Annotated in this window: 57 protein-coding genes, 4 pseudogenes and 1 riboswitch (2 of these 62 only partly in view); of the genes and pseudogenes, 37 read left to right on the forward strand and 24 right to left on the reverse strand. The window is 67.5% G+C overall.

The window, feature by feature from the left end; genetic code table 11:
* The 3 genes and pseudogenes from H8F25_RS09430 to H8F25_RS17705 all read right to left on the reverse strand — a co-directional run.
* On the reverse strand, positions 1–371 hold the start of the coding sequence (locus tag H8F25_RS09430; RefSeq protein WP_197210200.1) for an IS5 family transposase. The gene continues 613 nt to the left of window position 1, outside the view; the window shows 371 of its 984 coding nt (coding positions 1–371); it begins with the start codon at positions 369–371; the stop codon falls past the left edge of the window.
* 77 nt (positions 372–448) lie between these two features.
* Positions 449–823 carry an HIT family protein gene (locus tag H8F25_RS17700; protein WP_231596729.1) on the reverse strand — a complete coding sequence of 125 codons (375 nt, stop codon included), beginning with the start codon at positions 821–823 and terminating at the stop codon, positions 449–451.
* A gap of 130 nt (positions 824–953) precedes the next feature.
* Positions 954–1,148 (reverse strand): annotated as a pseudogene (locus H8F25_RS17705) (HNH endonuclease); the annotation flags it as partial.
* Between the two features lie 449 nt (positions 1,149–1,597).
* On the opposite strand from H8F25_RS17705, the gene H8F25_RS09445 reads away from it, so the two are divergent.
* Both H8F25_RS09445 and H8F25_RS09450 read left to right on the forward strand, forming a co-directional pair.
* Complete coding sequence (locus H8F25_RS09445; RefSeq protein WP_197210203.1) at positions 1,598–1,927, forward strand: DUF6883 domain-containing protein; 330 nt, start codon at positions 1,598–1,600, stop codon at positions 1,925–1,927.
* 3 nt (positions 1,928–1,930) lie between these two features.
* The gene (locus H8F25_RS09450) at positions 1,931–2,164 is read left to right on the forward strand and encodes a DUF4926 domain-containing protein (RefSeq protein WP_197210204.1); all 234 of its coding nucleotides are present in this window, start codon (positions 1,931–1,933) and stop codon (positions 2,162–2,164) included.
* A 119-nt stretch (positions 2,165–2,283) separates the two neighbouring features.
* On the opposite strand, the gene H8F25_RS09455 is transcribed toward H8F25_RS09450, so the two are convergent.
* Positions 2,284–2,547, reverse strand: a complete 264-nt coding sequence (locus H8F25_RS09455) for a hypothetical protein (protein WP_197210205.1) — start codon at positions 2,545–2,547, stop codon at positions 2,284–2,286.
* A gap of 149 nt (positions 2,548–2,696) precedes the next feature.
* On the opposite strand from H8F25_RS09455, the gene H8F25_RS09460 reads away from it, so the two are divergent.
* The 4 genes from H8F25_RS09460 (at position 2,697) to H8F25_RS09475 (ending at position 4,007) form a co-directional block, all read left to right on the forward strand.
* Positions 2,697–2,900 carry a type II toxin-antitoxin system VapB family antitoxin gene (locus H8F25_RS09460; RefSeq protein ID WP_197210206.1) on the forward strand — a complete coding sequence of 68 codons (204 nt, stop codon included), beginning with the start codon at positions 2,697–2,699 and terminating at the stop codon, positions 2,898–2,900.
* Positions 2,897–3,304, forward strand: a complete 408-nt coding sequence (locus tag H8F25_RS09465; RefSeq protein WP_197210207.1) for a PIN domain-containing protein — start codon at positions 2,897–2,899, stop codon at positions 3,302–3,304. The genes H8F25_RS09460 and H8F25_RS09465 overlap by 4 nt, the downstream gene beginning before the upstream one ends.
* Positions 3,305–3,580: 276 nt before the next feature.
* Positions 3,581–3,721: a type II toxin-antitoxin system RelE/ParE family toxin gene (locus H8F25_RS09470; RefSeq protein ID WP_197210208.1), complete on the forward strand. Its 141-nt coding sequence runs from the start codon at positions 3,581–3,583 to the stop codon at positions 3,719–3,721.
* Positions 3,711–4,007, forward strand: coding sequence for a HigA family addiction module antitoxin (locus H8F25_RS09475; protein ID WP_197210209.1), 297 nt, complete (start codon positions 3,711–3,713; stop codon positions 4,005–4,007). The genes H8F25_RS09470 and H8F25_RS09475 overlap by 11 nt, the downstream gene beginning before the upstream one ends.
* Before the next feature lie 79 nt (positions 4,008–4,086).
* Here H8F25_RS09475 and H8F25_RS18150 read toward each other — a convergent pair whose 3' ends face one another.
* Positions 4,087–4,560: an HNH endonuclease gene (locus tag H8F25_RS18150; RefSeq protein WP_370525711.1), complete on the reverse strand. Its 474-nt coding sequence runs from the start codon at positions 4,558–4,560 to the stop codon at positions 4,087–4,089.
* A 616-nt stretch (positions 4,561–5,176) separates the two neighbouring features.
* Positions 5,177–5,275, forward strand: a riboswitch (guanidine-I (ykkC/yxkD leader).
* A gap of 26 nt (positions 5,276–5,301) precedes the next feature.
* Between H8F25_RS18150 and speB the strand changes: the two genes are divergently transcribed.
* The 8 genes from speB to H8F25_RS09520 all read left to right on the forward strand — a co-directional run bounded on the left by speB (position 5,302) and on the right by H8F25_RS09520 (position 12,708).
* Complete coding sequence (gene speB, locus H8F25_RS09485) at positions 5,302–6,492, forward strand: agmatinase (protein WP_197210210.1); 1,191 nt, start codon at positions 5,302–5,304, stop codon at positions 6,490–6,492.
* 3 nt (positions 6,493–6,495) lie between these two features.
* Entirely contained in the window at positions 6,496–6,885 is a 390-nt protein-coding gene (locus H8F25_RS09490) for a hydrogenase maturation nickel metallochaperone HypA (protein WP_197210211.1), read from the forward strand.
* A 2-nt stretch (positions 6,886–6,887) separates the two neighbouring features.
* On the forward strand, positions 6,888–7,607 hold the full coding sequence (gene hypB / locus H8F25_RS09495) for a hydrogenase nickel incorporation protein HypB (protein WP_197210212.1): 720 nt from the start codon (positions 6,888–6,890) through the stop codon (positions 7,605–7,607).
* On the forward strand, positions 7,604–8,956 hold the full coding sequence (glnT, locus tag H8F25_RS09500) for a type III glutamate--ammonia ligase (RefSeq protein ID WP_197210213.1): 1,353 nt from the start codon (positions 7,604–7,606) through the stop codon (positions 8,954–8,956). The genes hypB and glnT overlap by 4 nt, the downstream gene beginning before the upstream one ends.
* Before the next feature lie 101 nt (positions 8,957–9,057).
* Entirely contained in the window at positions 9,058–10,059 is a 1,002-nt protein-coding gene (locus H8F25_RS09505; protein ID WP_197210214.1) for an ABC transporter substrate-binding protein, read from the forward strand.
* A complete protein-coding gene (locus H8F25_RS09510; protein ID WP_197210215.1) occupies positions 10,059–10,823 on the forward strand; it encodes an ABC transporter permease in 765 nt (254 codons plus the stop codon). The genes H8F25_RS09505 and H8F25_RS09510 overlap by 1 nt, the downstream gene beginning before the upstream one ends.
* Positions 10,824–10,865: 42 nt before the next feature.
* Positions 10,866–11,636, forward strand: coding sequence for an ABC transporter ATP-binding protein (locus H8F25_RS09515; protein WP_197210216.1), 771 nt, complete (start codon positions 10,866–10,868; stop codon positions 11,634–11,636).
* Between the two features lie 7 nt (positions 11,637–11,643).
* Positions 11,644–12,708: an aromatic ring-hydroxylating dioxygenase subunit alpha gene (locus tag H8F25_RS09520; RefSeq protein ID WP_231596731.1), complete on the forward strand. Its 1,065-nt coding sequence runs from the start codon at positions 11,644–11,646 to the stop codon at positions 12,706–12,708.
* On the opposite strand, the gene H8F25_RS09525 is transcribed toward H8F25_RS09520, so the two are convergent.
* Complete coding sequence (locus H8F25_RS09525) at positions 12,665–13,507, reverse strand: sugar phosphate isomerase/epimerase (protein ID WP_231596732.1); 843 nt, start codon at positions 13,505–13,507, stop codon at positions 12,665–12,667. The genes H8F25_RS09520 and H8F25_RS09525 overlap by 44 nt on opposite strands.
* Positions 13,508–13,509: 2 nt before the next feature.
* Complete coding sequence (locus H8F25_RS09530; protein ID WP_231596733.1) at positions 13,510–13,704, reverse strand: hypothetical protein; 195 nt, start codon at positions 13,702–13,704, stop codon at positions 13,510–13,512.
* Between the two features lie 257 nt (positions 13,705–13,961).
* Here H8F25_RS09530 and H8F25_RS09535 point away from each other — a divergent pair, with 257 nt between their 5' ends.
* From H8F25_RS09535 to H8F25_RS17710, 5 genes are all read left to right on the forward strand, one after another.
* Positions 13,962–14,447, forward strand: coding sequence for a Dps family protein (locus H8F25_RS09535; protein ID WP_197210217.1), 486 nt, complete (start codon positions 13,962–13,964; stop codon positions 14,445–14,447).
* A gap of 143 nt (positions 14,448–14,590) precedes the next feature.
* Positions 14,591–16,300 (forward strand): CTP synthase, encoded by a 1,710-nt coding sequence (locus tag H8F25_RS09540; protein WP_231596734.1) that lies wholly within the window; start codon positions 14,591–14,593, stop codon positions 16,298–16,300.
* A gap of 197 nt (positions 16,301–16,497) precedes the next feature.
* A complete protein-coding gene (locus H8F25_RS09545) occupies positions 16,498–16,746 on the forward strand; it encodes a CopG family transcriptional regulator (RefSeq protein WP_231596735.1) in 249 nt (82 codons plus the stop codon).
* Positions 16,746–17,105, forward strand: a complete 360-nt coding sequence (locus H8F25_RS09550; RefSeq protein ID WP_231596736.1) for a type II toxin-antitoxin system VapC family toxin — start codon at positions 16,746–16,748, stop codon at positions 17,103–17,105. The genes H8F25_RS09545 and H8F25_RS09550 overlap by 1 nt, the downstream gene beginning before the upstream one ends.
* Before the next feature lie 8 nt (positions 17,106–17,113).
* Positions 17,114–17,716: a sulfotransferase gene (locus H8F25_RS17710; protein ID WP_231596737.1), complete on the forward strand. Its 603-nt coding sequence runs from the start codon at positions 17,114–17,116 to the stop codon at positions 17,714–17,716.
* A gap of 127 nt (positions 17,717–17,843) precedes the next feature.
* Here H8F25_RS17710 and H8F25_RS09555 read toward each other — a convergent pair.
* Together H8F25_RS09555 and H8F25_RS09560 are read right to left on the reverse strand one after the other, a co-directional pair.
* A pseudogene (locus H8F25_RS09555) lies at positions 17,844–19,589 on the reverse strand (alkaline phosphatase family protein); the annotation flags it as partial.
* Positions 19,514–20,197: a hypothetical protein gene (locus H8F25_RS09560; protein ID WP_197210219.1), complete on the reverse strand. Its 684-nt coding sequence runs from the start codon at positions 20,195–20,197 to the stop codon at positions 19,514–19,516. The pseudogene H8F25_RS09555 and the gene H8F25_RS09560, both read right to left, overlap by 76 nt.
* 414 nt (positions 20,198–20,611) lie before the next feature.
* Here H8F25_RS09560 and H8F25_RS09565 point away from each other — a divergent pair, with 414 nt between their 5' ends.
* From H8F25_RS09565 to H8F25_RS09585, 5 genes and pseudogenes are all read left to right on the forward strand, one after another.
* The gene (locus tag H8F25_RS09565) at positions 20,612–21,451 is read left to right on the forward strand and encodes a hypothetical protein (RefSeq protein ID WP_231596738.1); all 840 of its coding nucleotides are present in this window, start codon (positions 20,612–20,614) and stop codon (positions 21,449–21,451) included.
* A gap of 534 nt (positions 21,452–21,985) precedes the next feature.
* Positions 21,986–22,459, forward strand: a pseudogene (locus H8F25_RS09570) (7-carboxy-7-deazaguanine synthase QueE); the annotation flags it as partial.
* 89 nt (positions 22,460–22,548) lie between these two features.
* Complete coding sequence (locus tag H8F25_RS09575) at positions 22,549–22,848, forward strand: hypothetical protein (protein WP_197210222.1); 300 nt, start codon at positions 22,549–22,551, stop codon at positions 22,846–22,848.
* Positions 22,829–23,296 carry a TA system VapC family ribonuclease toxin gene (locus tag H8F25_RS09580; protein WP_197210223.1) on the forward strand — a complete coding sequence of 156 codons (468 nt, stop codon included), beginning with the start codon at positions 22,829–22,831 and terminating at the stop codon, positions 23,294–23,296. The genes H8F25_RS09575 and H8F25_RS09580 overlap by 20 nt, the downstream gene beginning before the upstream one ends.
* A gap of 16 nt (positions 23,297–23,312) precedes the next feature.
* A complete protein-coding gene (locus tag H8F25_RS09585; protein WP_197210224.1) occupies positions 23,313–24,059 on the forward strand; it encodes a radical SAM protein in 747 nt (248 codons plus the stop codon).
* A gap of 13 nt (positions 24,060–24,072) precedes the next feature.
* Here the strand turns inward: H8F25_RS09585 and H8F25_RS09590 are convergent, their stop codons facing one another.
* The 3 genes from H8F25_RS09590 to H8F25_RS09600 form a co-directional block, all read right to left on the reverse strand.
* Complete coding sequence (locus tag H8F25_RS09590) at positions 24,073–24,465, reverse strand: nucleotidyltransferase family protein (RefSeq protein ID WP_197210225.1); 393 nt, start codon at positions 24,463–24,465, stop codon at positions 24,073–24,075.
* A gap of 203 nt (positions 24,466–24,668) precedes the next feature.
* Positions 24,669–25,088 carry a nucleotidyltransferase substrate binding protein gene (locus tag H8F25_RS09595; protein WP_197210226.1) on the reverse strand — a complete coding sequence of 140 codons (420 nt, stop codon included), beginning with the start codon at positions 25,086–25,088 and terminating at the stop codon, positions 24,669–24,671.
* Positions 25,089–25,106: 18 nt separating this feature from the next.
* Complete coding sequence (locus H8F25_RS09600; protein ID WP_197210227.1) at positions 25,107–25,646, reverse strand: ecotin family protein; 540 nt, start codon at positions 25,644–25,646, stop codon at positions 25,107–25,109.
* 167 nt (positions 25,647–25,813) lie between these two features.
* On the opposite strand from H8F25_RS09600, the pseudogene queC reads away from it, so the two are divergent.
* The 4 genes and pseudogenes from queC to H8F25_RS09620 all read left to right on the forward strand — a co-directional run.
* Positions 25,814–26,533, forward strand: a pseudogene (queC, locus tag H8F25_RS09605) (7-cyano-7-deazaguanine synthase QueC); the annotation flags it as partial.
* A gap of 158 nt (positions 26,534–26,691) precedes the next feature.
* The gene (locus H8F25_RS09610) at positions 26,692–28,248 is read left to right on the forward strand and encodes an anthranilate synthase component I family protein (RefSeq protein WP_231596739.1); all 1,557 of its coding nucleotides are present in this window, start codon (positions 26,692–26,694) and stop codon (positions 28,246–28,248) included.
* Positions 28,249–28,730: 482 nt separating this feature from the next.
* Complete coding sequence (locus H8F25_RS09615) at positions 28,731–30,542, forward strand: S9 family peptidase (protein ID WP_197210229.1); 1,812 nt, start codon at positions 28,731–28,733, stop codon at positions 30,540–30,542.
* A 270-nt stretch (positions 30,543–30,812) separates the two neighbouring features.
* Positions 30,813–31,661 carry an aminotransferase class IV gene (locus H8F25_RS09620; RefSeq protein WP_197210230.1) on the forward strand — a complete coding sequence of 283 codons (849 nt, stop codon included), beginning with the start codon at positions 30,813–30,815 and terminating at the stop codon, positions 31,659–31,661.
* 107 nt (positions 31,662–31,768) lie between these two features.
* Here the strand turns inward: H8F25_RS09620 and H8F25_RS09625 are convergent, their stop codons facing one another.
* The 10 genes from H8F25_RS09625 to ureE form a co-directional block, all read right to left on the reverse strand.
* Positions 31,769–32,266 (reverse strand): hypothetical protein, encoded by a 498-nt coding sequence (locus H8F25_RS09625; RefSeq protein ID WP_231596740.1) that lies wholly within the window; start codon positions 32,264–32,266, stop codon positions 31,769–31,771.
* Positions 32,267–32,336: 70 nt separating this feature from the next.
* On the reverse strand, positions 32,337–32,846 hold the full coding sequence (locus tag H8F25_RS09630; protein ID WP_231596741.1) for a hypothetical protein: 510 nt from the start codon (positions 32,844–32,846) through the stop codon (positions 32,337–32,339).
* 212 nt (positions 32,847–33,058) lie between these two features.
* On the reverse strand, positions 33,059–33,817 hold the full coding sequence (gene urtE / locus H8F25_RS09635; RefSeq protein WP_197210231.1) for an urea ABC transporter ATP-binding subunit UrtE: 759 nt from the start codon (positions 33,815–33,817) through the stop codon (positions 33,059–33,061).
* A gap of 153 nt (positions 33,818–33,970) precedes the next feature.
* Positions 33,971–34,738 (reverse strand): urea ABC transporter ATP-binding protein UrtD, encoded by a 768-nt coding sequence (gene urtD / locus H8F25_RS09640; RefSeq protein ID WP_197210232.1) that lies wholly within the window; start codon positions 34,736–34,738, stop codon positions 33,971–33,973.
* Positions 34,735–35,928, reverse strand: coding sequence for an urea ABC transporter permease subunit UrtC (gene urtC, locus H8F25_RS09645; RefSeq protein ID WP_197210233.1), 1,194 nt, complete (start codon positions 35,926–35,928; stop codon positions 34,735–34,737). The genes urtD and urtC overlap by 4 nt, the downstream gene beginning before the upstream one ends.
* A 3-nt stretch (positions 35,929–35,931) precedes the next feature.
* Positions 35,932–37,089 (reverse strand): urea ABC transporter permease subunit UrtB, encoded by a 1,158-nt coding sequence (locus tag H8F25_RS09650; RefSeq protein WP_197210234.1) that lies wholly within the window; start codon positions 37,087–37,089, stop codon positions 35,932–35,934.
* A gap of 124 nt (positions 37,090–37,213) precedes the next feature.
* The gene (gene urtA / locus H8F25_RS09655) at positions 37,214–38,494 is read right to left on the reverse strand and encodes an urea ABC transporter substrate-binding protein (protein WP_197213684.1); all 1,281 of its coding nucleotides are present in this window, start codon (positions 38,492–38,494) and stop codon (positions 37,214–37,216) included.
* A 223-nt stretch (positions 38,495–38,717) separates the two neighbouring features.
* On the reverse strand, positions 38,718–39,335 hold the full coding sequence (ureG, locus tag H8F25_RS09660) for an urease accessory protein UreG (protein ID WP_197210235.1): 618 nt from the start codon (positions 39,333–39,335) through the stop codon (positions 38,718–38,720).
* Positions 39,336–39,443: 108 nt separating this feature from the next.
* Positions 39,444–40,142: an urease accessory protein UreF gene (locus H8F25_RS09665; RefSeq protein WP_231596742.1), complete on the reverse strand. Its 699-nt coding sequence runs from the start codon at positions 40,140–40,142 to the stop codon at positions 39,444–39,446.
* Positions 40,143–40,412: 270 nt separating this feature from the next.
* On the reverse strand, positions 40,413–41,036 hold the full coding sequence (ureE, locus tag H8F25_RS09670; protein WP_197210237.1) for an urease accessory protein UreE: 624 nt from the start codon (positions 41,034–41,036) through the stop codon (positions 40,413–40,415).
* A 68-nt stretch (positions 41,037–41,104) separates the two neighbouring features.
* Between ureE and H8F25_RS09675 the strand changes: the two genes are divergently transcribed.
* The 4 genes from H8F25_RS09675 to ureC all read left to right on the forward strand — a co-directional run bounded on the left by H8F25_RS09675 (position 41,105) and on the right by ureC (position 44,919).
* Complete coding sequence (locus tag H8F25_RS09675) at positions 41,105–42,088, forward strand: urease accessory protein UreD (RefSeq protein ID WP_197210238.1); 984 nt, start codon at positions 41,105–41,107, stop codon at positions 42,086–42,088.
* A 278-nt stretch (positions 42,089–42,366) separates the two neighbouring features.
* On the forward strand, positions 42,367–42,669 hold the full coding sequence (locus H8F25_RS09680) for an urease subunit gamma (protein ID WP_197210239.1): 303 nt from the start codon (positions 42,367–42,369) through the stop codon (positions 42,667–42,669).
* Positions 42,670–42,798: 129 nt separating this feature from the next.
* Entirely contained in the window at positions 42,799–43,116 is a 318-nt protein-coding gene (locus H8F25_RS09685) for an urease subunit beta (protein WP_197210240.1), read from the forward strand.
* A gap of 90 nt (positions 43,117–43,206) precedes the next feature.
* The gene (gene ureC / locus H8F25_RS09690) at positions 43,207–44,919 is read left to right on the forward strand and encodes an urease subunit alpha (protein ID WP_197210241.1); all 1,713 of its coding nucleotides are present in this window, start codon (positions 43,207–43,209) and stop codon (positions 44,917–44,919) included.
* A 69-nt stretch (positions 44,920–44,988) separates the two neighbouring features.
* On the opposite strand, the gene H8F25_RS09695 is transcribed toward ureC, so the two are convergent.
* Positions 44,989–45,543 (reverse strand): PilZ domain-containing protein, encoded by a 555-nt coding sequence (locus H8F25_RS09695; RefSeq protein WP_197210242.1) that lies wholly within the window; start codon positions 45,541–45,543, stop codon positions 44,989–44,991.
* Positions 45,544–45,724: 181 nt separating this feature from the next.
* Here H8F25_RS09695 and H8F25_RS09700 point away from each other — a divergent pair, with 181 nt between their 5' ends.
* From H8F25_RS09700 to H8F25_RS09720, 5 genes are all read left to right on the forward strand, one after another.
* A complete protein-coding gene (locus H8F25_RS09700) occupies positions 45,725–47,236 on the forward strand; it encodes a circularly permuted type 2 ATP-grasp protein (RefSeq protein ID WP_197210243.1) in 1,512 nt (503 codons plus the stop codon).
* On the forward strand, positions 47,230–48,222 hold the full coding sequence (locus tag H8F25_RS09705) for an alpha-E domain-containing protein (RefSeq protein WP_197210244.1): 993 nt from the start codon (positions 47,230–47,232) through the stop codon (positions 48,220–48,222). Before H8F25_RS09700 ends, H8F25_RS09705 begins: the two co-directional genes overlap by 7 nt.
* 3 nt (positions 48,223–48,225) lie before the next feature.
* Positions 48,226–49,170, forward strand: coding sequence for a transglutaminase family protein (locus H8F25_RS09710; RefSeq protein WP_197210245.1), 945 nt, complete (start codon positions 48,226–48,228; stop codon positions 49,168–49,170).
* A 78-nt stretch (positions 49,171–49,248) separates the two neighbouring features.
* Complete coding sequence (locus H8F25_RS09715; protein WP_197210246.1) at positions 49,249–51,657, forward strand: glycogen/starch/alpha-glucan phosphorylase; 2,409 nt, start codon at positions 49,249–49,251, stop codon at positions 51,655–51,657.
* Positions 51,650–53,797, forward strand: a complete 2,148-nt coding sequence (locus H8F25_RS09720; RefSeq protein WP_197210247.1) for a transglutaminase family protein — start codon at positions 51,650–51,652, stop codon at positions 53,795–53,797. The genes H8F25_RS09715 and H8F25_RS09720 overlap by 8 nt, the downstream gene beginning before the upstream one ends.
* Positions 53,798–53,827: 30 nt before the next feature.
* Here H8F25_RS09720 and H8F25_RS09725 read toward each other — a convergent pair whose 3' ends face one another.
* Positions 53,828–54,093, reverse strand: partial view of a GGDEF domain-containing protein gene (locus H8F25_RS09725; protein WP_197210248.1) — the end only. Its footprint extends 340 nt past the window's final position; only the last 266 of its 606 coding nucleotides appear in the window; its start codon lies beyond the right edge, outside the window — the gene reads right to left on this strand; it ends in the stop codon at positions 53,828–53,830.

Genomic DNA, 54,093 nt, shown 5'->3' on the forward strand with positions numbered 1-54,093 from the left:
TCTGCTATCCGATTCTCTTCCAGGAGGTGGCGGAAGTTCAGGATCGTCGTCTCGTCAGGGATCCGGTCCTCAACCATGTCGATCCCAGCAAAGCGGCGGAAGCAGGGGGTATCGATCAGCATCTCCTCCATCAAGGGATCGGAAAGCGTGAACCACTGCTGCAGCAGGTGGATGCGCAGCATCACCTCCAGCGGAAACGGTGGGCGCCCGCCCTTGGCAGAAGGCCTGTGGTACACAGGCGAAATCAAGGCCAGGAAAGGATCCCAGGGCACTGTGGCTTCCATCTCATCGAGGAAGCGCTGCCGGCGCGTTTTCTTCTTGGCGTAGGTCTGCTCGTAGTCCGTGAAACCCAACTGGAGGGGGGCCGCCATCCGCTGCCAGTCTCATTATTGGAACTGTACTGATTCTATCGGGTTTTTCAGGGGTTCCTTAGTCACTCACGGTGAAATCAATACCCCTGCCTGCCAGCAATCACCCCCCGCACCCCACCCCGAGGCTGCTTGCAATCCCCCTCCCGCCTCGGTATCAGATGCCAATGTGCATGAAACACCGTCTGCCCCGCCGCCACTCCTGAGTTCAACCCCACATTCCAGCCGTTGATCGCGGCGTCTCGGGCACTGAGCATCTCCCGCCGCTGCCTGAGCAGCTCCACCACCGCGTTCCACTCCGGCTGGTGCAGCTCCATTCCATCGGCTACATGCCTCCGCGGAATCACCAGGCTGTGGCCCACGCTCACCGGGTAGGCATCGGCGATGTAGAGCTTCGAATGCGTTTTCCAGCAGCACCCTTTCGCCTCCCTCCAGCGCGCAGAAGATGCAGCCATCCTGCCGTTGGCGGTAGCTCTCCTGGATCCCGCGGAAATCGGTTCGGCTGTTTGCGTGGCATACAGCCGTGTCGCGCTTGCCGGCATTGCAGCGGAAACAGAGCGCCTGCAGGTTGCTGATGTCATCTGATCCGCCTTGGTTCTTGGGAATGATGTGGTCTACCTCCAGGGCCCTCTGGTGCTCGTGCGCTCCACAGCATTCGCAGCGGCCCCGGGCCCGTGTGAGCACCCGGTATTTCACCGAGCCGCTGATCGGACTGCGGTGGCGGGAACGGTGGGCGAACACCTCCTCACCGCGCTGTGACCGGAACGCATCACGACGCATGCGGCACAGCTGCAGTAGCTCATCGCGCTCCGTGTCGCTCAGCTCTACTGCTGCGCAGAAGCCTGACGGCTACGGAGCCGATCAGTCGGTAGCGGCCCTGCTGCACCTCCGTGATGGCGTTGCCATTGAGCACCCGGCCCACCATCCGCTTGACGCGCTCCGGTAGACATCGATCTGGGTCACGTCCTCGCCCAGGATCCGCCGGGCGATGTCCTCCGCCGTTGCCGGGCTGCTCCTGCCCAGCAGCTCCATCAGCATCAGCGGCTGATAGATGTGGTTCATCCGCATCCGCTCGGATATGAACCGCCTCAGGCGCTGGTAGGCGGGGGAGGGGATTGGGGGTTCGGGGGGCATGGAGGCATCCTGCCGCCGCCAGGGCTGCGCTGGCGGGGGATGGGACGGGGGTGGAACTTATAGGGAGTAGCCCCGGTGCTCTCCCTGGCCCACGAATGCTTCCCCATGCAGAACACGCGGTCGTTGAGCAGGCCAAGATCTGCGACTACCTGCTCTCGGGCGTGCATCCAGTCGGCCGTTTCAAGGCCAGGGTGTTCCTCGCCCTCGGCTACTCCAGCGAAGGCTGGTCAAGGCTTCGAGACGACCTGCTGCACCATGGGCGCACCGGAATGGTTCGGCGCATCGAGAGCAACACCTACGGCATGAAAGTGGTAATCAGTGCTAAGTTGAAAGGCCCCAACGGAACTTCAAGGCGGTTCTGCACCGTCTGGCTGATTCCCTGCTTTTCCATTCAGCCCAGGCTCATCACCGCGTATCCGGAGTAAAGCATGTTTGCATTGCATCAGACCGTTGCTCTCACGCAGGACATTCCCGAGTCAGGGCTTCAGTCGGGCGATCTTGGTGCTGTTGTCGCCATTCTCGATCCTGAGCACTGCGAGGTGGAATTCGTCGCCGCATCGGGTCGTGCACAGGCTCTGTTGATGCTTCCAATTGCCGATCTTCGGGCGATTGGTGATCAGGACTTGATCGCTGTGCGTTCTTTGGCGGCTGCAAGGCCTTGAGGGTTGCCGTCTTCCACTCGGAGCGCATCCAGCCTCTGGCGGCACAGCGGAAGCAACTCATCGCCCTCGCTGTCGATCAACTCCACTTCTTTACAGAAGCCTTACGGCTACGGCGCCGATCAGCCGGTAGCGGCCCTGCTGCAGCTCCGTGATGGCGTTGCCGTTGAGCACCCGGCACACCATCCGCTTGACGCGCTCCGGTAGACATCGATCTGGGTCACGTCCTCGCCCAGGATCCGCCGGGCGATGTCCTCCGCCGTTGCCGGGCTGCTCCTGCCCAGCAGCTCCATCAGCATCAGCGGCTGATAGATGTGGCTCATCCGCATCCGCTCGGCGATGAACCGCCGCAGGCGCTGGTAGGCGGGGGAGGGGGTTGGGGCCATGGGGGCATCCTGACGCCGGCAGGGCTGTGCTGGCGGGGAATGGGACGGGGGGTGGAACTGGTGGAGGAGAAGCCCCTGCCATGTCTTTTTCTGTTCCAACAGCCAGGGCGGAGGTCATAGTGTGTAGATGCCTCATCAGGAGTTCACACATGGCCACGAATCTCGCTCTCGATCAGGATCTGCTCGATCACGCCTTTCGTGTGAGCGGTGAGCCCACCAAGAAAGCTGCCGTCACCCGCGCGCTTCAGGAGTTCATCGCACGCCGGGAGCAGCGCCAGGTGGCGGAGCTCTTCGGCAAGCTTGAGTGGGACCCTGGCTACAACTACAAGGCGGAACGGGAGCGCCAGCGGTGAGCCTGCTGGTCGACACGTCGGTCTGGTCTCTGGCTTTCCGCCGTGATGGCCAGCCGGGTGTGCCCGAGGTGGGCGCACTCCGCGGCGCTCTCCTGGGCGCCGAGCAGGTCTTCACCACTGGATTGGTGCTTCAGGAAGTGTTGCAGGGTTTTGCAGGCCCCAGGAACCGAGACCAGCTCGTGGAGCGCCTCTCCGTGCTCGCATTTCTTCAGCCCGACAAACTGGACCACATCGCAGCCGCCGACCTCCGCAATGTCTGTCGCCGCCGGGGTGTCCAGATCGGCACGATTGATGCCCTGATTATTCAGCTCTGTCAGCGCTACGACCTGACGCTGCTGACAACCGATCAAGACTTCCATGCGGCCTCTCAGCATGTGGATGTCCGGCTATGGACCCAATCGTGAGGGTTCTGCTGCCGGCGTTGCAGCGGCCTCTAGCGCGGGTGATGTGGAGGCATGGGGGATGCTGGTGGGGGATGGGACGGGGGGTGGAACTTCCAAGATGGAGGCCCCGGCTCGGGCCCCCCAAGCAAGGCCCCCGCGATGCCAGAGCGCGAACGCCAGCTCCCTTTCCTTCCGTCTGGCGTGCCTACGCCTAGCGTTGGTAAAAATGCGTTGTGATCAGGTCGTTTCGGTGCCGCGACACCCAGGCCCTCTTCCAAGGGAAGCCTGTGAGGCGGTTTGCCACCAGGCAATCGCCTGGAGCCGCTCAGGGGGAACCGCCATGGCCAGCACAGCATCCGCATCAACGACCAGTTCCGGCTCTGCTTTGTCTGGACGGAAGCCGGGCCAGAGGAGGTCGAAATTGTTGATGTCCACTGACTTGCTGCTGGTCCATCCTGGCGAAGTGTTGCTGGCGGAGTTCCTCAGGCCAATGGGGATCAGTCAGTACCGGCTCGCGCTGGCAATCGGCGTACCGGAGAGCCGCATCAACGCGATCGTCAAGGGGCGCAGGACAATCAGTGCCGACACCGATCTGCGCCTGTGCCGTTTCTTCAGCCTCAGCGAAGGCTTCTGGCTGAGGATGCAGGCCAGCCATGATCTGAAGCTGGCCAAGCAGGCTCTGGGCGGCGTGCTGCCATCCATCGAGCCGTTCCAGAGCGACTGATCGGGTTTCGGGATCAACGGTCCACATCCGCCAGCGTTCCATTCCGGATGGTGCAACGCCAACCCATCGGCCCCGTGCCTTAAGGGGGCGATGCACAGCTACCCATGCGTTCTCCAGCAGCACCCTTCCGCCTCCCTCCAGCGCGAAGGCGATACAGCCATCCTGCCGTTGGCGGTAGCTCTCCTGGATCCCGCGGAAATCGGTTCGGCTGTTTGCGTTGGCCTACAACCGTGTCGCGCTTGCCGGCATTGCAGCGGAAGCAGAGCGCCTGCAGGTTGCTGATGGCATCCGAGCCGCCCTGATTGTTGGGGATGATGTGGTCCAGCTCCAGGGCCCGCTGGTGCGGGGTTTGCTGAGCAACAGCCCTGGCTCCACAGCACTCGCAACGGCCCCGGGCCCGTGTGAGCACCCGGTACTTGATCGAGCCGCTGATCGGGCTGCGATGGCGGCTGCGGTGCGCAAACACCTCCTCGCCGCGCTGGGCCCGGAAGGCATCCAACCGCAGGCGACACAGTTGCAGTAGCTCATCGCGCTCGCTGTCGCTCAACTCCACTTCTACGCAGAAGCCTGACGGCTACGGAGCCGATCAGCCGGTAGCAGCCCTGCAGCAGCTCCGTAATGCCGTTGCCATTGAGCACCCGGCCCACCATCCGCTTGACGCGCTCCGTTGTAGTCGTCGATCTGGCTGACGTGCTCCCCCGGGCTCCTGCGGGCGATGTCGCGGGCTGTTGCGGGGCAGGCCATTGCCTGGACAATCTATAGACCAGCAGCTCCATGCGCATCAGCGGTTGGTAGTTCTCCTCATCCGCAGGTGCTCGGTGATGTCATTGCGGAGCCGTTGCCAGGCGTCGATGGGGCCTGGGGGCATGGCTGCATGGCTGCATCCTTGCGCCCTCAGGGCAGGGCTGGTGAATCGTGGAGCGCGGGAAGGAACTGTGTCGGTTGTCACTGGTGCGAACTCCGGCCCACCCAGGCGTGCGCGTCCTCGCTGGCCCCACTTCCTTCCCGTCCCTTGCATCGACACAGTGCATCGACACAGGTGTTGCCCTTCTGGCCGCTCCCGTAGACCCCGATTACCAGCGCTGATCTTCACGCCGTCGGGCCCGATGGCTCAGTCCGTAACCACCGCCACAGTCCTGACCTGTGCTCTCCTCCACACTCGCTGGGCGGAACAGGAGTTCTAGGGTTCCGGCCCCTCAGGGGGCGACTGGTCCAAGAGAGCTCCACCGGCCCATGCCGGAGCACGGAGGGACAAAAGCCCGGGAGACCGCAGCCACTCCTCATCCCCCGTTTCATGACCAACGACTCCGGCGCCTCGGGTCCCTTCGAGCGGCTGCATCCCAGCGAGGGCATGCGGGCCCTGGAGAAGGAGCGGGCGCTGCCGCTCACCGGCTGGCAACAGGAGGTGGATCAGGCCCATCGCTACGGCCTGGAAGCCGCCGCCAGCATCGTCGATCGCCGCATCTCCACCTTCTCCCGCGGTGAGCTGCCCCACTTCGCGGGCATCAACACCTTTATGAAGGCGCCCTACATCGAGGATGTGAATCGTGTGGGCGAGTTCGACGTGGCGATCGTGGGCGTGCCGCATGATTCCGGCACCACCTATCGCCCCGGCACCCGCTTCGGTCCCCAGGGCATCCGCCGCATCTCGGCACTTTACACCCCCTACAACTACGAGATGGGTGTGGATCTGCGCGAGCAGATCACGCTCTGCGATGTCGGCGACATCTTCACGATTCCGGCCAACAACGAGAAGAGTTTCGATCAGATCTCCAAGGGCATCGCCCACATCTTCGCCAGCGGTGCCTTCCCGATCATCCTCGGGGGCGACCACTCGATCGGCTTCCCCACGGTGCGTGGTGTCTGTCGCCACCTGGGCGACAAGAAGGTCGGCATCATCCATTTCGATCGTCATGTCGACACCCAGGAGATCGACCTCGACGAGCGCATGCACACCTGCCCGTGGTTCCACGCCACGAACATGGCCAATGCCCCAGCAAAGAATCTGGTGCAGCTGGGTATCGGTGGTTGGCAGGTGCCGCGCGAGGGCGTGAAGATCTGCCGCGAACGCGGTACCAATGTGCTCACCGTCACGGATATCTGCGACATGGGGCTGGAGGCGGCAGCCCAGTTCGCGATCGAGCGTGCCACCGATGGCACCGACTGCGTCTACATCTCCTTCGACATCGACTGCATCGACGCCGGCTTCGTTCCGGGCACCGGCTGGCCAGAGCCCGGTGGCCTGCTGCCGCGCGAGGCCCTGAAACTGCTGGAGCTGATCGTGCGCAACGTGCCGGTCTGCGGTCTGGAGATTGTGGAGGTTTCACCGCCCTACGACATCAGCGACATGACCTCCCTGATGGCCACCCGCGTCATCTGCGACACCATGGCCCACCTGGTGGTGAGTGGTCAGCTGCCGCGCAAGGGCAAGCCGGATTGGATCAGCGACGTCTGCAACATGAACGTCGATCAGAAGTGGAGATGAGCGATGCATGAAGTCGACATGACCAGGTGCCTGCTGCTCTCGATGCAGGAGTGGAGCCAGCAACACGCACCCAGGCAACCTTCCGTTCAACGGGTGCATCTGCAGGTGGGCACGTTCACCTGCGTGGAGCCCGATCAGCTGGTGTTCACCTGGCGCGCCGCCGTGAAGGGCAGCTGGCTTGATGGGTCCGAGCTGTCCATCGAATCGATCCCGCTCGTGGGTCGCTGTCTGTGCTGCAACAGCACCTATGCCCCCCGGGTCGACCATGGCTATCGCTCACCCTGCTGCGATCACCCGATGGAGGAGATCGTCAGCGGCCGTGAGTTGAAGATCCGCAGCGTGGATTACAGCCTCAGCGAACCCCGCCTCACCCCTCAGTCCGTGGAGATCTGACCATGCACATGCCCCTGCAAGACACGCTCGGCCTGAACCTGCTGGCCGCCAATGACCACCAGGCCGAGCACAACCGCGAGCATTTCGATGCCTGGCGGCTGCTCTGCCTGAACGTGATGAGCAGCCCCGGCGCCGGCAAGACCTCCCTGCTCGAGCAGACGCTCACCGCTCTCTCCGTCGATCTCTCGATGGCGGTGCTGGAGGGCGACATGACCACCCAGCTCGATGCCGAGCGCCTGGAGGCGGTGGGGGTCCCGGTGGTGGCGATCACCACCGGGCGGGCCTGTCACCTCGATGCATCGATGGTGAGCGGTGGCCTCAAGTCGCTGCGCCAGCGCCTCGATCCGGCCTCCCTCGATCTGCTGTGGGTGGAGAACGTGGGCAATCTCGTCTGCCCGGCGGAGTTCGCTGTGGGTGAACATCGCAAGGTGGCCCTGCTCAGCGTCACCGAGGGCGACGACAAGCCGCTCAAGTACCCGGTGATGTTCCGCGAGGCGGACTGTGTGCTGATCACCAAGACCGACCTGCTGCCACATCTGCCGGTCGAGATCGAGAGGATCGAGGCCCACATCCGTCAGGTGAACCCCCGCTGCACGGTCCTGCGCGTGTCGGCCTGCAGTGGTGAGGGGCTTGAGGCCTGGCACGGCTGGGTGCGTCAGCAGGTGCGCGAGCAACTCGCCCGCACCGCCCCTGGGGGCCAGCCGGCCCTGGTGAGCGTATGAGTGGCCCAACCACCCTGAGCGGCCCCGGGGCCGACCTTCACGCTCGGGGCGTGCGCTATGCTCTGGCGAGTTTCGTCGACCTGCACGGCGTCTGCAAGGCCAAGGCCGTGCCGCTCGACCATCTCGGCGCGATGCTCACGGGTTCGGAGCTGTTCACCGGCGCCGCCCTCGATGGCGTTCCCCAGGACGTCAGCGACGACGAGGTGGCCGCGGTGCCGGATCCCGCTTCGGCCATGGTGCTGCCCTGGCGGCCAGACACGGTGTGGTTCGCCAGTGATCTGCAGCTGGCGGGTCGCCCCTTCGAGGCCTGCAGCCGCACCATTCTCCGTCGCGCGACTGAGCAGGCGGCGGCCATGGGCCTGCGCTTCAACCTCGGCGTTGAAACCGAGTTCTTCGTGTTGCGCCGCGCTGCCGACGGTGGGCTGCAGCCGGCCAGTGCTTCCGATCGGCTCGACAAACCCTGCTACGACCTGCGCGGTCTGCTCGACAACCTGGGCTGGCTCGACGAGCTGGTGCAGGCGATGAACGCCCTGGGCTGGGGCGTCTATTCCTTTGATCACGAGGATGGCAACGGTCAGTTCGAGACCGATTTCGGCTATGCCGAGGCCTTGGTGACGGCCGACCGGGTCACCTTCTTCCGGTTAATGGCGCGGGAGATCGCCCGCCGCCATGGTCTGATCGCCAGCTTCATGCCCAAGCCGTTCGCCGATCGCACCGGCAGCGGCGCTCACTTCAACATGTCGCTGGCGGATCTGGGCAGCGGCGAAAATCTGTTCACCCCCGACGACGGTCAGCCGGGCTGGGTGAGTGAGCTGGGCCGTCAGTTCATCGCTGGCATCCTGCGCCATGCCCCCGCGATCTGCGCCGTGATCGCCCCCACGGTCAACAGCTACAAGCGGCTGGTGGTGCAGGGAAGCATGAGCGGCTTCACCTGGGCGCCGGTGTTCATCTGCTTCGGCAACAACAACCGCACCAACATGCTGCGCATTCCCGGTGCCGGCAGCCGCGTGGAATGCCGCGCCGCCGACAGCGCCTGCAACCCCTACCTGGCGGCAGCGATGTTGCTGGCCGCCGGTCTGGAAGGCATACGGGAAGGGCTCGATCCCGGCGATCCCAACCTGGTGAACGCCTACCGCCTCAGCCCGGAGGAGTGCAGCGCCCGCGGCCTGCACGCCCTACCGCGCACCCTCGGCGAAGCGATCGAGGCCTTCGCCGCTGATCCGCTCTCCCGGCGGGTGTTCGGCGATGCCATGGCTGATGCCTACATCGCCTTCAAGCGCGATGAGTGGAGCAGCTACCACGGCGCCGTCTCCGCCTGGGAGACGGATCGCTACCTCGAGCTGTTCTGAGCTTCGGGCCCCTGCGGGGGGCCTGCATCCCACCGGCACCGTCCGATCGGATCCACCCCTCACCGAGCGTCCTCCCCACACCCTCACCCCTCACATCCGTCATGACCCACCGTTCGTCTCGCCGCCGCCGTCTGCTGAGCACCCTGCTGGCCTGCGGCTTCGTCAGCGCCGGCCTCGCGGCCTGCACCAAGCCCAGCACTCAGGCGCCTGTGCGCGTCGGCTACAGCGCCTGGCCCGGTTGGATTCCCCTCAAGGTGACCGAAGAGAGGGGCCTGTTCACCAAGGCCGGTGTGCCGGTGAGCCTGCAGTGGTTTGACGGTTACCTGGATTCGATCAATGCCCTCAACGCCGGCCAGCTCGACTGCAACAGCCAGACCCTCGGCGACACGATCAGCTCGGTTGCCGGCGGTGCGGAACTGCAGGTGGTGCTCACCAACGACTACTCCACCGGCAACGATCAGATCATCGCGGCGCCCGGCATCAAGACCGTGGCGGATCTCAAGGGCAAGAAGGTAGCCGCCGAAGAGGGAACGGTGGATCACTACCTGCTGCTGCTCGGCATGAAGAAGGCCGGCCTGAGCGCCAAGGACATCACCTTCGTGCCGCTGGAAACCGGTGCCGCCGCCGCCGCCTTCGCCGCCGGCAAGGTGGATGCGGTGGGAGTGTTCGCGCCGTTCACCACCCAGTCCCTCAAGCGTCCTGGCAGCACCACCCTGTTCAGCTCCAAGGACTTCCCGGGTGCCATCAGCGACCATCTGGTGTGCCGCAAGGAGTTCGTCGCCAGCAACCCCGAGGCGGTTCAGAAGCTGGTGAATGCCTGGTTCGACACCCTGCGCACGATCAAGGCGGAGCCCGGGCCGAGCCTGGCGATCATGGCCCAGCGTGCCGGGGTCAGCGAGGAGGACTACAAGGCCTATGACGCCGGCACGACGATCCTGACCCTGGAGGAGAACAGGCAGGCCTTCAAGCCGGGCAGCACGATGCAGTCGCTGCCGTTCGCCGCCCGGGAGATCGGCACGTTCCTGCAGGAGGTGGGTCTGGCCAAGACCGCTCCACCGCTGGAGGGTCTGCTGCAGCCGCAGTTCGTTGACGCGGTGAAGTGATGGCTGATCGGTCGTGGCGACACCATCCATGGCTGCTCGGCGCCGCCGGTGTGGTGGCGGTGCTTCTTCTCTGGAGCGCCATCACCGCCACCGGCCTGGTGGACAAGCTGTTTTTGCCCAGTCCGGCGGCCGTCTGGTCAGCAGGCCGGACGCAGGCGGAGCAGGGCCTGCTATGGCGCGACTTCAGCGCCAGCGTCGGTCGCGTGTTCGGTGGCTTCGCCCTCTCCGCCGTGGTGGCCCTGCCACTGGGCATCGCCATGGGCAGCAGTGTGGTGATCTGCCGGCTGCTGGAGCCCCTGATGGGCCTGATCCGCTACATGCCGGCGCCCGCCTTCATCCCGCTGCTGATCATCTACTTCGGCCTTGGCGAGCTGCCGAAGGTGCTGCTGATCTTCATCGGCACCGTGTTCTTCAACACGCTGATGATCATGGACGCCGTCAAGTTCGTCCCCCACGAGCTGATCGAGACCGCCCGCACCCTCGGCGGCCGTGGTCTGCCGATCCTCACCAGCGTCGTGGCTCCTTTCATCGCGCCGCAGGTGCTCGATACCTACCGCATCAACATGGCCTCCGCCTGGAACCTGGTGATCGTGGCCGAGCTCGTGGCAGCCAGCGAAGGGCTGGGCAAGCGCATCAGCCTGGCCCAGCGCTTCCTGCGCACCGATGAGATCTTCGTGGGATTAATTGTGATCGGCCTGATCGGTCTGGCGATCGATCTGGGCTTCCGTTTCCTGATGCGGCGCAGCTGCGCCTGGGCCAACTGACGACCCCACGCCATCTCCCAGTCACGCCATCCCAGCCACGCCATGGATCTTCAGGTTGACCATGTCAGCAAGCGCTTCGGCACCGGTGCGGGCGCGAAGCTGGTCCTCGATCGCATCAGTTTCGATCTGCACTCCGGTGAATTTCTTGCCCTGGTGGGCAGCTCCGGGTCAGGGAAATCGACGTTGATGCGCCTGATCGCCGGGCTGGATCGTCCCAGCGCCGGGGTGATCACGATCGATGGTGCCCCGGTGCAGGGCCCCGGCTCCGATCGGGGCATGGTTTTCCAGAAGTACAGCCTCTATCCGTGGCTCACGGCGGCTCAGAACGTGGCCTTCGGCATGGAGCTGCAGGGGCGCGGCCGCGACGAGATCCGCGAGCGCACCAGCTATTTCCTGGAGGTGGTGGGTCTGGCGGATTCCGCCCGCCGGCTGCCGCGCGAGCTCTCGGGCGGCATGCAGCAGCGGGTGGCCATCGCCCGCGCCCTGGCAGCCGAACCGAAGGTGCTGCTGCTGGATGAGCCCTTCGGCGCTCTCGACATCCAGATCCGCGAATCGATGCAGGAGTTTCTGCACCAGCTCTGGAAGCAGACCGGCCTGACGGCCCTGCTGATCACCCACGATCTTGAGGAGGCGCTGCTGCTGGCCGGCCGGGTGCACATCCTGGCTCCCTCCCCGGGCCGGATCGTGCGCACGGTGGATGTTGACCTCGATCGCAGCGACATGGCCCATCTGCGGCTGACGCCGCCGTTCCTTGAGCTTCGCGAAGAGCTGGCCCGGGGGCTGCGATGCCTGGAACCGGCCCTGAGCGCCTGAGGCCGGCATGGCCCCTGCGATGGATTTTCTGCCCAGCCGGCTCTACCACTGCGCCGCCATCGCCGCGCAGGAACGGCAGCGCTACGCCAGCCGCTGCTGGCATCCGGTGGCGGCAGCGGCGGAGCTGCCACCGGATGGGGCCCTGGCCGTGGAGCTGCTGGGGATGCCGCTGCTGCTCACCCGCCCGGGCGGCGGCGAGCCCCGGGCTTTTTTCAACCGTTGTCTCCATCGCGGCGTGGCGCTGCTGGAGCCGGGAGCGGCTCGCAGTGGTTGCCTGCGGCTGGTGTGCCCTTATCACGGCTGGAGCTACAGCCTGGCGGGGGAGCTGCTGGCGGCAGCGCGGGAGTCGGAGTTCTGCGCTCCCTTCGATCGGCGCGCCTGGCCGCTCGAGCGGCTGCTCTGCCGCCAGCTGGGCCCTCTGATCTGGGTGGCAACGGGCCCGGATCCCCTGCCCCTGGAGCAGCAGCTCGATCTGGTGCTGGCGGAGGCGGGGCCGCTGTTCGAGGCGCCGCGGCAGCTGCTCGCCCGGCAGCTGACACCGCTGGCCTGCAACTGGAAGACCGCCCACGACAACACGCTCGACGACTACCACGTGGCGATCGCCCACCCCACCACCCTGCACCGCGAGCAGGGGCCGGTGCGCGACTACCGGCATGGGCTGAGCGAACACGCCAACCTGCTCAGCACCCCCCACGCTGACGGCGGCACCTTCCTCACCTTTGGGCTGCTGCCCTGGACCCATCTGCTGCTCTGGCCCGACCGGCGGCTGGCACTGATTCAGTTCCTCCCTGAAGCCCTGGACCCGCAGCGCTGCACGATGGCGGTGTGGCTGCTCGGGCCGGAGGGCGACGCCGTGGCGGCGACGGCCTGGATGGCCGAGCTGCAGCGCTTCCTGGAGGAGGACCGGCGCCTGGTGGAATCCGCCCAGCGCGGCTACCGGAGCGGGCTGGTGCCGGGGCCCGCCCACAGGCTTGAGCGGCGCATCCTGCAGTGGCAGGCGCTCTATCGGGCCTGGATGGAGCCGGCGATCACCAGCTCTGCCGCCGCAGCCAGGCCGCCATCGCCCCATTGATCGCCAGCAGATCAGCCACCGGCTGTCGTGTGAAGGGCAGCTGCGGCAGGTAGCCGTCGGGACCGAATTCCGGGGTGATCGTGAATGGCCCCTGGCTCGCTGCGGAGCGCTCCTGGGCGAACAGCTGCCAGCAGCGGTGGTGGGCCTCAAGGGCCGGCGCCCACTCCGGCGCGAAGGGATGGCCCACCGAGGGGCCCTGGGCATGCCCCACCCGTGCATGGATGTGATCCACGTGGGAAGCCATGGCCTGCACCGGCCCGAGGTCCGGCGTCATCAGCCGTTCGGCCACGGCACACCAGTGGCTGAGATCGGCGGTGAGGCGCAGCTGGGGAAACGCCTCGAGGTAGGCGCCGATCTGCCAGGGGCTGTACAGGCTGCGTGAGCGGTGTGTCTCGAAGCTCACCGGCAGCGGGGCGGCGGCCGCGAGCTCCAGGGCTTGCCGCCAGAACGCCTGCTGCAGGGGCCAGGGCCAGCTGTCGCTCCCGGTGAGCACGGTCACGCGCAGCGGCGCCAGGCAGGGCGCCCGCACCAGTTGCTCCTCCAGCTCGCGCAGGTGCTGCTCGGGCGTCACCTCCAGGCCGGGCACGTAGTCGCCGCCGGTGAGCAGCTCCAGCACCAGTGCCTGGCCTGCGGCCTCCAGGCGGTCGGCGATGGAGGCTGGCGGCAGGCCCTGCAGGGCTGGATGATGCAGATTCGCCTCCAGCCCATCGAAGCCGTTGCGGCGGGCGGTGGCGATGGCGTCGGTGAGATCACTGTCGAACCCCCAGAGGCTGAACAGCAGCAGAGGCCTGGCAGCCAAGATCAGCCGCCTGCGGCGAATTCCTCAGGCTGGATCCCCAGATAGACCGCCTCCTTGAACAGCGCCTGGCGGGCCCGGGCGTCGCTGTGCTCCAGGGTGCTGCGGTAGCGGCGGCGCAACGACTCCACGAGCGCCTGGCGGCGGGCGTCACCCATGCGGTTGGGGTGGGTGGCGGGAGGCGCATCGCCGGTGGCCATCACGATCAACTGCGGAGCAGGGCAGCCCAACCTAGGTCGGCTCAGACGCCGCAGGGGCAGCGGCTGCCGTCCCCCATGGCCCGTGCCCCTGATCCGGTCGCACGGTCTTCGCCCGGTCGCACGGTCTTCGCGGCGAAGGCGATGCCTGATGTGCCTGCCACGCGGGCCATCGCCAGACTGGTGCGGGGAGCCCTGCCTGGGTCACGGATGCCCGGGACTGCCCCCCCTGTTGATCCCTCCCCTGCCCGCTTCCAACCATGGCCGTCACCGCCCCTCCGCTCGACATCGGCATCAGCGAGGACCATCGCCGCCGCATCGCCGAAGGCCTCGGCGGCCTGCTGGCCGACAGCTACGTGCTCTACGGCAAGACCCACGGCTTCCACTGGAACGTCACGGGGCCGATGTTCAACACGCTGCACCTGATGTTCATGGAGCAGTACGTGGAGCTCTGGAACGCCCTCGATGTGATCGCGGAACGCATCCGCGCCCTCGGCCATCCCGCCCCCTTCGGCGGCGCCCGCTTCGCCGAGCTGGCCACGATTCCCGAATCTCAGGGCAGCCCCTCCGCCCTGGAGATGGTGCAGGAGCTGGTGGTCGGCCATGAGGCCGTCGCCCGCACCGCCCGTGCTCTGTTCCCGCTGCTGGAGGAGGCGAACGACCAGCCCTCCGCCGACCTGCTCACCCAGCGTCTGCAGATCCACGAGAAGACCGCCTGGATGCTGCGCAGCCTGCTGGAGGGCTGAGGCGAGCGCGGATCGTTCCGAGGGGGGGGCTGCGGCGGCGCTGCCGTGGCCCGGTTCGATGTCCAGTCCAAGGCGCTGACGGCTGCCCCCGCCACGGTGCGGTTTCAGGGCCATCGGTAGGGTGAAGGCACTGCCTGCATCCGATGTCCAGCTCCGCCCCGACCGCCTCTGCGGCCCCCCGGGCCCGGACGCACAGCACCAAGTTCGTGTTCGTCACCGGCGGCGTGGTGTCGAGCATCGGCAAGGGGATCGTGGCGGCGAGCCTGGGCAGGCTGCTCAAGAGCCGCGGCTACAGCGTCTCGATCCTCAAGCTCGACCCGTATCTCAATGTTGATCCGGGCACGATGAGCCCGTTCCAGCACGGCGAGGTGTTCGTCACCGAGGACGGTGCTGAGACCGATCTCGATCTGGGCCACTACGAGCGCTTCACCGACACCGCCATGTCGCGGCTCAACAGCGTGACCACCGGCTCGATCTACCAGGCGGTGATCAACAAGGAGCGCCGCGGCGACTACAACGGCGGCACCGTGCAGGTGATCCCCCACATCACCGGCGAGATCCGTGAGCGCATCCACCGGGTGGCCGCCAACTCCGGCGCCGATGTGGTGATCGGCGAGATCGGCGGCACCGTCGGTGATATCGAATCCCTGCCCTTCCTGGAGGCGATCCGCGAGTTCCGCGGCGACGTGGGCCGCCACGACATGGCCTACGTGCATGTGACGCTCCTGCCCTATATCGGCACCTCCGGCGAACTCAAGACCAAGCCCACCCAGCATTCGGTCAAGGAGCTGCGCTCCATCGGCATCCAGCCCGATGTGCTGGTCTGCCGCAGCGATCGGGAGATCAACGCCGAGCTCAAGCGCAAGATCGGCGGCTTCTGCGGCGTGCGTTCCGAGGCGGTGATCCAGGCCCTCGATGCCGACAGCATCTATGCGGTGCCGCTGGCGATGGAGCAGGAGGGCCTCTGCAGGCAGGTGCTCGAGGTGCTCGATCTTCCCGATCACGACAGCGACATGGCCCGCTGGGCCGAACTGGTGCGCAAGCTGCGCAGCCCCGGCCCGGCGGTGAAGGTGGCGCTGGTGGGCAAGTACGTGCAGCTCAACGACGCCTACCTCTCGGTGGTGGAGGCCCTGCGCCATGCCTGCCTCGACTGCGATGCCTCCCTGGATCTGCACTGGATCTGCGCCGAGCAGATCGAGGAACGGGGTGCCGGCGCGTTGCTGCAGGGGATGGATGCCGTGGTGGTGCCGGGCGGCTTCGGCAACCGCGGCGTCGACGGCAAGGTGGCGGCGATCCGCTGGGCGCGCGAGCAGCGGGTGCCGTTCCTGGGGCTCTGCCTGGGCATGCAGTGCGCCGTGATCGAGTGGGCCCGCAACCTGGCGGGGCTCGAGGGGGCCACCAGCGCCGAGCTGGATCCGGCCACGCCCCATCCGGTGATCCACCTGCTGCCGGAGCAGCAGGACGTGGTCGACCTGGGCGGCACGATGCGGCTGGGCGTCTATCCCTGCCGACTGGCGACAGGCAGCCTGGCGTTGGGGCTGTATGGCGAGGAGGTGGTCTACGAGCGGCACCGCCACCGCTACGAGTTCAACAACGCCTATCGCAACGCCTTCCTGGAGGCGGGCTACCGCATCAGCGGCACCTCGCCCGACGGGCGCCTGGTGGAGCTGATCGAACGGGTTGACCATCCCTATTTCACGGCCTGCCAGTACCACCCCGAATTCCTGTCGCGCCCCGGAAAGCCGCATCCGCTGTTCCGCGGCCTGATCGCGGCGGCGCAGCAGCGCCGGGGCGGTGGAGCGCAGGACCGGTCGGCCCGGGACCTCGGTGACGAGGTGCCGCTGCAGGTCTGAACGGGGGCGGCGATCGGGCCGGCGTCATCCCCGCGACTCGGTGACGGTGTGCCTGATTGCAGGCTCACCACCGTGCCCAAGGGGTGCCTCGGCCCGTGCATCAGCCAGCTGGCCGAGGGGGATCTGCTGCGCCTCAATCGCGTCCTGCCTGCGCTTCTGGCTCTGGCCCGCTGCTGGCGCGGGACGTCCCGTCTATGATGACGCCACGTGATGACGCGGCCGCTGTGCGCACGATCGTGGATCTGCCCGATGCGGAACGCGCCCAGCTGGACGCGCTCTGTCGGCAGCGAGGGGTGTCGCGGGCGGAGGCGTTGCGCCAGGCCCTGCGGCTTTGGTTGCGGCAGCAGACACCAAGCCACCATGCCGTGTTCGGCCTGTGGCGCGACCGGCCGGCAGGGAGCCTGGAGCTGCAGCAGGCGCTGCGGGAGGAGTGGAGCGAACGCTGATGCTGTTGCTCGACACCAACATCCTCATCGATGTGCTGCGCGGTGAAGCCGTGGCCCTGGCCTGGCTTGAGCAACAGCGGCAGCCACGCATCAGCGTGATCACCTGGATCGAGGTGCTGGTGGGCTGCCGCGCAGGGGAGAGCAGCACGGTGGAGGCCTGGCTGGAGACCTTCCCGCGTCTTCCGCTCGATGACGCCATCGCCGCTGAAACGGTGCGGCTGCGCCAGCGGCACGGCCTGAAGGTGCCGGACGCCATCATCCTCGCCACCGCCCGCTGCGGAACCCTCACCCTGGCGACCCGCAACCGCCGCGATTTTCCCATCCAACTCGGGGATGTGCTGCATCCCTACGAGCTCTGAGCAACGCGATGATCACCGTGGTGACCGGCCTGCCCCGCTCGGGTACCAGCCTGGCGATGCAGCTGCTGGAGGCGGCGGGCATTCCGCCGTATACCGATGGGGTTCGGCGCGCCGATAGGGCGAATCCTCGCGGCTACTACGAAGCCGAGGTGGTCAAACAGCTGCCTGGCCACTCCGCCTGGCTGGAGGAGGTGGAGGGCAAGGCGGTGAAGGTGATCCACCAGCTGCTGCCGGCCCTGCCACCCCGGTATTCCTACCGGGTGCTGGTGATGGACCGGCCGCTGGCGGCGGTGTTGGCCTCCCAGCAGCGGCTGCTGACACTGTTGGGCCGCTCTGGCACCGCCCTCAGCAGCGACCGACTGGCGATGGTGTTCGAGGCCCAGCTGCAGACGATGGATCGCTGGTTGGCGGCGCTGCCGGGCGAGCGGGTGTTGCGCCTGCCGCATGGAACGGTGCTCAACGCGCCGCAGGCCAGCGCCCGCCGCCTGCTGGATTGGCTGGGGGAGGAAGCAACGGCCGATCGGGTGGCGCGGATCGCGGCAGTGGTGGAGCCGGGACTGAGCCGCGCAGCTGATCAGCAAGCGCCAGGCTGCGGATGGCCTCTTCTCTGAGTCCGAGCGCCTGCAACGCCTCCGCGAGCAGCTGATGTGCCTCCGGCACCCAGAGATGGATGGCGTGGGCATCGAGGCAAGACTCGGCGGCGGCTTCGGCATCACCGCGGGCCAGGGCCAGCCGGGCCAGGCCCAGGTGGGCGGCGACGGCCTGCTGGTCAGCGGCGCTGGCCAGCACGCGGCGATAGAGGGCTTCGGCGGTGCTGGCGTTGCCGAGCTGCCGTTCCAGCTCCGCCACCGCCAGCATCTGGGCGGTGCCGACAGGCCTCACCAGCGCCAACTGCTCGGTGGCTTGGCTGGCACACTGCTGCGCCACCAGGGCGGCTGCCAGCAGCAGCCGCAGCTCGGCGGCCATCGGCTGACGCTCAAGGCCGGCGCGGGCCAGGGCTTCCGCTGCTGCGCCTTGCCCCGTGCGCAGCAGGCAATCCCCCAGCAGCAGCCGGTAGCGCTGGTTGCGCCCCTCGGCGGTCACCAGCTCTTCGAGCACAGGGATGGCCTGTTCGGGCCGGCTGCTGCGGGCATAAACCACAGCCAGGTTGTAGCGGCTTTCCCGTTGCGCGAAGGCCACGCGCGCTTCGGTGCCGGCTGGCAGGGCGGCCAGATAGCCGAGTTCCACCAACTGGCGGATGCCTTCGTGGGCTTCGAAGGGATCGAGGCGGCGCTCGCTCGGATGGAGGCCGGCATCACCGGGCAGCGATTCCCAGGAAGGAATCGCTGGGGGCGGCGGCTCGATCAGCCATTCGCTGAGCACACGGCCATCCATGTCGGCGCCGCGGGGCAGGCCCAGCACGGCCAGGGCGGTGGGGGTGATGTCGAAGAGGGTGGGGGCCTGGGCGCTGATGCCGGCGCGCACGCCCGGCCCGGCCATCGCCAGAACCCCAAGCGGCCGATGCCAGCTGGCTTCCTGCTCGGCGCGATCGTCTCCCATCGCCAGGCCGGTGAGGGCCGGTCGGGCGATGCCGCCATGGAAGCCATGGTCGGAGAGCAGCATCACGGTGGTGTCGTCGCCGCAGACGGCGAGCAGCTCACCGAGCTGGCGGTCGTGTTCGCGCAGCACCGCTTCGATCACCCCGCCAAAAAGGTGGTGCTGCCGCTCGCTGATGTGGGGCAAGCGCGGGGGTGCGTAGGCCATGAACTGGTGGCCGGCCACATCGAAGAACTCCTGGAACACCAGCAGGCAGTCCCAGTCGGGCGGCTCTGCCAGGGCCAGGGCCAGCTGCTGCACGGTGCGGGAGCGGGCCAGCTGGCGCCGCAGCACCGCCGCGAATTGCTGCTCCTCGCCCGGGTGCAGCTCATCCAGAGCCGGCAGCAAGTTTCTGAGGGAGCTGTCGGACAGGGCCTCGGGTGCCACCCGCAGCGGTTGCAGGAGCTCCAGCTGTTCGGGCGGATGCACAGCCTCCGGCGGCGGCTCGCTCGCCTGCACGAACTGATTGCTCACCACCACGCCTTGCACCGGTTCGGCGGGGTGGGAGGCATACCAGTTGATCACCTTTACGCGTCGTCCTGCGTGGTGGAGCAGGTTCCAGAGGGCGCGGCAGCGGCGGGTGGTGGAGGCCACCAGCCGCACGCCAGCCTCATCGGGCTCCACAAAATGGAGCACGCCGTGGCGGTCCGCCGTGACACCGGTCACGGCGCTAGTCCAGAGCAGCGGCGAGAGCCGCGGCTCGAAGCTGGCCAGCGCCGCACGACTGCTGCGGGCAAGCAGGGCGGCCAAATGGGGAAGGGCACCACGCTCAAGGAGCGGATCGAGACAATCCCAATCGGCGCCGTCCCAGCCGAGAATGAGAAGCCGCGGGCTCAGGAGCGGCAGGGGGTGGAGAGGGACGTGCTGGCAGCGGATGCGTGCTGCCGACGCCTCAGGCGGCGACTCCACCCAAAGGCAGCTGCCCCTCCGAGTACGGGAAGTGGACCAGGGACTGGGGCAGGAGCAGATCCTGTGTCACCAACACTGATCCCAGCACCGGAATCTTCGTAGGCGAGCGCGGTGATCGTGCGATCGGCGCCATTGAGGGCGTTGCCAATCGAGAATGCTCCCCAGGCATACTTGGTACCACCATCCGCCGCTACAAACCTGAAGCCAAAATAGTTGGTGGCGTTCAGATTCCAGGCTCCAACGGCTACAGACGTCGAAGCAGTCCCAAAGCCATAAACACCACTTGGATCAATTAGGGTACCCAATGGCACATTGCTGGGAGTGAGCGCACTGGGAAGTCGGAATATTCCAGCGCCTGCAGCGTTGAAGAATTGCAAACCCCCCGAACCGTAGGGATTAATATCAAAGCCGGGAACATCCGCCTGGCTCGATCCGGTGACCTGAGTTTCTACATTGATATACAGGCCAGCGGTGGTATTTGGAATAATATAATTTGGCTCGTAATACACCACGGCAGCCTGGGCGGGCGGCTGGCCTGCTGCGCCGCTGCCAATCGCTGCACATGCGGCGAAATGTATAGCAAGTCTAGAGCGGAAGCTGAGAGTCATGGGGGTTTCAATAATTGAACTCGGCAGGCTGTAAGTTAACAATGCATGGCTAATTGATCATTAGTGCATCCTTGCTAACTGCTGCTAGGATGGAATATCGTTGAGAGGGGCGGTCAAAATTATTCAACAGTTAGTGTATCATAATGGAAATGTCGGAGGAGCGGTTGCGGCTATAAGAGTCTTTGATGGTCGTGCACAAGGCTGATCAGGGTATATCATCCATCCTCGACTTGTCTGGCTGTCTGTGGCGTCCTCGGTTTGGCTCCCCATGGCCAGCCAGCTGCTGCAGGCGCGAGCCCCGTGCGCGCCTGCAGCAGCTGGAGACGGTGCGGATCTGGAGTCAGCGCCACGCGATCAGCTTCCTTGCTCCCGCCCGCCCAATCCTTATTGATGGCCAACGACGCCTCCAGGGCCATGCCTCCCTCCTCGCCGCCCGGCTCCGCCGGGCCATTGCCCCGCCTGCCGGCCTTGCCGCTCGCTCAGGCTGGCCTGGGCCTGCTGGGTCTTTTCGTGATCTGGAGTCTGGTCCCGATCCTGCCGCCAGCGCTGATGAACCCCACCTGGCAGCGGCTAGCCACCAGCCGGCTGGTGGACAACAGCCCATTGGTGGTGCTGGCGGTCGGCCTGATTCACGCGGCGGCTCTGCTCGGTCCTTCCGATCGCCGGCTTGAGGCCCTCCGCTCCCGCATCGTCGCCCTGCTCCTGCCGGCGCTGATCGGCTATCTGCTGCTGATCCCGTTGGAGATTCACGCCACCAGCAGACAATTCTGGCAGCTGGATCAACAGCAGAAGCGTCAGGTCGCGGCCATGGCGCGGACCCGGGGTGAGGCGCAGCAACTGATCGAGCGTGCCCCCGATGTCGCCAGTCTGGAGGCTGGGCTGCGCGCGCTCCAGGGTCCCCCCCTCACCCCCGCTGATCGCGCCCTTCCCCTGGCGGAACTCAAGCAGCGGCTGCGTAGCTCGTTGGAGCAATCGTTCCAGCAGCTCCAGAACCAGGTCAGACCACTCTCGCCGGGCACTTTCCTGGCACCCTGGCGCCAGATGGCGCGCGTCGTGCTCACAGCGTTGCTGATCAGCGTGGTGTTGGCGGCCCTGCGTTTCAACAGCGAGACGGAACGCAGCCTGCTGGAGGCGGGATCCAGCAGGCTGCGGAAGCTGTTTCGAGATCGGGCCTTGAAGGCTGCCATCCGCAAGCGCGAAGCTGAGAAACGTCGCCACCAGCGCCAACGGGACAAGCTGCAACGCCGCCGCTAACAGCAGCACCGATGGGCACAACTACAGAAACGACTGCGGCAAGGATCCATTTTTCAGCAAGTGCTTCGCTATTGCTCGCATGCCTGGACATCACTGTCTGCAGCGCTGCATCGCGAGAGTCCTCGTTCTGGGGGACCCACTCAGTACCGGGGCCGCCATCGCGCCAAAGCCAACCCTCCCGCTGATCTGTACAGCTCCAATGACCGAAATGATGATCGCCCATCATGAAGTCTTGGCGGTGTTCGATCGCTGTGGCTTGCTGTCAGCGGCCTGATGAGTCGGGAGGCCTGGACAACCTCCTTGACGGGGTCGCCATCATTCCGGCGACATGAGTCTCATTCGGTTGCTTTGCCTGTTTCCTGGGTCATTCAGGCCTTTCTGGCCTGCCCCTCTGCCCGGAAACCCAGGTTCGTGGTTGCGGAGAAAGTGCGGAGGATGTTCCCATCGGCCTTGTCTGCCCTAACCCCGGTGAGGGAGGCTGTGTATGAATTGCCCGGCAGCCAACCGGCAGCGAGCGCAGGCCAGGATCAGGCCATGACCGTGAGTTACATCGCTGCTGCTGATCGTTCTGCCGCCGCCACCCTGCCCGTGGTGGAGACCTTCCACTCGCTGCAGGGCGAGGGCCTGCATGCGGGCCGCAGCGCCTTCTTTATCCGCCTGGCGGGCTGCTCTGTCGGCTGCCCCTGGTGCGACACCAAGCCCTCCTGGGAGCTGGAGGTCCACCCGCGCCGCTCTCTGAGCGATCTGGCGGCCCAGGTGGCGGCCGCTGCCGCCGCCGGGGCTGCCTTCGCCGTGGTCACCGGCGGCGAACCGCTCGAGCACGATCTCGGGCCCCTGTGTGCGGCGCTGGATCCGGCCGCCACGGGCCTGCCGCTGCACCTGGAGACCAGCGGAGCGGCGCCCCTGCAGCTCAGCGGCCGCTTCGCCTGGATCAGCCTTTCGCCCAAGCGCCACCGGCCGCCGAGCCGGGAGCTGCTGGCTGCCTGCGATGAACTGAAGGTGGTGGTGACCGCAGAAGCCTGAGGCCCAGCCAGCGCAGCCAGGAAACCAGCTTGCTGGCTTGCCATTACGCTGGACGCGGATTCGCTCCCGGTGTGATGAAGACCACCCTGGACCTCCCTGAGCACCTGGTTCGCCAGGCCAAGCAGCGGGCGCTGCAGCAGGGATGCAGCCTCAAGGATCTGGTCGCGGAGTTCATTCGTCTGGGCCTCCACGGTGGCCCCACGCCCAGTGCGTCCATCAGCAGCGCCGTGGTCAGCCTGGATCCGAAGGGATTGCCCGTCTTCCGGGGCCTGGCCCCGGCGGGCCTGCCCGCGATCGATCTGGCAGCGGCACTGGAGCTGGAGCAGCAGTGCCTGATGCAGGAGGACCGTTGCCGTGCCGGCCTGTCTGCTTGATGTGAATGTCTGGCTGGCTGCAGCATTCCCAGCCCATCCAGCCCACGCCAGGTCCCAGCAGGTGCTGCTGGACGCCACACCTGGCACTCCTGCCCTGTTCTGCCGTGCCACCCAGCACAGTTTTCTGCGGCTGGTCTCCACTCCGGCGATCTTCAACGCGTATCGGTCGGCTCCCATCACCAATCGGGATGCCTTGAGTGCTCTCGCCGCCTTTGCGGCCTTGCCTCAGGTCGACCTGATCGAAGAGCCTCCCGGATTGGAGGACCTTTGGTGGAGCCTGGCGGCGCTGGAGGAGGCGGCACCCAAGCGTTGGATGGACGCATACCTGGCTGCCTTCGCGATCAGAGGCTCGCTGCGGATGATCAGTCTCGATGGTGACTTTCGGCAGTTCCTCGCGGCGGGACTGGATCTGGTTCTTCTCTCGGTGGATGCCAGTGAGGGTGGTTGAGCGACAGGATCCAGACATGATTGACCCAGCGGCCTTGCCTCCAGACGCCCGGTTCAGGCTGCCGGTGGTGGAGACCTTCCATTCGCTGCAGGGGGAGGGCCTGCATGCCGGCCGCAGCGCCTTCTTCCTGCGGCTGGGCGGCTGCGCCGTGGGCTGTCCCTGGTGCGACACCAAACACTCCTGGTCGGCGGACGCCCACCCCCAGCGCAGCCTGGCGGAGCTGACCGGTGAGGCCAGGGCCGCTGCTGCCGCCGGGGCCGCCTTCGCTGTGGTCACCGGGGGTGAGCCGCTGGAGCACGATCTCGGGCCCCTGTGTGCGGCCCTGGATCCGGCCGCCACGGGCCTGCCGCTGCACCTGGAGACCAGCGGCGCCGCCCCGCTGCAGCTGAGCGGCCGCTTCGCCTGGATCACCCTCTCGCCCAAGCGTCACCGGCCGCCGAGCCCGGAGCTGTTGGACGCCTGCGATGAGCTCAAGGTGGTGGTGCACGAGCCCGCCGACCTGGCGTTCGCCGAGGCGATGGCGGCTGAGGCGGTTGCGGCCCGGTTGGCCATGTCTTCCGCCTCTGCCATCGACGGGGGAATCCCTGGAGATGGCTGCGAATCCGCTGGGGTCTCGGCCATGCAAGTTCCTGCGGGTCCGGCCCTGCTGCTGCAGCCCGGCTGGAACTGCCGCCGCGGTCAGGAGTTGGCGATCGAATTCGTGCGAAGCCACCCCGCCTGGCGCCTCAGCCTGCAGAGCCACAAGTGGCTGGGGGTGCGCTGAGGGAGGGGGCGCTTCAGCGATCGGGCAGCACCAGGCGTCGCCCGACGCGCTCCACGTGGGTCCGCACCTCGGCATCGAGCTGGGCGTGCAGCGACAGGTCAACGCTCCAGGGCAGCAACAGGTCGTCGATGCTCTCCATCAGCCGCAGCAGACTCTCCCCGGTCAGCTCCTTGCCAACGAGGGTGAGGTCGATGTCGGACCCGTGGCGCTGGCGGCCCATGGCCCTTGAGCCGTAGAGCCACACCTGCCGCACCGCTGGCTCGGCCGCCAGCACCTTCAGCAGCCGCCGGGAGGCCTCTGCCGGCAGGCCGGGAATGGCCTCCAGCGGAGCCGAGCTCCGGGATGGGCGGCGATCCGCCGACCGGGTTTCCCGTTCGTGGCCAGGACACGGGGCGCTCGACTCCATCACTGCATCACTTCCATCACGGCAAGCGGTTCTGCCTTGGCTGGCCTGCGTCAACTGTGCCGTGGATCGAGACGGCGATGTCGGTCTTTCCGGATCTGTGGCGGAGCGCCATGGGGTCAGCCTGTCCCGTCAGGATTCGCCTGACGGGTGCTGTCGATCGCACCACCACCAGGCTCGTCGGGGTTCTGTGGCAGCGCCTCCTCCTACTCCTCCTGGGCCTCCATCGCCATCAGCCGCAGGCGCAGCGCCTGAAAGCAGGGCAGGTAGCGCGCTGCGATGCGCGCGGCGATCTCCTCGGCCTGGCTGCGGTTGTACGTATGACTCGTGAGATTGCGGTCCTGGATCATCCGCATCCAGCCCTCTCCGTCTTCGATGAGGCCAGTGCGGAACGCCTGTCGTAGCGTGTCGCGCGATCCGATCAGATCGGTGGCGCCGCGATCGAGCAGCAGATCGCGGAGGCTGTTCCAGCCCAGCTCGTAGCAGTACTCGAAGGCCTTGATCAGGCCCTGCTGTTCCCGTTCGTTGCGGGGCGGCGGATCAACGAAGGATTCCAGCTGCTGCAGGGCCCTGCGGAAGTTGGCGAACCGCTGCCGCCAGCGCACATCCGGGAGGGGCTGGTTCACACCGTCACCATCACCAGGTCACAGCCGCTGGGCGTCGCGCTGCTGCCGCTCCGCCTTCCAGAGGCGCCAGCGCACCTGCACGTCCTTGGGCGCGTAGACCACGATCGGCAGGCTGACGTTGTATGGCACCACGAAGGGCTTGCTGGCGATGCTCACGAACGCCTGGCGGGGGCCGCGGTCCGGCGGGCAGGCCATGCGGGTGCTGGGGCCAGGACCCACCTCACTCACCCGGTAGACCTTGGTTCCCCAGCCCTTGAGCGTCTCGCTGCGGATGCGGCCGTTGAGCCTGGGGCCGTTGCAGTCCACCGTCATCTCCTTGCCGACGATCAGCTCCACGCGCCAGTCGGCCGGGTTGGGCGAGAGGCGCGCATCGCTGGTGGGCGGCAGCACGCCGGGCAGCTGGATCACCCAGCGCGTCTCTCCCGCCGCCGGCTGGGGATAGGGCTTGAGATCGAGTCGCGGGATCGCCTGGGCGGCTGCGCTGGCCACGGCCCCCAGGAGCAGCAGCGGCAGCGCCAGGCGGCGGGCAGCTGCAGGGGGGCGCAGGAGAGAAGGCATGGCGTGCGCGCGAGCGGGGCGGGACGTGTCTGCATCTTGCTCGGCGCTCCCGGCGCTGGCCAGCGGCTGGCTGGGGTGCGGGGCCGACCGCCCTGAGCATCAGGGCGGAGTCGGCAGGCGGGTCTGGGCGAACCCGGTGGCGCCTCTCCGGCTTTCACAATGGGCGCATGCCCGAATCGGCCCCCACTCCCCCGCCCGGCGCCGGCTTGCCCGCCGCCGCCCACGGCTCGCAGGCGCCGCTGGCGATCGCCCTGCTCTCCGGCGGGCTGGATTCGGCCACCGCCGCCGCCCTGGCGATCGAGAGCGGTCACCGGGTGATCGGCCTGTCGTTCGATTACGGGCAGCGCCATCGCCGCGAGCTGCAGGCCGCCGCCGCCGTGGCCCAGCACCTGGGGCTGCAGGAGCATCGGGTGCTGCAGGTGGACCTGGCCGCCTGGGGCGGCTCCTCGCTCACCGATGCCAGCCAGGCGCTGCCGGTGGATGGTGTGCACCCGGATGTCATCCCCAGCACCTATGTGCCCGGCCGCAACACGGTGTTCATCGCCCTGGCCCTCAGCCTGGCCGAGGCCACCGGCGCCCAGCGGCTGGTGCTCGGCGTCAACGCCGTCGACTATTCCGGCTATCCCGACTGCCGGCCTGACTATCTCGATGCCTTTCAGACCCTCGCCGATCTGGCCACCAAGGCCGGCCGCGAGGGCCGCGGCGTGCGGCTGTGGGCGCCGCTGGTGGAGTGGGACAAGCCCCACATCGTGCGGGAGGCCCTGCGCCTGGGCGTGCCGCTGGAGCACACCTGGAGCTGCTACGCCGGCGGCGACCAGCCCTGCGGCGTCTGCGACAGCTGCCGCATCCGCGACGCGGCGCTGATCGCCGTGGGCCGCACCGATCTGGCCGGGCTGTATCTGGACCGCCAGGCCGATCCGTCGACCCTGCGCGAATGCCAGCAGCCGCAGCAGCAACAGCCGTTGCAGCAGCAACAGCCGTCGCCACGAGACCAGCGCGGCGGCCGGCTCCCCGGGAGTGTCGGGGCGGAGACGGGATCGTCCTGGTGAGTGCTCTGATCCGGCGGGATCTGCCCTGGTGGGAGCCCACCGCCCTGGCCCGGGCGTTGGCGGCGCGCTTCGGGGCCGAGGGCCTGGTGCTGCTCGACGGCGATGGCGGCCCCCTGGGGCAGCGGGCCGTGCTGGGGGTGGATCCACTCGAGACCGTCTGCTGCCGCGGCCTGCCCGGGGATCCAGGTGCCACCGATCCGTTCGAGGCCCTGCGCGCCATGGGTGAGCGGGGCGGGCCCTGGCTGGGGTGGCTGGCCTACGAGGCAGCGGCCTGGCTGGAGCCGAGCGTGCCCTGGCGCGATCCGGAGATGGCCAGCCTCTGGGCGGTGCATCACGATCCGCTGATCCACTTCGATCGGGCCGATCGCCTCTGCTGGCTCGAGGGCCGCGATCCGCAGCGGCTGGAGGCGCTGGCGGCGGTGATCGCGGCCCTGCCGGTGCCCGGGCGCGGAGATCCCGCAGCCCCTGGCAGCGAGCCGCACGAGGCGGCTGAGCCCGGCGCCGCGGCGGAACGCGGTGCTGCCTTTCCGGTCAACGCCGCTGGCGTCATGCCGCCCGGTGCCGGCCGGGATGGGGCTGCTGCCGCTCCGGGCAAGGCTGCGAGCCTCCTTGGCGAGGACCGCGGTGCGGCTGGATTCGCCCGGCTTCGGGACGAGATCGGCGCGGCCGCCGCGCGGCCCGTGTCCCGCGCATCGCCGCCGCCGATTCCGCTCGAGGCCTGGCAGTGGCACACCAGCTCCGATACCTACGCCGCCCAGGTGGGTGCGCTGCTGGAGCGCATCGCGGCGGGGGATCTGTTCCAGGCCAACCTCACGGCCTGCTGCGAGACCTGGCTGGAGGCCCCTCCCGATCCTCTGGCCCTGTGGGAGCGCCTCAGCCGTGCCTGCCCGGCGCCCTTCGCCGGTGTGGCGATCGGCTCGGGCGGGGCTGCGGGAGACGCGGTGATCTCCGCCTCACCGGAGCGATTTCTGCAGCTCAGCCCCGGAGGCCTGGTGGAGACGCGGCCGATCAAGGGCACCCGCCCGCGCAGCGCCGAGGCGGAGCGCGATGCCGCCGCCGCCGCCGATCTGGTCTGCGATCCCAAGGACCGGGCCGAGAACGTGATGATCGTCGACCTGCTGCGCAACGACCTGGGGCGGGTGTGTGAGCCGGGCTCGATCACGGTGCCGCAGCTGGTGGGCCTGGAGAGCTACGCCCGGGTGCATCACCTCACCTCGGTGGTCACCGGTCAGCTCAGGCCGGATCGCGATCTGGTGGATCTGCTGCGCGCCTGCTGGCCGGGCGGCTCGATCAGCGGCGCTCCCAAGCTGCGCGCCTGCACCCGCCTGCATGGCCTTGAGCCGGTGCCGCGCGGGCCCTACTGCGGCTCGCTGTTCCACTGGGATGCCCGCGGCGGCTTCGACAGCAGCATCCTCATCCGCAGCGTCATGGCCCGGGGCCGTCGCCTGCGCGTGCATGCGGGAGGCGGCATCGTCGCCGACTCCGACCCCGCCTCCGAGGCCGAGGAGATGGGCTGGAAGATCGGGCCGCTGCTGGAGGCCTTGAGCGGCTGATCGCCGAGCTGCTGGGCCGGACCGCGTCGTCAGACGCAACACCCAGGCGACGGATGAATGCCATGGCATCAGCCATTGCAGCCGACACCACAGCGGCTCCACGGATCGATCCAAAGCCTCTCCTGCGCATGTGTCGACGCTCCCGGCAGTCATGCATCGGGATCCATTGGGCGCAACAGCGCAAGGATGACTGCCACGTTGACATGTCTGAACATCGAGATACCTTGGTAATCATGAGAAAAGCAATCATGGGAAAACATGGTGTTCCTTCGGCGTCAATCATTCCAGTGCCATGCAGCGATCGACGCGCCCGATTCCTGGTCGGCGCTCTCAAGTTGATCTCAATAGCTGCCTGCTGCCTGGTCTCGAGTGCGGCCCCAGCAGTGGCGCAGACGAGGGTTGCCGAGCCAGTCGATTTTGTCAAAGTCCGACAAGCCTCTCACCCTCAGATCTCGCCACAGGGAACGTTTGGTGCGTTCGTGTTGAACACCCCCAATCAGGAGCCATCACCGCGGTGGCTCTCCAGAAGAACGATCTGGATCAAAGCGCTGGATCAAGATCAGGAATGGAATCAGCCATTCACGGATCTTGCCGAATCCTGGTCGCCGGCCTGGTCGCCGGATGGACGGCGCATGGCCTTCCTGGCCAGGCGCACCAAGCGATCGGCAGAGCCAGGAGCTGCCGAGAGTGCTCAGATCTTCCTTGCGGATGCCGACGGCTCAAACCCCACTCCGCTGACAACATTGCGCCATGGAGTCCAGGCCTTTCGCTGGGCACCTGACAGCCAGACCATCGCCTTCATCGCCCTGGCTGAGCAGGAGGGAGGCGCCGAGGTGTCCGGTGCAGGGACGCCCACACTGTTTAGCGTGAACGTCCACAGGAAATTGGCCAGACCAGCGCTCAAAGATGGTGAACACCTCATTGACTTTTCATGGGGCCCCGATGCATCCACACTTGCAGTTCTAAGGAATACGGCAACAGGTCATGAGGGTTGGTTTGCCAAGAAATCACTGTCTCTTGTCGACATCGCGTCACAACGCGCCATCAAGGATTTCACCGTCGACACGGGCTTCAGCACTCTGATTCGGTGGTCTCCAGACGGACAACATGTCTTGTTCTTCGGGCCATCAGCCACCAGGGCATCTGTTGTTCCCATGCTGCTTAACGTCAAGGCCGGCACGGTCAAAGCCCTGCCAATGAGCCAGAGCGGCGACATTCTTGAGGTGGAATGGGCCCCGGATTCAACCTCGCTGAGAACCAAGATTCTAGATGGAAATAATGGGATGATTGCGTCCATCGATATCAAGTCAGGCGCCACCACCTTGCTCGCGAGGGCTTCGGTGGACTGGAATTCAGAATCGCCAACATTCAGAACATTCAGCTTCAGCGATCAGGGCGACTTTCTTTATCTTAAAGAGGCACCCACGTCTCCGGCGGATCTCTGGCTCCGTCGATCGGGAGAGGGGCGGAAGCTGACAGCGCTCAATCCAGAGATACAAGATCTCAGGTTGTCTCCGATCGAAGAGGTGACATGGCGGAACAAGGATGACAACGAAGTGATCCATGGAATGCTGATCAAGCCAGGCGAGAAGACTTCCAGAGCGCCCTTGCCGCTGATCACGCTGATCCATGGCGGTCCCTATTGGGCCTGGTGGAATGGCTGGCAGGAGGGTTACATCGGCTGGGGACAGTTTCTGGCTTCCCACGGTTACGCGGTCTTTCTGCCAAACCCAAGAGGATCGAGAGGCGGTGGGACCGAATATGCGGACGCAATTGTTGGCGATTTAGGGGGAGTTGACTATGTCGACATCATGAGCGGAATCGATGCACTGATTTCGTCTGGAATAGCCGATCCCGAGCGCCTTGGTATTGGCGGTTTCAGTTATGGGGGATTCATGACTCCATGGGCCATCACGCAAACGAGTCGTTTCAAGGTCGCTGTCGCGGGAGGAGTTGTAGCGAACTGGAAAACATTCTGGAACACAACGATCATACCCGGAATGTTTACGACGCTCCTGAAGGGAACTCCCCAGGAGAACCCAGGGCTCTATGCCGAGCGATCGCCAGTGAATCAAGCCCAGCATGCGTCAACGCCAACTCTGATCTACCAAGGCACTGCCGACCTGCAAACGCCAGTCGGGCAGGCCCGGGAGCTGTATGCAGCGCTGAAAAAGAACAAGGTTCCAACCGAACTCATACTCTTCGAAGGAGAAGGTCACTACTTCGAAGATCGAAATAACACGGTCAAGCTGATGGAGAGCGTCCTGCAGTGGTTTGATCGGTATTTGAAATAGCTGCTGCTCGCAGCTTGGCGGGAGGAAGCGGCGAGGATCGTTCTGGCCCGCATCGATGATGTGAGCGGCTGGCAGGTCTCGACCTGGTCATCGACCATGGCCAGCCTGCCCAATCAGACCGTTGGGCCGCCTTACCGGATCATGGCTGCCGCTGCCGCATGCTGACGGAGTCAGTGACCTGTCCATGGCATCCATCGGTGTCGGCTCCAGTTCCCAGGCCGAGCTCCATCAGCCGGGCTGGACGCTTCATTCCCCGCAGGAGACTCGGGCATGAGCCCATCACCGCCACAGCACAACAGAGCCATCGCCTGGGTCGATGGCCGCTGGGGCGCTCCGGCGGAGCTCAGCGTCCCTCTGACTGACCGCGGTCTGCAGCTGGCCGATGGCCTGTTCGAGACCGTGCTGGTGGAAACGGGGCGCCCCCAGCTGCTGGAGGAGCACCTGCTGCGCTGGCGCCAGGGCGCCGCCCTGCTGGGGCTGGCCGATCCGCCCGATCAGCTCTGGCTCACCCCGCTGATTGCAGAGGCCATCGCGCGGGCAGGCCTGGCCCACGCGGGCAGCGGAGCTCTGCGGCTCACCTGGACCCGCGGAGACAGTGACGGCCGGGGCATCGAGCTGCCCGCCGATGGCCGTGCTGCCCGCCATCGCTTCTGGCTGCAGCTCACTGCGATCACCCCCGCCTTCGACCCCTGCACGGTGATCATCAGTCGCCACGAGCGGCGCAACGCCGAGAGCCGCCTCAGCCGATGCAAGACCCTCGCCTATGGCCAGGCCATTCAGGCCCGCCAGGAAGCCCGCCAGGCCGGGGCCGAGGAGGCGCTGCTGCTCAGCACCAATGGCAGCCTCTGTTGCGGCACCACCGCCAACCTGCTGGTCCGCCGCCAGGGCCACTGGCTGACGCCACCCCTGACCAGCGGCTGTCTGCCCGGTGTGATGCGCGGCCGTGCCCTGGAGCTGGGCCTGGTGGCAGAAGCCCGGCTGGAGGCCACGCCCCAGCCCGGCGATCGCTGGCTGCTGCTCAACAGCCTGGGCTGCCGCCCGATCCGTTCCGGCGACGGCCTCCTCCTTCAGGCGATGACGCCTGCGGACGCGGAACGGTTCTGGCGCGCGTTGCTCTGAGATGTTCCGCCAGTCGGGGCCGACGCGATGCAAAAAAAGCCCCCGTGGCCGGAGGGGCCTGCGGGGGCAGCGGCATCAGGATCAGCGTCAGGCGCCCGGCGCTGGGCTCAGTTGCAGCCCTGCACCGAGATGCGGTAGGTGAAGCCGGTGGCGGCCATGTTGCTACTGGCACCCACCTTGAAGTTCACCTGGCTCACCGTCTTGCCGGGCACCGCCGAGGCATCCCACTGGCGACCGGTGCCCATCTGGGGAGCGAAGTTCTCGTTGATCACCTGCAGGTTGGAGCCATCGGTGAACTTGAGATAGCCCTGGATCGGATAGGTGGCGCTCACCGACGAATCGGCGGTGAAGAAGAACTTGAAGAAGCTGTAGGGCTGGGTGACGTAGAAGTCGGTGTTCCAGTTGGGACGGCCCAGCGGATTGCCGGGGCTGATCGTCTTGGTGACAATGTTGGTGGTGCCATTGCCGCCCACCGGGGAGAGGAACTGGCAGGTCTGGGCGCGGGCCGGCAGGCTGCTCAGGCCCGCCAGCCCGCAGGCCAGCAGCGACAGGGGCAGCAGGCGGGTGCGACGGGGCGCGTGGGGGCTGGGAGTGGGGCGGGTCATGGGGTCCGAGAATCAGCCTCCAGCATCTCAGCCAGGCTGGCGGGGGTCGTCAACAAGCGGTCTCGAGGGCTCATTTGCAGCCCTGCACCGAGATGCGGTAGGTGAAGCCTGTGGCGGCCATGTTGTCGGTGGCTCCCACCTTGATGTTCACCTGGTTCACCATCTTGCCGGGATAGCCGGCGACGCGGATCGAGCCGCCGGTGCCGGGGGTGGGGGTGAAGTTGCTGTTGTAGACCTGCAGGTTCGAACCGTCACTGAACTTCAGATAGGACTGGATCGGATAGGTGGCGCTCACCGAGGAGTTGGCCGTGAAGAACAGCTTGAAATAGCGGTACTGCTGGGTGACGTAGAAGTCGGTGTTCCAGTTCGGCCGGCCGAAGGGCAGGGGATTGCCGGGGCTGACCGTCTTGGTGACGATCGGCGTCACGCCGTTGCCGCCCACCGGGTTGAGGAAGGTGCAGGTCTCCGCCAAGGCCGGCACGGGGCTGAGGCTGATCAGGCCGCAGGTGAGCAGCGCCAGGGGCGGCAGCCGGCGGTGCCGGGCGGTTGCGGCGGGGCGCTCAGGGTGAGTCAGGCGCATCGCGGAAACGGGTAAGCGTGGCTCTGTCATTTCAGCGATCCCGGCGGATGCGGGCCACGGTCGGGAGCCGGCTGTCGGTGGTGCTGCCAGGGGCTGTGACGTCGCCCCAGGCGGTGGCGCCGGGGTGGCGTGGGCCCGGTCCGGCCCGCCAGGGACCGCTCCTCGTCGGGGTGGTCAGGCAATGGCGCACTCGCCTCCGGCCCCGGCGCGCTTCAGACGCTGAGGAAGCGCTGCAGCATCTCGCCGCTGAGATCGGCCGTGGCGCCACTGGCGACCACGCCTCCCTTCTGCATCGCGTAATACCAGTCGGACTGGCGCACGAAGCTGGCGTGGTGCTCCACCAGCAGCACGCCGATCGAGGTTTCGCGCAGGATGCGCGCCACGGCCCGCTGGATGTCAAGCACCACCGAGGGCTGGATGCCTTCGGTGGGTTCATCGAGCAGCAGCAGCCGCGGCTTGCCGAGCAGGGCCCGGGCGATCGCCAGCTGTTGCTGCTGGCCGCCGGAGAGGTCGCCGCCGCGCCGGGCCAGGAACTTCTCGAGGATCGGGAACAGCTCGAATACCAGCGGATCGATGTGGCGGTGGCGGCTGATGCCGCCCGGCCTTGCCTCCAGGCCCAGCAGCAGGTTCTCCTTCACCGTCAGCTGGGGGATGATCTCGCGGCCCTGGGGCACATAGCCGACGCCGGCGAGGGCGCGGCGGTGGGGCGGCAGGGCTGAGAGCTCCTGGCCGTCGAGGCTGATGCTGCCGCTGCGCTGGCGCAGCAGGCCGATGATCGTCTTGAGCAGGGTGGTCTTGCCGACACCGTTGAGGCCGATCAGACAGGCCATCTGACCGGGCGCGATCGAGAGATCGACGTTGCGCAGGATGTGGCTCTCGCCGTAGTAGACGTTCAGATCGCGGATGGTCAGCAGGTGGCCGTTCTCCCCGGCAGGGGGGTGGACGGTGCGGGCTGGGGCGGTGGTGCTCATCGCGGGCTCCTGATCGTGGTCTCCATGTCCATGCGTCCTGATGGCTGTGATCGCTGGGTCATGCCGGGTGGGGTGTGGTCCCCCTCAGCCGCTGGGTCCGGGCCCAGCGGTCCTGATCGGCGCAGGGGTGGTGGCTGATGCCTGGGGAGATGCTCATGGCGAGCTGCCGGCCGCGTGCTCCTCATCCGGAGCGCCCAGGTAGACCTCGATCACGCGCGGATCGCTCTGCACCTGCGCCATGTCTCCCTCGCAGAGCACATGGCCCTCGTGAAGCACGGTGACCGGGCAGTTGAGGTTGCGGATGAAGTCCATGTCGTGCTCGATCACCAGCACTGTGTGATCACCCGCCAGGCTGCGCAGCAGGGCGCCGGTGCGTTCGGTCTCCTCATCGGAGAGGCCTGCCACCGGTTCATCCACCAGCAGCAGATCGGGATCCTGGGCGAGCAGCATGGCGATCTCCAGCCACTGCTTCTGACCGTGCGAAAGACTGCCGGCCAGCTGGTCGGCATGGGCCTCGAGGCCCACCACCGCCAGCAGTTGCTGCACCCGATCCCGCTGGGCGGGGCTGAGCTTGCCGAACAGCAGGGTGAAGGGCGAATGGCTGCCCTTGACGGCCAGCTCCAGATTGCGGCGTGGCGTCAGGTTCTGGTAGACGCGCGGCGTCTGGAACTTGCGTCCGATGCCGAGACGGGCGATCTGGTGTTCGCTGCGGCCCACCAGCGAGCGGCCGCGAAAGCGCACGTCGCCCTTGGTGGGTTTCACCTTGCCGGTGATCACATCAAGGAAGGTGGTCTTGCCGGCGCCGTTGGGGCCGATCACCGCCCGCAGCTCACCGGGGGTGAGCCTGAGGTTGAGGTCGTTGAGGGCCCAGAAGCCGTCAAAGCTGACGCTCACGCCCTCCAGCTCGAGCAGGCTGCTCATGGGGTGCCTCCGTGGTCAGGGGTGGTCGGCGCAGCCTCGTGGCCGCGGCCTTCTAGCAGACGCTTCTCGGCCTGCACTGCCGGATCGAGATCGAGTTCCGGATAGGTGGGCGCCAGCGGCGGCCAGCCGACCATCGCCTGGATGTGGCGCGGTCCTCCCTGAAGCCACCAGCCCACGACGCCATCGGGCAGGGCGGTGACCACCAGCAGGAACAGACCCCCCTGGATGAACAGCCAGGTTTCGGGAAGCTGCTCGCTGATCAGGCTCTTGGCATAGTTGATCAGCACGGCGCCCAGCACGGCTCCGATCAGGGTGCCTCGACCGCCGACCGCCACCCAGATCACCATCTCGATCGAGAAGGGCACCGCCATGTACTGGGGGCTGACGATGCCGGACTGCACGGTGTAGAGGGCGCCGCTGATGCCCGACAGGGCACCGGCCACCGTGAACACCAGGGTCTTGTAGGCGGTGGGGTTGTAGCCCGTGAAGCGCAGCCGCGGTTCGTCATCGCGCACGGCGACCAGCGCATCACCGAAGCGGCCGCGGGTGAGCCAGCGGCATAGGAACCAGGCGCCGATCACCACCAGCACCGTCAGCCAGAAGAGGCTGCGCTGCATCGCATCACTGCCCACCAGCTCGCCGAAGATGCGGGCGGTGTCGGTCTTGAGACCGTTGGTGCCGTTGATCAGCTTCTGCTGGCCGTTGAAGAAGTTGAAGAACACCAGCAGGGCCGCCTGGGTGAGGATCGAGAAGTAGACCCCCTTGATGCGGTTGCGGAAGACCAGGAAGCCGAGCACGCCGGCGACCAGCGCCGGAATCACCCAGATGGCGAAGAAGGTGAGCAGCGGTGAATTGAACGGCTGCCAGAAGGCCGGCAGTTCCTTGACGCCGTAGAGGCTGAAGAACTCGGGGAGCTGGCCCGGTTCCAAGGAATTCAGCGACAGATGCATGCCGATGGCATAGCCGCCCAGGGCGAAGAAGATGCCCTGGCCGAGGCTGAGCAGCCCCGTGTAGCCCCAGATCAGATCCACCCCCAGGGCCACGATGCCCAGGGAGAGGAAGCGGCCCAGCAGGTTCAGCCGGAAGGGGGGGATCAGGAAGGGGACGATCAGCGCCGCCGCCACGATCAGGATCCAGGGCCAGACGCGCCGCAGGAAACCGGTGGGGCTCACTGAGGAGGAAACCGTCATGGTTCAGGCCTCCACCAGGCGACCCTTCTGCGGGAACAGGCCCGCGGGACGGAACTGCAGGAAGACCACGATGATCGCGAACACCAGAACCTTGGCCATCGAGGTGGTGGCGAAGAAGGTGATCGTTTCGTTCAGACCCGCCGGCATCTGGGGCCAGAGCAGCAGCAGGGAGCCCGAGCCGATCACATAGCTCAGGATTCCGATGCCAAGGGCAGCGACCACGGTGCCGAGCAGCTTGCCCACGCCGCCGAGCACCACCACCATGAAGCAGTCGACGATGTAGTTGCCCCCGAGATTCGGGCCCACCGAGCCGAGCAGGGTGACGGCCACGCCGGCCACGCCCGCCAGGCCGGAGCCCACCAGAAAGGTGAGCGCATCGACGGTTTCTGTGGGAATGCCCAGGCAGTTGCTCATCGGGCGGTTCTGGGTGACGGCGCGGATGCGGATGCCCCAGACGCTCTTCTGCAGGAACCAGTTGACCGCCACCAGAGACAGGGCGGTGAGCGCGATGATGAACAGCCGTCCCGTGGGCATGTTCACCCCCAGCAGATCAATCGAGCCGCGCAGCCACTGGGGGGCGGTGACCTCGATGTTGCGGGCGCTGAACCACGGCTGATCGAGGGCACGGATGCCTCCCAGGCCCGCTGCCACGGCCACGCCGATCAGGCCTGCCAGGATCCAGCGTCCGACCGCGAGCAGCGGCGTCCAGCGGCGCTGCCACCAGGAGGCAGGCGTGAAGCGCGGGAACAGCAGGCCGAGGCCCACCGCGAGCAGCAGGCCGATGAAGAAGGCGCCGGAGACGGAGCGGACGAACTGCTGCAGGATCAGGCTGACGCCCCAGGTGGCCAGCAGCGTTTCCAGCGGCCGGCCGTAGAGGCGACGGATCACCGTCTTCTCCAGCAGCAGGCCCGCCAGGCCGCTGACGATGAAGGCCGCTGGAATCGACAGCAGGATGTAGAGGGGGAAGAGCGCTTCGAGCGGTCCATCCTTGAACAGGTTCTGCACCACATAGGTGGTGTAGGCGCCGATCATCATCAGCTCGCCATGGGCCATGTTGATGACGCCCATCAGGCCGAACACCACCGCCAGGCCGAGGGCGGCAAGCATCAGCACCGATCCGATGGCGAGGCCGTTGAAGAGTGTGTCAAGAAGAATGCTCATGGAGTTCCGCAGAGCAAGGGAGAGGCGAACGGAATCCGCATCGCGATGGTCAGAAAGCCGGGGGATCAAAGAAAAAGGGGAGGAACACCGCTCCTCCCCTACAGGCACCATGGCGGTGCTCCGATCACATCTTGAACTTGCCGGCGTCGGGGCGATCCTGGGTCCAGTCGCAGGTGTAGCCCTTGGTCTCAGGCACGAACTGGTTCCAGGCCAGCGGCTTGACGACACCCTGGTTCTCGATGATCTTGAACATGCCGTCCTTCTGCACTTCGCCGATCATCACCAGCTCGGTGGTGTGGTGGTTGGGCTGCACCTCGATCTTGCCCTGGGGGGCATCGAAGGTGACGCCGATCAGGGCCTTGCGCACATCGTTGTCGTCGATGCTGTTGGCCTTCTCGGCACCCTTGGCCCACAGATACACCATGTTGTAGGCGGATTCGGCCGGGTCATTGGTGACGCGGTTCTCGCCATACTTGGCCTTGAAGTCGGCGGTGAACTTCTTGGAGGCCGGTGTGTCGAGGCTCTGGAAGAAGTTCCAGGCGGCGAACGTTCCCTCGAGGTATTCGGGGCCGATGGCCGCCACTTCCTCCTCGGCGATCGAGAAGCTCATGATCGCGTAGCCATTGGCGGGGGTGATGCCCGCGGCCTTGAGCTGCTTGAAGAAGGCTACGTTGCTATCCCCGTTCAGGGTGTTGACGATCACGCCACCCTTGGGCAGGGCCTGTTTGATCTTGGCGATGATCGGAGCGACCTCGGTGTTGCCCAGGGGCAGGTAATCCTCGCCGACGAGGTTGCCACCCTCTGCCTTCAGCTGCTCCTTGATGATCGTGTTGGCGGTGCGCGGATAGACGTAGTCCGAGCCCACCAGGAAGAAGTCCTTGCCCTTGTTCTTCAGCAGCCAGGACACCGCCGGCTCAGCCTGCTGGTTCGGGGTGGCGCCGCTGTAGAAGATGTTCTTCGAGCACTCCTGGCCTTCGTACTGGATCGGGTAGAAGAGGAAGTGATCCTTGGCTTCGAACACCGGCAGCATCGCCTTGCGGCTGGCCGAGGTCCAGCCGCCGAAGACGACGGCGACCTTGTCCTGATCGATCAGTTTCTTGGCTTTCTCGGCGAAGGTGGGCCAATCGGAAGCACCATCTTCTTCGATCGGCACGATCTTCAGCTTCTTGCCGTCGATCTTGATGCCACCGGCCTTGTTGATCTCCTCAATGGCCATCAGCTCGGCTTCGGCCACCGTGTTCTCGGAGATGGCCATCGTGCCGGAGCGGGAGTGAAGGATGCCCACCTTCACTTCACCATCAAATCCCTCGGAACCACCGCCGCCGGCAGTGTCGCCGCCACCGCCGCCGCATGCGATCAGGCTGATGGAGGTGGCGACCGCGGTGGCACCACCGATCAATCGCATGGTGGTGCGCAGGCTGGGGATCCGCTTCGCTGCTGGCTGCATGGACAGGCTCCTGGAAAGTGATGCCGTCAGGTTGCGATCCCAGCCCGCGGGGGTGCGGTGCATGTGGCTTCCTGACGGTTTCAAGGCAAGGTAGTGAGCGGCGATACACAGGCTTGGTAACGGTTGCAACCGTTTCCGTGACTGTTTCGATTGGCGCACCCACAACGCCCGTCTCGGTCTTCTAAAAAGCCCCGTCTTTGCCTTTTGGTAGCTGTCGCAACAGAAAGGATTCCACGCTCCCCAGGCCTTCGCCGCTGCGGAGGTTGGTGAAACACCACGGCCGCCCGTTGCGCATCCGTTCGGTGTCTTCCTCCATCACCTGCAGGCTGGCACCCACCAGAGGCGCCAGATCGATCTTGTTGATCACCAGCAGATCCGATCGGGTGATCCCGGGCCCCCCCTTGCGTGGGATCTTGTCGCCGCCGGCCACATCGATCACATAGATGCACAGATCGACCAGTTCCGGACTGAAGCTGGCGGCCAGGTTGTCGCCGCCGCTCTCCACCAGCACCAGGTCGAGCCCAGGGAATGCCGCCTCCAGCTCCGCAACCGCCGCCCGGTTGATCGAGCAGTCCTCGCGGATGGCGGTGTGGGGGCAGCCGCCCGTCTCGACACCGCGGATGCGCTCCGGTTCCAGGGCGCCGACGCGTGTCAGGAACTGGGCGTCCTCCTGCGTGTAGATGTCATTGGTGACCACCGCCAGCTGGAGGCGGTCACGCAACCGCCGGCACAGCGCTTCCACCAGGGCCGTCTTGCCTGATCCCACCGGCCCGGCCACTCCCACCCGCAGCTTGCTCATGGCGGCCGATCCTCCCGGCTGATCCCTGCGCTGCAGGCTAGGGAGCAGGGATCTGGACGCCAGGGAGGTTCCTCCTTCCACGGAGGTCTCTGGCGGCGGCTCAGACCTTCAGCTGCGGAACAGACGCGAATAGAGCCCGCTGTGGCCCAGCTGGGCCAGTCCGGCGCCCACCCCCCCGTTCCAGAGCGTCTCCGGATCCGAGGTCGCCAGGTGAGCGGCCTGGGCGGCGATGCGTGGCCCCAGCCGCAGCTGCAGACGCTGGGCTTCGGTGGGCCCGAGCGGCACCAGCCGCACGGCGGCGCTCAGCTGGTTGGACACCCAGCCGTAGAGGTAGGCCTCCACCAGCGCTTCGGCGGGCACCGCCAGACAGTGTCCGGCCCAGGCGAAGGCTGTTGGCCAGGCCAATCCAGTTGGCCAGGCGAAGCAGGCTGGCGTGGCCAGAGCTGCGGCACCGGGAAGCGGCCAGCCCAGATCGGCGAGCAGCTGCAGCAGCGAGCCCCCCATCTGGCGCTGCTGGGCCCGCACCTCGGCAGCCTCCCGCTGGGCCAGCAGCCAGCCATCGCGCTCGACCAGCCGTTGCCGCGCGGTCTCCGCTGCGCTGTCGCCACGCCCGGCCCGTTCCTGCCAGTCGCGCAGCAGCGCCATCAGCGATGGCAGGGCCGCCGCCTCCAGGCGCAGTGCCCCCCGCTGCAGTTCGGCCTCCAGCCAGCTTTCGACGGCGGCCGCATTGCCGAGCCGGCCGCTCTGCACCAGCACCTCCAGCCCTTCGGAGTAGCTGAACGCCCCCACCGGCAGGGCCGGGCTCACCAGTTGGTAAAGGCGCAGGCGTGCACTGCCTGCCGCCAGCCCGTCTGTCCGATCCGTTGCGTGCCGGGCCGGTGCTTCGCGGTTGGCACCCGCGTGTGTCGTCCTGCCGTCGCTGACCGAGCCGCCATGGGGATCTCCGCCGGTCGGGGCGGCGCGGTCAGAGCGGGATGCTTCGTCAGCGGGCGTGGATTCGCTCACCATGCTGTGTGTGGACCTCGGCGGCTCGGTGGGGGAGGGGGCGGGCCGATCGGCGCCCAATCTCAGCTGGGCTCAGTGCCGGTGCGGGTGGTGGTGCTCTCCCGGATCCCCCTTCCTGGTTCCGGCTGCATGGCTGGCGTGCCGGGCCGGGCCACCGGGCGAGGCGTCGTGGTCGGGGCCTGGCTCGTCGCGAGGGGTGGGCCCATGGTGATGGCTGTGGCTGGAGGTGTAGGCGCCGCTCTCCGGGGCGAACGGAGCGGTGATCGCCTCCAGGGAGACCCCCAGGCCCCGCAGCAGCTCCGCCAGCACCGGATCCTGCAGCAGGCGCAGTTCGCCGCTGCGCAGCTCCAGGGCCACATGGCGATTGCCGAGGTGATAAGCGGCCCGCAGCAGCGTGAAGGGATCGTCGCTGCGGGCGACCAGCAGCTCCTCAGGGGCCGCCTCGACGCGCACCCACGGCACGCCGTCGTCGTCGGCCAGCCGCTCCTGCGGTTGGAGGGGGCCGCCCTCCCGTGGCAGCTGCAGCAGCAGATCGCGGCCGCAGGCGCTGCGGCAGTGGCCGCGCAGGCGCTGACGTTCGTCGGCGCTCAGGGCAAGCACCAGCAGTGGAGCCGTGGTTGCCCCCGCATCCCCATCGGCCCGGGCGGTCTCCGGTGCCGGTGCCAGGCGGCGGCTGAGCAGCAGCGGCTCGGACATGGTGGCGTCGGCACGGCGGAGGCGGGGGTCACTGTGTCACGGTCGCCGGGACCGGAGCTGCACCGACGATGACGCTGTCCGCCCCCTCTGGATCCGGGCCTGTCCCGTCCGTCCCGACCGCGGCCCAGGCCCCCTGGCACGGTCGTCTGTGGCTGCGCTTCGAGGCAGGCGCCGAGGGCACCGTGCATCAGGGCGGCAGCACGGCGCCCCTGCGCCTGCAGCGCGGTTTCCGACGCGCCGGCGGCCGCTGTGAACTGCCGATCCTGCACACCGCCGGCGGCCTGGTGGGCGGCGACCGGCTCAGCCTCGAGGTGGAGCTGGCCCCGGGCAGCAGCGCCCTGCTCACCAGCGTCGCCGCCCAGAAGGTGTACGGCAGCATCGGCCGCAGCCACCGGGCGCCCGCCGGCCTCTGGGCGGCCCAGGACGTACGGATGACCCTGGCGGAAGGGGCCGATCTCGAGTGGTTGCCCCAGGAGCTGGTGCTCTATGCCGATGGTCTGTACAGCCAGCGGCTGCGGGTGGAGCTGGCACCCGGCGCCAGCTGGCTGGGGGCCGAGGTGGTGCGGCTCGGACGCACCGCCGCCGGGGAGCAGCTCGGTGAGGGGCGCTGGCGCTCCGCTCTGGAGGTGGTGCGCCCTGGCCCTGATGGGCCTCGCTGGGAGCTGGTGGACCGGCTCGAGCTGGCCGATGCCGCCCTGCGGGATGGGCACGGCATGGGGGGCGAGCCGGTGTTCGGTTCGTTGGTGTGGGCGGCGCCGCAGCCGCTGGCGGCAGGAGCACTGGCGGAGCTGCTCGCCGAGGGGCGGCGGGCCCGCGTCGGCCTCGTGGGAGAGATGGAGTGCGGCGGGCTGGATCAGGGGGTGGTGGCCCGCTACCGCGGCCCCTCCACCACCGCCGCTCGCACCTGGTTCACCCGGCTCTGGGCCGCCATCCGGAGCGCTCGGGGTCTGAGCGCTCCGGAGCTGCCGCGCTGCTGGCCCTTTCAGGAGGAGCCCCTGGTGCTTCAGCCGCCTGCGGCGGAGCGGCAGGCTTCAGGCGGGGGGCATCCCTGACCAGAGTCGCTTGTTGCGGCAGGGTGCGGCCCGTTCTCACGGCCGGTGGCCATCGGAGCGGCGCTCCGATAGGAATGGCTCTCCCCGAACGGGCAGAACCGGGAGACGCTGCCAGAGTGAGGGCACCGCGTTTCGGCCCCCGGCGGCCGCGGGCGCGCTGCGGTTCCGTCGTCGCCGTGATCCATGGCCCTGACCCCGCCCGTCCCCCTGCGATCGCGGCCGGGCTCCCCTCCTGCAGTCTCCCTCCTGAAGCCACGCGCCCCTGAAGCCCTGCTCCGATGCATCTGACCCCTCAGGAAAAGGACAAGCTCCTGATCGTCACCGCCGCCCTTCTGGCGGAGCGCCGTCTCAACCGGGGTCTGAAGCTGAACCATCCCGAGGCCGTCGCCTGGCTCAGCTTTCTGGTGCTGGAGGGGGCCCGTGACGGTCGCAGCGTCGCCGAGCTGATGGCCGAGGGCACCACCTGGCTGCGGCGCGATCAGGTGATGGAGGGCGTTCCCGAGCTGATCCCCGAGGTGCAGATCGAAGCGGTCTTCCCCGACGGCACCAAGCTCGTGACCCTGCACGATCCGATCCGCTGAGCGGCTGCCATCGCGATGCAGCAGCAGCGCCGTCGCTTCCCCGGCGGCAGGACCCTCTCCCCTCCCGGCCCGGTTCTGCCTCTCCCCACGCTCACGTCCCCTGTCCGTCCCCCCTCACCCCCGCCACCGATGCCTCCCCTGATCCCCGGCGAACTGCTTCCGGAACCCGGCGAGCTCGAGCTCAACGCCGGCCGGCCTGTCACGGTGCTGACGGTGGCCAACAGCGGCGACCGGCCGGTGCAGGTGGGCTCCCACTTCCACTTCCACGAAGCCAACGACGCCCTGCGCTTCGATCGCGACGCGGCGCGGGGCCTGCGGCTCGACATCCCGGCCGGCACCGCCATCCGTTTCGAGCCCGGCGACAGCCGTGAGGTGCGCCTGGTGCCCTACGCGGGCGATCGTCGCGTGTTCGGCTTCAACGGCCTGGTGAACGGCCCGCTCGACTGAGTTCCGTGCGGGTCGAATGTGCCCGATGCCCGCTCCGCCGTTCCCTCCCATCCGCTTCATCCCCAGGCTCCTGCTCCGCACGCACCCGCCATGCCCTACCGCATCAGCCGCCGCGCCTACGCCGAGACCTACGGCCCCACCACCGGCGACCGGCTGCGCCTGGCCGACACGGAGCTGATCCTGGAGGTGGAGAAGGACTTCACCACCTACGGCGATGAGGTGAAGTTCGGCGGCGGCAAGGTGATCCGCGACGGCATGGGCCAGGCCCAGACGCCCCGCAGCCAGGGCGCCGTGGACACGGTGATCACCAATGCCCTGATCCTCGACTGGTGGGGGATCGTCAAGGCCGACATCGGTCTGAAGGACGGCCGCATCGTGGCGATCGGCAAGGCCGGCAACCCCGACATCCAGGACGGCGTCACCATCGTTGTGGGGCCCGGCACCGAGGCGATCGCCGGTGAGGGGCACATCGTCACCGCCGGCGGCATCGACACCCACATTCACTTCATCTGCCCGCAGCAGGTGGAGACGGCGCTGGCCAGCGGGGTCACCACCATGCTCGGCGGCGGCACCGGTCCGGCCACGGGCTCCAACGCCACCACCTGCACCCCCGGGGCCTTCCACATGGCCCGCATGCTGCAGGCGGCCGAGGGCCTGCCGGTGAACCTGGGCTTCTTCGGCAAAGGGAACGCCAGCACCCCCGAGGCGCTCGAGGAACAGATCCGCGCCGGGGCGATCACCCTCAAGCTCCACGAAGACTGGGGCACGACCCCCGCCGCGATCGACTGCTGCCTGTCGGTGGCGGATCGCTTCGACATCCAGGTGGCGATCCACACCGACACGCTCAACGAGGCGGGCTTCGTCGAGGACACGATCCGCGCCATCGGCGGCCGCACCATCCACACCTTCCACACCGAAGGCGCCGGCGGCGGCCATGCCCCGGACATCATCCGCGTCTGCGGTGAGGCCAATGTGCTGCCGAGCAGCACCAATCCGACGCGCCCTTACACCCGCAACACGCTCGAGGAGCACCTCGACATGCTGATGGTGTGCCATCACCTCGATCCCCGCATTCCGGAGGACGTGGCCTTCGCCGAATCGCGCATCCGCCGCGAGACGATCGCCGCCGAGGACATCCTCCATGACATCGGCGCCTTCTCGCTGATCGCCAGCGATTCCCAGGCCATGGGGAGGGTGGGTGAGGTGATCACCCGCACCTTCCAGACCGCCCACAAGATGAAGGTGCAGCGCGGCCCCCTGGCGGAGGATTCCAGCCGCAACGACAACACCCGCCTGAAGCGCTACATCGCCAAGGTGACGATCAACCCGGCGATCGTGCATGGCATCGACAGCCAGGTGGGCTCGATCGAGGTGGGCAAGCTGGCCGACCTGGTGCTGTGGAAGCCGGGCTTCTTCGGGGTCAAGCCCGAACTGGTGCTCAAGGGCGGTTCGATCGTGTGGGCGCAGATGGGCGATGCCAACGCCTCGATTCCCACCCCGGGGCCGGTCCATGGCCGGCCGATGTTCGCCGCCTTCGGCGCCGCCCTGGCCCCCAGCTGTCTCACCTTCGTCAGCCAGGCGGCCCTCGAGGAGGATCTGCCGCGCCAGCTGGGCCTGAAGCGCCCCTGTGTGCCGGTGGTCAACACCCGCGGCGGCATCGGCAAGGCCAGCATGAAGAACAACAGCGCCCTACCCCGGGTGGAGGTCGACCCCCAGACCTACGAGGTGTTCGCCGACGGCGAGCTGCTCACCTGCGAACCGGCGGAGGTGCTGCCGATGGCGCAGCGCTATTTCCTGCTCTGAGTGCCAAGGTCCGGGTGAGATCAGGCGGGGCGTTGAGAGTCCTGGCCTCGGGCCGGGTCGCCCGGGCCGTCATTCGTTGGCCCAGGTTTCCGTGTTGGGGTCGCGGCGCACGGTGCGGCGCTCCAGCTCCAGCCGCGGCACCCGGGGCAGCAGCTCCAGGAAGGCCAGGCCCAGGGTCGTGAACGCTATCGAGCTGCGGCACCAGCGCATCACGCTCTCCAGCCGCAGCTGGCCGAAGTCGGGGTGGCAGCGCACATCCATCTGCAGATGCTGCTCGGCAGGCAGCTGCATGGGGCCGGACACCATCAGGCAGAGGCCGCCGCGGCTGATGTCGAGGATGTCGGCCAGGAACCAGCGCCCCTGTGGCTGGCCGCCGGCATCAAGCAGGCGCAGGGCGATCGGGCGGCTGGCCTGCACCGGGTAGCGCTCCAGCCGCCGGTGCTCCTGTCCCAGCCATTCGCCGCGGTCGGGGGGCGCCAGCAGCACACAGGGATCGCTGGCCGCCGGGGGCGCCGTCTGGGGCGGGGAATCCGCGGATGACGGCGGCTCCGGATTCGCGTCGAGACGCCCCGCCAGCCAGGCCCTGGCTTCGGCGTCGCCGCTGCTGGGCTGGGGCTCGACCATGACTGCTCCCACTGCCCCCATTGTGCCCCGATTCTGGCCGGTGAGCTCGTCGTTGCCCGATCAGAGGGGCGGCCTGTGACCTGAGCTCCGATCGGCCCTGGCCTGACGCCCTCAACCTGTAGCAACAGGCACCGGGCGGGCCGCTGCCGCGCTGCAGGATCGCGCCAACGGCAGCCCGTTCATGTTCACGCATTATCGGCCCAACCACGGGTACGACGAGTACTTCAGCTCCGTCGATCAGCCCCGCGCCTCGCTGCGTCCCCTGCTCTCCTCGCTCGGGCAGATGGGCCTCGCCCAGCTCAACCAGAACCACGCTGCCGCCGCCATGCTGCTCAAGCGGCTGGGGGCCACCTTCCGGCTCAATGACTCCGGCAGCAAGGGAGTGGAGCGGATTCTTCCCTTCGACCCCCTGCCACGCCTGATCGGTGCAGCGGAGTGGCAACGGTTGGAGAAGGGGCTGATCCAGCGCCTGGAGGCCATCGACCGGTTTCTGGCCGATGTCTACGGCGAGGGGCGGATCATGGCCGATGGCGTCGTGCCCCGCGAGGACGTCGAGAGCTCCCACGGCTGGCGACCCCAGATGCAGGGAGTGACGCCGCCGCTGGGGCGCTGGTGCCACATCTCCGGACTGGATCTGGTGCGCGATGGTGAGGGCACCTGGCGGGTGCTGGAGGACAACCTGCGCTGCCCCTCGGGGGTGGCCTATTTCCTCGAGAACCGGCGGGTGATGAAGCGCATCTTCCCCAGCCTGTTCGCCGGCCGCACCGTGCAGCCGATCGACAACTACGCCTCGCAGCTGCTGCAGACCCTGCGCGAACTCGCCCCCTGGACCGACACACCGAAGGTGGTGCTGCTCACGCCGGGGGTGTTCAACAGCGCCTACTTCGAGCACAGCTACCTGGCCCAGCAGATGGGCATCCCCCTGGTGGAGGGTCGCGATCTGGTCTGTGAGGGGGATCGGGTGTGGATCCGCAGCACCAGCGGCCTGGAGCCGGTGGATGTCATCTACCGCCGCATCGACGATGACTTCCTCGACCCTGATGTGTTCCGCTCGGATTCACTGCTCGGGGTGCGCGGGCTGATGTCCTGCCTGCGGGCCGGTCGGGTGGCGATCGCGAATGCGCCCGGCACCGGCGTGGCCGACGACAAGCTCATCTATGCCTATGTGCCGCAGATGATCCGCTATTACCTCGATGAGGAGCCGATCATCGAGAACGTGCCCACCTACCTCTGCTCCCGCCCGGATGATCGCGCCTATGTGCTCGAGAATCTGCCCAATCTGGTGGTGAAGGCCGTGGCTGAAGCCGGCGGTTACGGCATGCTCATCGGCCCCCACGCCAGCCGCGAGCAGATCAGTGAATTCGCCGCCAAGATCGAGGCCGATCCGCGCAACTACATCGCTCAGCCGACGCTGGAGCTCTCCACCGTTCCCTCGCTGAGTGAAGGAGAGATCTATCCCTGCCATGTCGATCTGCGCCCCTATGTGCTGCGGGGCAAGGGGGCCTGGGTCACCCCCGGAGGGCTGACGCGGGTGGCGCTGCGGCGCGGCTCGCTGGTGGTGAACTCCTCCCAGGGAGGCGGCTGCAAGGACACCTGGATCATCGATGATCGCAGCGAACCGGGTCGTGATCCAGCCGGCCAGAGCCAGAGCTCCGCTGCCGGGGCCTTCGGCCTGGAGGTGTCCTCATGCTGAGCCGCGTCGCCGATTCGCTCTACTGGATCAATCGCTATCTCGAGCGCGCCGAGAACATCTCCCGCTTCGTCGAGGTGAGCGAGGCGATGGCGCTCGACTGCCCGCCCGGCAGTGCCGAACCCTGGCTGCCGCTGATCGATGCCAGCGGCGACCGGGAGCTGTTCGATCGCCTCTGCCCCCGGGGCACTCCTGAGGATGTGGTGCAGTTTCTGGTGCGCGATGAGCGCAACCCCAGCAGTGTCGTCAACTGCATCGCCATCGCCCGCGAGAACGCTCGCCAGATCCGCGATGTGATCACCACCGAGATGTGGGAGCAGATCAACGCCGTCTACTGGAACCTGCAGGAGGACAGCTTCTGGCATCAGCCGCCCCAGGAGCAGCTGCGCGAGATCCGGCGCGCCTGCCAGCTCTTCTACGGCATCACCGATGCCACCCTCAGCCGCGATCTCTCCTGGCAGTTCAGCCGGCTCGGGCGGCTGCTGGAGCGGGCCGACAAGACGACCCGCATCCTCGACGTGAAGTACTTCCTGCTGCTGCCCAGCCCCGAGGAGGTGGGCGGCGTGCTCGATGAACTGCAGTGGATCGCCCTGCTGCGCACCGCCGGTGCCTATCAGATGTTCCGCCAGTCGCAGCAGCGGGCGATCGCTCCCGAGCCGGTGGCAGCCTTCCTTCTGCTCGATCCGATCTTCCCCCGCTCCGTGCGCTACTGCCTCGAGCGGATCAGCGAGACGCTGCGCATCATCCGCGGCAGCTCGGTGCCGGGTTGCCCGGACGACCTGGAATGCCTGATGGGCCTGGTGCTGGCACGCTGGAGCTACACCCGCATCGAGGAGCTGATCGCCACCGGTCTGCACGAGGCGATCGACATCCTGCAGCAGGATCTCAACCGCCTGCATGACCTGATCGAGCAGCGCTATTTCATCGCTGCCAGCCCCGCGGCCCCCACACCCCGCGTCGCCGTCAGTCTCCAGCTTTCCCGGTCCTAGGCCATGCGCGCTCGCGTTCAACACACCCTCACCTATCGCTACAGCACGCCGGTGCTGCTGGGGCCGCATCGCTTCTGCCTCAAGCCCCGCGGTCATGGTTTTCAGCGCCTGCTCGACTTCCGGCTGACGATCAGCCCCCAGCCCTCCTGGCTCTATCCGCTCGTCGCCGCCAGCGGTGATGAGATCCTGCGGGCCCGCTTCTTCGGCAGCACCGACCACTTCGAGGTGCGCGCCATCAGCGAGGTGGAGACCCAGTGGCCGCCCGATCTGCTCCAGTGCCTGGAGGATCGGGAACCGGCCCTCCCCTATCCGGTGGGCCAGCTCAACAGCGACCTCGCCGGCTCCCTGCAGGGCTGGCTGCCCAATGGCCAGCACGATCCGGCGGCGGTCGATCTGGCCCAGGAGGCGCTGATGGGCAGCGATCAGCGGGCCCTGATGTTCCTGCAGCAGCTCGTCGAGATCATCCAGGACCGGGTCAAATACACGCAGCGCCATGTCGGCCCTGCCTGGCCGGCGGGCCGCACCCTCAAGGAGCGCGTGGGCTCCTGCCGGGATCTGGCGATGCTGATGATCGAGGCCTGCCGCTGCGTCGGGCTGCCGGCCCGCTTCGTCAGCGGCTACCACCTGGTGGAGCCGAAGCCCGAGCGTTACGACCTGCATGCCTGGGCCGAGGTGTATCTGCAGGGGGCGGGCTGGCGTGGCTTCGATCCCAGCGGCCGCGGCGCCATCGATGATCGCTACATCACCCTGGCCACCTCCTCCAAACCGCTGCTCACCGCCGCCGTGAACGGCAGTTTCTCGGGCAGCGAGCGGGTGGAGAGCGAGCTGGAGTGGAGCATCGAGGCGGAGGTGCTCGACGGCGACCTCGATGCAGGCGTCGGATCGCTCCCCTTCAACAGTGTCGGCTCGGTTCCGCAGGCGGTGGCCGTCTCCGGAAACCTCCCTTAAGACTCGGATCCTGTAGCGGATCCTGCAGCGCTCAGCCCCTGCCGCCGATCAGACCGGTTCCCACTTTCCTTCCCATCCATGACTGCCACCGTGACGGGCTCCGGCTCGGGTCTGGCCGAGTCGATGCGGCGCCATCTCTTCTCCAGCCAGGCCAAATCGCCGTCCCTCGCCACCGCCCACGATCACTACCTCTGCCTGTCCCTGGCGGTGCGTGATCGGCTGCTCGCCAGCTGGGTGGATACGGCGGAGGTGTACACGCGCCAGCACGTGCGCACGGCGGTCTATCTCTCGGCCGAATACCTGCTCGGCCCCCATCTCGAGAACAATCTGGTCAACCTCGGCCTGCGCCAGGAGGCGGAGAGTGCCTGCGCCGAGCTGGGCCTTTCGCTCGACGAACTGCTGGCCCAGGAGCCGGAGCCGGGCCTCGGCAACGGCGGGCTGGGCCGCCTGGCGGCCTGCTTCCAGGAGTCGATGGCCAGCCTGGAGCTGCCGGCGATCGGCTACGGCATCCGCTATGAGTTCGGTATCTTCCGCCAGCAGATCGGCCCCAACGGCCAGCTGGAAAGCACCGATCCCTGGCTGGCGGGAGGCAACCCCTGGGAGGTGATCCGGCCCGAGTGGAGCTACCCGGTGCAGATCGGGGGGCACACGGTGATCGGCGTCGCCCACGACACGCCGATCCTGGGTTATGGCGTGCACACCGCCAACACGCTGCGCCTCTGGTCGGCGCAGGCGCCGGATTCGTTTGATTTCGCCTCCTTCAATGCCGGCGACTACACGCGGGCGGTGCTGCAGAAGGTGCAGTCGGAAACGCTCTCGAAGGTGCTCTATCCCAATGATGAGATGGAGCAGGGCAAGCGCCTGCGTCTCAGTCAGCAGATCTTCTTCGTCAGCTGTTCGCTGCAGGACATGTTCCGCATCCTGCAGGGCCAGGGCCTCGCTCCCTCTGAGTTCCACCGCAAGTTCGCGGTGCAGCTCAACGACACCCACCCCGCCATCGCGGTGGCTGAGCTGATGCGGCTGCTGATCGACCAGCACCAGCTCGACTGGGAGCAGGCCTGGACGATCACGACGTCGGCGATCAGCTACACCAACCACACCCTGTTGCCGGAGGCGCTCGAGTGCTGGGGCCTGGAGCTGTTCGGCTCGCTCCTGCCGCGCCATCTCGAGATCATCTACGAAATCAACGCCCGCTTCCTGCGCATGGTGCGGCTGCGCCATCCGGGTCGCCCGGATCTGCTCGAGAAGCTGTCCCTGATCCAGGAGGGGCCGCAGCGCAAGGTGCGCATGGCCCATCTGGCGGTGGTGGGCAGCCATCAGGTGAACGGCGTGGCGGCGCTGCACAGCGACCTGCTGGTGAAGAACCTGTTTGCCGACTTCGCCGCCCTCTGGCCGGACCGATTCACCAACATCACCAACGGCGTCACACCCCGGCGCTGGCTGGCGGTGGCCAATCCCGGTCTGTCGGCCCTGCTCGATGAGGCGATCGGCACCGGCTGGACCCGTGATCTCGAGCAGCTGCGCCGGCTGGAGCCCTTCGCCGCCGATCCCGCCTTCCAGGAGCGCTGGGCGCAGGTGAAGATGCGCGCCAAGGAGCGCCTGGCGGCCACGATCCGCAGTGAGACCGGGGTGCTGGTGGATCCGGGCAGCCTGTTCGATGTGCAGGTGAAGCGCATCCACGAATACAAGCGCCAGCACCTGGCGGCCCTGCAGATCGTCGAGCGCTACCTGCGTCTGCGGGCCGGCGAGGATCTGCCGCCGCGCACAGTGATCTTCGGCGGCAAGGCGGCGCCGGGCTATGCGATGGCCAAGCTGATCATCCGCCTGATCGTCGGCATCGCCGAGATCGTGAACATCGATCCGGCCATCGATGGGCGCCTGCGTGTGGTGTTCCTGCCCAACTTCAACGTCAGCCTCGGGCAGCGCATCTATCCGGCGGTGGACCTCTCCGAGCAGATCTCGACGGCGGGGATGGAGGCCTCCGGCACCGGCAACATGAAGATGAGCCTCAACGGCGCGCTCACGATCGGCACTCTCGATGGCGCCAACGTCGAGATCCGCGATCTGGTGGGTCATGACAACTTCTTCCTGTTCGGCCATACCGCCGAGCAGCTGGCCTCGATCAACCAGGCCGGCTATCACCCGATGCCGTGGCTCGAGAACGATCCCGTCGCCCGCGAGGCGATCGAGCTGATCGGGTCGGGCCACTTCAGCGAAGGCGACTGTGATCTGTTCCATCCGCTGCTGGCCAACCTCTGCGGCAGCGATCCGTTCCGGGTGTGTTCCGATCTCGGCGACTATCGCCGCGCCCAGAACGATGTGGATGCGGTCTGGTGCGATCCCGAGCGCTGGCGCCGTATGTCGGTGCTGAACACGGCCCGCTGCGGCCACTTCAGCAGTGATCGCTCGATCCGCGAGTACGCCGAGCGCATCTGGAAGGTGCAGCCGGTGCCCATCTCCTCCTGCAGCCTGGTGCCCGATGCCTGATCGTTCAGGAGCCCTGTGGATGGACGCCGTGGCGCGCACGGCGGAGGAGCGGCTGCAGCGTGCCGGAATCCAGCTCACCCTCGGCGGCGAACCGACGGTGGTGCCCTTCGATCCGGTCGGCCCCGAGTGGAGTGTGGCCGCCGATGGTCCCGCCAAGCTGGAGGTGGCCCGGCGTCTGGCCCGCGAGCTGCAGCAGCGGGCCTGGCCCGGCAGCACGTTGATGTTCTGTCCGGGCAAGCGCTACGAGGGCGAGGTGAACCCCCGCTGGGCCCTGCGCCTGATCAGCGGTGCTGGCGGCCGGCCTCCGGTGCGCTGGCCGCAGCCCTGTCAGCCGGGGCTGCGCGGCCGCCTGCCCCGGCCCGAGGAGGGGCCCGCCTGGCTGGCGCGGCTGGGGCGCCAGCTGGGGATCACCCTGCTGCCACTGCCCCTGCGGGATCCGCTCGATCCGCTGCGGCGGGTCTGGGCGGTGCCGCTGAGCGCCGCGTTCGAGGAGCCGGAGCCGGGGGGTGAGGCGCCAGATCCTGAGGAGGCCCCGATCCGCTGGCTGCCGGCGGTGTGGGAGCTGGCCGAGGAGCTGCGGGAGCTCACCGGTGCCCCCGGGCCGGCCGGTCTTCGCCTGCCGCTGGAGCACATGCCGGAGGAGATTCCGCGCCAGGTGCTCACCATGGAGATCGATGCCGAGGGCTGGGAGCTGTTCCTGCCACCGCTGGTCCGACGCCCCCTGGAGCTGCTGCTCCAGGCGATCGCCGACAGCCTGGCGGCGGATGGGGCGTCGGTCGAGGGCCAGGCCGATCTGGCGGCGCCTCGGCTCAGCGGCGTGCTGCCGGTGGATGCGATGCCCCACTGGCAGGTGCTCGGCCTGACGGCCGATCCCGGCGTGCTCGAGATCAACCTGCCGGTCTGCCACAGCTGGGGCGATTACCACGGCTGGCTGCAGCTGCTCGAGCAGCTCTGCGCGGTGGTGGGGCTGCGCAGCTGGAAGCCCGGTCCCGGCGGCTGGCCGCTGAGCACCGGCGGCGGCAACCATCTGCTCTGGGGCGGTCCCGACCTGGCGCGGCATCCCTTCTTCTGCCGGCCCGCCTGGCTGGTGGGCATCCTGCGCTACTGGCAGTGGCATCCGTCGCTCTCCTATCTGTTCTGCGGTCCTTCCGTGGGGCCCGCCTCCCAGTCGCCCCGCCCCGATGAGGTGGCCGGCATCCCCTTCGATCTGGAGCTCGCCTACCGCTGCCTGGAGGAGGCGGACGACGGCCGTGACCCGGACGATCCCCGCGGCGATCACCGGGCTCTGATCGGCGAGACGTTGCGCCATCTGCATGCCGACAAGAGCGGCAACAATCACCGCAGCGAGATCAGCTTCGACAAGTTCTGGAACCCCGCGGCGCCCGGTGGTTGCCAGGGGCTCGTGGAGTTCCGGGCGCTGGAGAGTCTGCCCGAGGCCCGGTGGAGCAGCGCCGTGGCCCTGCTCTGGAGTGCCCTGGCGGCCCATCTGCTCGAGCCGGCCCATCGCCCCGCCGCCCTGAGGGACTGGGGCGCGGAGCTCCACGATCGTCTGCTGCTGCCCAGCCAGCTGTGGGCTGATCTGGAGGCGGTGCTCGCCGACCTGGCTGCCGACGGTCTGGTGCTGGAGCCGGAGATCTACCGGCGCATCTGGGAGTGGCGCTTCCCGCCGCTGCTGCAGTGGAGCCGGAACGACTGGGTCGTGGAGATCCGCCAGGCCCTGGAGCCCTGGCCGCTGATCTGTGACACGCCGGTGGAGGGGGGCTTCACCAGCCGCTTCGTCGACGCCTCGCTGCGGCGGCTCGAAATCAGTGTGAGCGAGGCGATGCGGCGTGAGGGGGCGATCGTGCTGCAGGGCCGGCCCCTGCCGCTGGACGCCGAGCCGCTGGCTGTGCGCTACCGGCACCAGCGCCTCTATCCGTGCCTGCATCCGGCGATCGAACCGCAGCTGCCGTTGCGGTTGGAGCTCCATACCCCCGACGGCGTGGTGCTGTTCCAGCTCACCGATGCCGACACCCACTTCTCGCCGCTGGCCGGCACCGAGGACCCGCTGCCTCGGGATACTCAGGCGGGACGGGCCGCAGCCCCCTGGGACGGCCGCATCCGTCCAGGCGATGTGACCCTGGACCTCCGCCTGGGCTGACGCCGAGCGGGGGGCTGAACAGGGTTCCGTTCAGGCCGCCACCACCCGGTTGCGACCTGCCGCCTTGGCGGCGTAGAGGTTCTGGTCGATCCTCTGGAACCAGGCTTCCTCGCTCTCCCCCGCCTGGTGCTGGGCGACGCCGAAGCTGGCGGTCACGGCGCCGGCCCCGGGGAAGGGAGCGGCGGCGACCCCATGCCGCAGCTGTTCGGCCAGAGCGGCGGCGGCCTGCTGGTCGCTGTGGGGCAGCAGGATCACGAACTCCTCCCCGCCCCAGCGCCCGAAGCCATCGCTGCGGC

It is taken from the genome of Synechococcus sp. CBW1004, assembly GCF_015840715.1.
Taxonomy (GTDB): domain Bacteria; phylum Cyanobacteriota; class Cyanobacteriia; order PCC-6307; family Cyanobiaceae; genus Cyanobium.

Bases quoted from the DNA above. Each gene is read 5' to 3' on its own strand.
- urtA (WP_197213684.1), bottom strand. From the start codon at position 38,494: ATGCGATTGATCGGTGGTGCCACCGCGGTCGCCACCTCCATCAGCCTG.
- H8F25_RS09575 (WP_197210222.1), top strand. From the start codon at position 22,549: ATGAAGACCACCCTGGACCTCCCTGAGCACCTGGTTCGCCAGGCCAAG.
- H8F25_RS09700 (WP_197210243.1), top strand. From the start codon at position 45,725: ATGTTCACGCATTATCGGCCCAACCACGGGTACGACGAGTACTTCAGC.
- H8F25_RS09530 (WP_231596733.1), bottom strand. From the start codon at position 13,704: ATGGCCACCGGCGATGCGCCTCCCGCCACCCACCCCAACCGCATGGGT.
- H8F25_RS09515 (WP_197210216.1), top strand. From the start codon at position 10,866: ATGGATCTTCAGGTTGACCATGTCAGCAAGCGCTTCGGCACCGGTGCG.
- H8F25_RS09450 (WP_197210204.1), top strand. From the start codon at position 1,931: ATGTTTGCATTGCATCAGACCGTTGCTCTCACGCAGGACATTCCCGAG.
- ureG (WP_197210235.1), bottom strand. From the start codon at position 39,335: ATGAGCAAGCTGCGGGTGGGAGTGGCCGGGCCGGTGGGATCAGGCAAG.
- H8F25_RS09535 (WP_197210217.1), top strand. From the start codon at position 13,962: ATGGCCGTCACCGCCCCTCCGCTCGACATCGGCATCAGCGAGGACCAT.
- speB (WP_197210210.1), top strand. From the start codon at position 5,302: ATGACCAACGACTCCGGCGCCTCGGGTCCCTTCGAGCGGCTGCATCCC.
- H8F25_RS09680 (WP_197210239.1), top strand. From the start codon at position 42,367: ATGCATCTGACCCCTCAGGAAAAGGACAAGCTCCTGATCGTCACCGCC.
- H8F25_RS09685 (WP_197210240.1), top strand. From the start codon at position 42,799: ATGCCTCCCCTGATCCCCGGCGAACTGCTTCCGGAACCCGGCGAGCTC.
- H8F25_RS09710 (WP_197210245.1), top strand. From the start codon at position 48,226: ATGCGCGCTCGCGTTCAACACACCCTCACCTATCGCTACAGCACGCCG.
- H8F25_RS09590 (WP_197210225.1), bottom strand. From the start codon at position 24,465: ATGGAGTCGAGCGCCCCGTGTCCTGGCCACGAACGGGAAACCCGGTCG.
- H8F25_RS09550 (WP_231596736.1), top strand. From the start codon at position 16,746: ATGCTGTTGCTCGACACCAACATCCTCATCGATGTGCTGCGCGGTGAA.
- H8F25_RS09650 (WP_197210234.1), bottom strand. From the start codon at position 37,089: ATGAGCATTCTTCTTGACACACTCTTCAACGGCCTCGCCATCGGATCG.
- H8F25_RS09695 (WP_197210242.1), bottom strand. From the start codon at position 45,543: ATGGTCGAGCCCCAGCCCAGCAGCGGCGACGCCGAAGCCAGGGCCTGG.
- H8F25_RS09600 (WP_197210227.1), bottom strand. From the start codon at position 25,646: ATGCCTTCTCTCCTGCGCCCCCCTGCAGCTGCCCGCCGCCTGGCGCTG.
- H8F25_RS09505 (WP_197210214.1), top strand. From the start codon at position 9,058: ATGACCCACCGTTCGTCTCGCCGCCGCCGTCTGCTGAGCACCCTGCTG.
- H8F25_RS09455 (WP_197210205.1), bottom strand. From the start codon at position 2,547: ATGGCCCCAACCCCCTCCCCCGCCTACCAGCGCCTGCGGCGGTTCATC.
- H8F25_RS09510 (WP_197210215.1), top strand. From the start codon at position 10,059: ATGGCTGATCGGTCGTGGCGACACCATCCATGGCTGCTCGGCGCCGCC.
- H8F25_RS09490 (WP_197210211.1), top strand. From the start codon at position 6,496: ATGCATGAAGTCGACATGACCAGGTGCCTGCTGCTCTCGATGCAGGAG.
- ureE (WP_197210237.1), bottom strand. From the start codon at position 41,036: ATGTCCGAGCCGCTGCTGCTCAGCCGCCGCCTGGCACCGGCACCGGAG.
- urtE (WP_197210231.1), bottom strand. From the start codon at position 33,817: ATGAGCACCACCGCCCCAGCCCGCACCGTCCACCCCCCTGCCGGGGAG.
- H8F25_RS09460 (WP_197210206.1), top strand. From the start codon at position 2,697: ATGGCCACGAATCTCGCTCTCGATCAGGATCTGCTCGATCACGCCTTT.
- urtC (WP_197210233.1), bottom strand. From the start codon at position 35,928: ATGACGGTTTCCTCCTCAGTGAGCCCCACCGGTTTCCTGCGGCGCGTC.
- H8F25_RS09560 (WP_197210219.1), bottom strand. From the start codon at position 20,197: ATGACTCTCAGCTTCCGCTCTAGACTTGCTATACATTTCGCCGCATGT.
- H8F25_RS09630 (WP_231596741.1), bottom strand. From the start codon at position 32,846: ATGCGCCTGACTCACCCTGAGCGCCCCGCCGCAACCGCCCGGCACCGC.
- H8F25_RS09475 (WP_197210209.1), top strand. From the start codon at position 3,711: ATGTCCACTGACTTGCTGCTGGTCCATCCTGGCGAAGTGTTGCTGGCG.
- glnT (WP_197210213.1), top strand. From the start codon at position 7,604: ATGAGTGGCCCAACCACCCTGAGCGGCCCCGGGGCCGACCTTCACGCT.
- H8F25_RS09585 (WP_197210224.1), top strand. From the start codon at position 23,313: ATGATTGACCCAGCGGCCTTGCCTCCAGACGCCCGGTTCAGGCTGCCG.
- H8F25_RS17710 (WP_231596737.1), top strand. From the start codon at position 17,114: ATGATCACCGTGGTGACCGGCCTGCCCCGCTCGGGTACCAGCCTGGCG.
- H8F25_RS09720 (WP_197210247.1), top strand. From the start codon at position 51,650: ATGCCTGATCGTTCAGGAGCCCTGTGGATGGACGCCGTGGCGCGCACG.
- H8F25_RS17700 (WP_231596729.1), bottom strand. From the start codon at position 823: ATGGCTGCATCTTCTGCGCGCTGGAGGGAGGCGAAAGGGTGCTGCTGG.
- H8F25_RS09520 (WP_231596731.1), top strand. From the start codon at position 11,644: ATGGCCCCTGCGATGGATTTTCTGCCCAGCCGGCTCTACCACTGCGCC.
- H8F25_RS09540 (WP_231596734.1), top strand. From the start codon at position 14,591: ATGTCCAGCTCCGCCCCGACCGCCTCTGCGGCCCCCCGGGCCCGGACG.
- H8F25_RS09705 (WP_197210244.1), top strand. From the start codon at position 47,230: ATGCTGAGCCGCGTCGCCGATTCGCTCTACTGGATCAATCGCTATCTC.
- H8F25_RS09625 (WP_231596740.1), bottom strand. From the start codon at position 32,266: ATGACCCGCCCCACTCCCAGCCCCCACGCGCCCCGTCGCACCCGCCTG.
- H8F25_RS09445 (WP_197210203.1), top strand. From the start codon at position 1,598: ATGCTTCCCCATGCAGAACACGCGGTCGTTGAGCAGGCCAAGATCTGC.
- H8F25_RS09675 (WP_197210238.1), top strand. From the start codon at position 41,105: ATGACGCTGTCCGCCCCCTCTGGATCCGGGCCTGTCCCGTCCGTCCCG.
- ureC (WP_197210241.1), top strand. From the start codon at position 43,207: ATGCCCTACCGCATCAGCCGCCGCGCCTACGCCGAGACCTACGGCCCC.
- H8F25_RS09565 (WP_231596738.1), top strand. From the start codon at position 20,612: ATGCCTCCCTCCTCGCCGCCCGGCTCCGCCGGGCCATTGCCCCGCCTG.
- hypB (WP_197210212.1), top strand. From the start codon at position 6,888: ATGCACATGCCCCTGCAAGACACGCTCGGCCTGAACCTGCTGGCCGCC.
- H8F25_RS09715 (WP_197210246.1), top strand. From the start codon at position 49,249: ATGACTGCCACCGTGACGGGCTCCGGCTCGGGTCTGGCCGAGTCGATG.
- H8F25_RS09620 (WP_197210230.1), top strand. From the start codon at position 30,813: ATGAGCCCATCACCGCCACAGCACAACAGAGCCATCGCCTGGGTCGAT.
- urtD (WP_197210232.1), bottom strand. From the start codon at position 34,738: ATGAGCAGCCTGCTCGAGCTGGAGGGCGTGAGCGTCAGCTTTGACGGC.
- H8F25_RS09545 (WP_231596735.1), top strand. From the start codon at position 16,498: ATGACGCCACGTGATGACGCGGCCGCTGTGCGCACGATCGTGGATCTG.